Genomic DNA, 57,671 nt, shown 5'->3' with positions numbered 1-57,671 from the left:
CGGCTCCGGCGTCGGCGCGGCCGTCGTCGCCGGCGGCCAGGTGCTCCGCGGCGCCAGCAACAACATCGGCGAGATCGGCGACCTCCTCGTCGACCCGGCGGCCGAGGATCTCGGCTGGGGCGGACGACGCGGCGGACTGGCCGCCGCCTGCGTGCCCGAGGCGCTGACCATCCAGGCGGCGCGGGCCGGCATCCTGCCCCTCCCCGAGCTGACCGACTACCTCGCGATCGACGACGCCTGCACGGCGCTCTCGGCCGCGGCGGCGTCCGGCGACGAGCGCGCGGTGTCGCTGCTGACCCGGGCGGCCCGTCGTGTCGCGGTCGGGGCCGGCGTGCTCGTCAACTTCCTCGACGTGCCGCGGGTCGTGCTCGGAGGTCCGCTGTGGGACCGGCTGAGCCCGGAGTTCCTGCCCGTGCTGTCGGAGGCCGTCGGCGCCGAGCTCGTGGTGGCCCGCGACTCGTTCTCCGTCGTGGGGTCCGGGGTGGGCGAGCGGGTCGCGGCGCAGGGCGCCGCGGAGCTCGTGATGGACCACTTCCTCGCGCCGCGGGCCGCGGTGCTCATCGCGGAGTAGCCGGCCGCTCGCGTCCCGCCGTCCGACACCGGCTCGCCGTCCCGCGCGGGCGGTCATGGTTGCGCTACCACCGCTCGGGGGAAGAGGATGGTCGCGGCTCGTCGACCTCAGCGGGCGGGCCGCAGCAGTCCGCGCGCGGCATCCGCGCGCATCGCCCCGCCTGAAGGACCGACGATGACGCCGACTCCCGCGAATCCCCGCCTGCCGGAGACCGCCGCCCGCCTCGGCACGGTCGACGACCGCACCTGGTCCGTCACGCGGGAGGACGGGCCGCTCGAGCTGCGGTTCCCCGCCGGTCCGGCCTTCGTGCTCGACCGCGAGCCCCGCGTCGACGGCGGCGAGCAGCTCTTCGTGCTCCCGGTCGACGACGCCCACCGCGAGCTCGCCGGCCGCGGCACCGCGTGGGTCCTGCCGGCCGCACCCGACTCCGCGGAGGCGGGCTGGCTGATCCGCGCCGACGGGGCGATCCGCGTCCGCTCCGGCTCCGACGGGGACGGCGTGCTCGTCGAGATCGACGCCGCATCCGCCGAGCTCGTCGCGCACCGCGCCCGGCCGCACGCCGACGTCACCGGCGGCGGCTACGAGCTCGCGATCGAGGGCGGCGACCTGCTCGCGGACGCCTGGGCCGGGTTCTACTGGGGCACGATGCTGCCCTGCGTGGTCGAGCGGACGATCGCGGCCGGCTACCCGGACGCCGACGGCTACGTCATCAGCACGCTCGCCGACCAGTACCTCGGCACCTACCCGGACGTCGACCACGAGTTCCAGATCAAGGGCCGCCTGGCCTGGGGCGGCACCGCGGACCTCCACATCGTGCGTCGGATGATCGAGCTGCAGCTCCGGCTCATGCGGGAGGACCCGACCGGGCTCTGGCGGGATCCGTGCGCCGTGCAGCCGGATGGCGACCGCGAGTACCACGTGCGCCGCAACAGCATGGACGGGCGCGAGAACGCGGAGATGTTCCTCGCCACCGGCAACATCGGCGTGATCGAGTCGATCTGGATGCTCGTGGCGCGCACCCGCGACCTCGACTGGCTCGGCGCGCACATCGACGAGATCGAGGGCGCGACCTCGCTCGTCGAGGGCTGCATCGACCCGCACGGCCGGCTCTGGTCTGACGTCTACTACGAGGACCAGGTGATCAAGGACGGCCGCGAGACGATGTCGTCCGCGCTCGCGATCCGCTCGTTCCGGCTGCTCGCCGAGCTCGAGGAGCTGCTCGGGCGCGGCGAGCGCGCCGGGCACTACCGCGCGCGCGCCGAGCAGCTCGCGACCGCGCTCGCCGCACCGCTGCCGCTGGGGTACTGGGACGCGGAGGCGGAGCGCTTCATCGACTGGGTCGACCGCGCCGGGGTCGTGCACGACCACCTCCACCTGCTCGCGAACGTGCTCCCCGTGATCGTCGGCGCGGCCGATGCGGCGCAGACCGCGGCGGTCGTCGACCTCGTCGAGCGCGAGCGCGACGAGTTCCAGCGCTTCCCGACCTTCCTCGCCGCCCGGGTGCAGGACTACACGGACGGCGAGATCGGCGACGGCGGCCCCTACGACCTCTGCGCCGCCGGGCGCTACTGGACCTGGGACGCGGCCTACTGGTCGTGGCGCGCGGACGGCGGGACGATCCGCGGTCAGCTCGACACGGTCGCCCGGCAGGGTGCGGCCGACGACTGGGTCATGGGCGAGCGCTACGACATGGACCACGTGTACTACGTCGACGGCTCGCCGTGGCACGGCGCCGCGCACTACTACGAGTACCCCAACGTGTTCGCGTGGGTGCTCGTGCACGAGTACCTCGGCGTGCGGCCGGCGCTCGACGCGGACCTGCATCTCGCCCCGCAGCTCGCCGCCCCCGGCACGATCACCCTCGGACAGGACGCCTACCGCCTGCGCTGGACGCTCGACGCCGAGGGCTTCCGGCTCGAGAACCTCGACGATCGGCCCCGCACGTTCCGGGTCGACCTCGGCGCGGTGCTGCCGGGCGCCGCCGAGCAGCTGGTCGAGCTGGCGCCGGGCGCATCCGTGCTCCTCACCGCGGACGCCGGATGAGCGGGCCGCTGCCCGTCGTCACCCTGCCCGTCGATCTGGCCGGCACGCCGTTCAGCGTGCGCGGGTCGTACTACTCGGTCTCGATCCCGGACGACCAGGACGTGCACGGCGTGTACCTCCGCACCGTGCGCGGAGGAGCCCGCAGCCGCGAGATCCTCCGCGTGGTCGTCGGCGGGGTGGCGATCCCCGAGATCGAGGTCAGGGCAGGGCGGCTGGTGCTCACGGGCGGCGACGCCCGTGCCGAGCTCGCGCTGACCGGCACCGGCCGGGCGCTGATCCGCGTCGAGCGCGGCACGGTCGAGCTCGAGCTCTGCTTCCGCAGCCGCTACGACGTCGTCGTCGAGGAGGCGGACGACCGCTGGCGCTTCGTGCACAGCGGCGCGGTGCGCAACTACCGTCTCGCGCTCCAGGGCGGCCGCGGGGAGCTCCGCTCCGGCTGGGACGCCGACCACAGCACGGACGGCGTGCTCGCGGTCACGGCGGACGGCGGCGCGGCGGTGCTCGTCGTCGACGAGTTCGACAGCGCTCCCCCGCACGTGGCCGACGGCGAGGCGGCCGAGGCCTTCGCCGCCGCGGTCGAGGAGGCCGAGGCGGACTTCGGCCGCTGGTGGGAGCGGCATGGCGCGCCGGCCGTGCACCACCCGGCGCACGCGGACGCCGCGCGCCTCGCCGCCTACGTCGACTGGGCCGCGCTGGTGCCGGCCGGCGGGCTGCTGCGCCGCGAGTCGATGCTCATGTCGAAGAACCGGATGACGCACATCTGGAGCTGGGACCACTGCTTCAATGCGATGGCGCTCCGCCGCGACCCGGACGCCGCCGCCGGGCAGCTGCTCACGATCTTCGACCACCAGGACGCGGCGGGCGGGCTGCCCGACCACATCGACGACGCCGGCGTGCAGTTCAACTTCGCCAAGCCCCCCGTGCACGGCTGGGCGATCACCTGGCTCCTCGATCGCGGCGGGCTCGACGACGCCCACCTCGCCGAGCTGGCCGAGCCGCTCGCGCGCTGGACCCGCTGGTGGCGGGAGCAGCGCGACTACCGCGGCGACGGCATCCCGTCCTACAACCACGGCAACGACTCCGGCTGGGACAACGCGACCGTCTTCGCCGAGGGCGTGCCGGTGCAGGGCGCCGACCTCCTCGCGTTCCTCGCCCTGCAGGAGCATGCGCTGGCCCGGATCGCCGACCGCCTCGGCCGACCCGACGAGGCCGCCGATTGGCGCGCGCGAGCGCACGACAGCATCCGCGTGCTCCTCGACCGGTTCTGGACCGGCGAGCGCTTCGCGACCCGCGACACCCGGAGCGGCGCGACCGTGGCCTCGCGGAGCCTCATCACGCTGATGCCGATCGCGCTCGGCGAGCTGCTGCCGGCCGAGTTGTTCGCGGCCGCGGTGCGCGCGCTCGAGACCGGCGGCTACCTCACCGCCCACGGCCTCGCGACCGAGCCGCCGGACAGCCCGCACTACGAGCCGGACGGCTACTGGCGCGGACCGGTGTGGGCGCCGACGACGATGCTGCTCGTCGACGGCCTCGCGCGGGGCGGACGTGCGGACCTCGCCCGCGAGATCGCGCGCCGCTTCGCGGACACCTGCGCGGCCGCCGGCATGGCCGAGAACTTCGACGCCCTCACGGGCGCCGGCCTCCGCGACCGCAGCATGACCTGGACCGCCTCCGTCTTCCTCGTCCTGGCGGATGCCGCCGGGGCGGACGGATCCGACCACTCCCCGACGACCGACAGGATCCACTCGTGAGCCGCTTCGAGATCGGCGAGCAGGACTTCCTGCTCGACGGCGCCCCCGTCCGCATCCTCTCCGGTGCGCTGCACTACTGGCGCATCCACCCCGACCACTGGGCCGACCGGGTGCGCAAGGCCCGGCAGCTCGGACTCAACACGATCGAGACCTACGTGCCGTGGAACCTCCACGCGCCGCGGCCCGGCGAGTGGACGACCGAGGGCCGGCTCGACCTCGACCGCTTCCTCGGCGTCGTCGCCGCCGAGGGGCTCACCGCGATCGTGCGCCCCGGCCCGTACATCTGCGCCGAGCACGACAACGGCGGTCTGCCCGCCTGGCTGTTCACCGACCCGGAGGTCGGCATCCGCCGTCACGAGCCGCGCTTCCTCGCCGCCGTGACCGAGTACCTCGATCGCGTCTACGAGATCGTCGCGCCGCACCAGATCGACCGCGACGGCACCGTCGTCCTCGTGCAGATCGAGAACGAGTACGGCGCGTACGGCGACGACGCGGACTACCTCGACGCGCTGGTCGAGCTCACCAGGGCGGCCGGCATCACGGTGCCGTTCGTGACCGTCGACCAGCCGCAGCCGCACATGCTCGAGAACGGCTCGCGGCCGTACCTGCACAAGACCGCGTCGTTCGGCTCGCGCTCGCCCGAGCGGCTCGCGACGCTCCGGCAGCACCAGAGCACCGGCCCGCTCATGTGCATGGAGTACTGGGACGGCTGGTTCGACTCCTGGGGTCTCCCCCACCACACGACCTCGGCGGCGGAGGCGGCCGCCGACCTCGACGCGCTGCTCGCGGCCGGCGCGTCGGTGAACCTGTACATGCTCCACGGCGGCACGAACTTCGGGCTCACGAGCGGCGCCAACGACAAGGGGCTGTTCCAGCCGATCACCACGAGCTACGACTACGACGCCCCGCTCGACGAGGCCGGACGCCCGACCGAGAAGTACTGGGCGTTCCGCGAGGTGCTCGCGAAGTACGCGCCGCCGGCGGACGACGAGCCGGCGGGTCCGGCGCCCGCAGCAGAGCAGGAGGTCGTGCTCACGGAGACGGCGCCGCTGCCGGCGGCGCTCGGCGGCCTGCCGTCCGTCGCGACCGACGAGCCGCCGACCTGGGCGGCGACGGAGGTGGACGCCGCGCTGCTGCTCCACGAGACCGAGCTCACCACCGCGGCGCCGTCCGTCCTCACCATCGGCGAGGTGCGCGACCGCGTGACCGTCATCGTCGACGGCACGGTCGTCGGCGTCCTCGCCCGCGACCATCACCAGCGCGCCCTGCCGGTGCCGGCGATCGCGCGGACGCTCGCGCTGCTCGTCGAGAACCAGGGCCGCGTCGACTACGGACCGCGCCTCGGCGAGGACAAGGGCCTGTTCGGCGGCGTCGTGATCGGCGGCGAGCCGGTCGGGCGCTGGACGACCCGCGCGGCGCGCGAGGACGACCTGCGAGCCGTCGCCGCCGAGGCGATCGGATGGACGCCGGTCGCGGCCGGTGCGGCGATCGCCGGACCGGCGCTGGCCTGCGGCGAGTTCGAGATCGCCGCCGACGGCGAGGCTCCCGGCGACCGGTTCCTGTCGACCGACGGGCTCGGCAAGGGCATCGTCTGGGTGAACGGCTTCTGCCTCGGCCGGTACTGGTCGCGCGGTCCGCAGCGCACGCTGTACGTGCCGGGGCCGGTGCTGCGTGCGGGCCGGAACGAGCTGCTCGTGCTCGAGCTCGACGCCGCGCCCGAGTCCTCGATCCGCTTCGTGGCGGAGCCGGAGCCCGGCTGGGTCGACGCGTAGTCGCGTCGCATCTCCCGACACCGCTGGCTGAGGAGGCGCGCCAGCGCCGTCTCGAAGCCTCACGCTTGCAGACATGAGGCTTCGAGACGGCCGCGGGCGGCCTCCTCAGCCGGCGGGATCCGGGTCGCGCGACTCAGCCCTCGAAGGCGGCCTTCCGGCGCTGCACCTCGGCGATGCGCGGGGTGTCGAACTTCGGCTTGCGGTCGAAGTCGTAGACGCCGTTCTCCTCCTGGAACACGTCGGTCAGCTGCGTGAAGCAGTAGCCGAACATGTCGGGGTCCTGCAGCAGCACCGAGGTCAGGCCGTCGAAGCGCGCGTACCACTCCTCGAGTGAGCGGACGCGGTCGCCGTAGCCCCACGAGGCCACGCGCTCCGGGTCGTCCGTCTCCGGGTTGGTGCCGGTGCCGAGGAGGTCGGCGTTCCACCAGATGCCGCCGTACTCCGAGCAGAAGTAGGGCTGGCCGCCGTAGGGGATCGACTCGTGCTGGGTGTCGCGGTGCATGTTGACCCACGGCGTGCCCTCCGGGAGCCCGGCCTGGTTCTCGGCGAAGCGCTCGACGACCTGCTCGTAGTCGTGCGAGTCGTAGACGTCGGCGCCGCGGACGCGGTGCGCGTACCCGGAGGTGTCGAGCACCGGACGGGTCGGGTCCGCGAGCTTCGCCGCGAGGTACATGCCGTGGGTGACGTCGTCGAGCACCGTGATGTGGTCGGTGATCGGCTGCCAGGTCTCGTTGAGCGGGCACCATCCGACGATCGAGGGGTGGTTGCCGTCGCGCTCGAGCGCCTCCAGCCACTGCGTGATGAACGACGCGGTCGGCTGCTGGTTGTCGCCGTCGCGGCGGTACTGCGCGACGCCCCAGTCGCCGAACTCGCCCCAGGTCAGGTAGCCCATCCGGTCGGCGTGGTAGTGGAACCGCTCCTCGAACACCTTCTGGTGCAGGCGGGCGCCGTTGAAGCCGGCCTCCATCGAGAGGCGGATGTCGTCGATGAGCGCCTGATCGGTCGGCGCGGTCATCATGCTGTCGCGCCACAGGCCCTGGTCGAGCACGAGCCGCTGGAACACCGGCTCGCCGTTGATGAGGATCTGCTTGCCGCGGATCGTCACCGAGCGCAGTCCCGCGTACGAGGCGACCGTGTCGACCACGGTGTCGCCGTCGAGCAGCTCGACGTCGATGTCGTAGAGCTCCGGAGCGCCGGGTCCCCACAGGCGGACGCGGTCGGCGGGGATCGCGAGCACGAGCTCCGGCGCCAGGTCGAGCGAGGCATCCGCCTCGGCCACGGCCACCTCGCCCTGCTCGTCGCGCACGACCACGCGCACCCGGCCGGCGTCGAAGCTGCCGGTGAGCGGCACCGTCACGGTGAAGCTCGAGGTGGCGACGTTCGGCGTGATCTTCAGGCGGCGGATGCGCACGCGCGGCACCGGCTCGATCCAGACGCTCTGCCAGATGCCGGTCGTCCGGCCGTAGAGCGCGCCGCTGTTCTCGAACTCGAGGGACTGCTTGCCGCGGGCCTGCGGCTCGTTCGGCGTGTCCCGGGCGCGCAGCACGATGGTCGCGTCGGTGCCCGGCTCGGCGACGCCGGCCAGGTCGGCGGTGAAGCTCGTGAAGCCGCCGCGGTGGCGGATGACCTCCTGCCCGTTCACCCAGACGGTGGCGTCGTGGTCGACGGCGCCGAAGTGCAGCAGCACGTCGGACCCGGCCCAGTCGGCCGGGATGCTCACGACCCGGCGGTACCAGACCGCGTGCAGGAAGTCGGTGTCGCCGATGCCGCTCAGCGCGGTCTCCGGCGCGAAGGGCACGAGGATGCTGCTGTCGAGCTCGCGCTCGCGCAGGCCGCGCTCGAGGCCGCTGTCGCCGCGGTCGATCTCGAACTGCCAGGTGCCGTTGAGGCTCTGCCAGCGGTCGCGCACCAGCTGGGGGCGGGGGTACTCGGGGCGGGGGATGGCGCTGTCGCTCAACGTCGACCTCTCTGTCGTTCCGGGCTCGTCTGTCGTCGCCGACTCGAATTGCTACGTAGCATAGCCTGACGCTGCGACCATGATGGAGGTCGCCGGTCGACCACGAGGGAGTGCACCTGTGACGGTCTCGACAGCACCCCTGCGCACCGCGCTGATCGGCGCCGGCGCGATGGGCTCGATCATCGCCCGCGACATCGCGCCGCGACCGGGGCTCGGCGTGGCGTACGCGGCCGTCGTCGACCGGGACGCCGACCGCGCGGCCGCGCTCGGGGGTCCGCTCGACGCCCGCGCGTGCACCTCGCTGGCGGACGCCGTGCGCGACGCCGGCGTCGAGGCGGCCGACCTGCGCCTCCCCCACGGCGCCCACCGCGCCGCCGTGCTCGAGGCGCTCCAGCTCGGCCTGCACGTGCTCGTCGAGAAGCCGGTCGCGATCGACGCGGACGACCTCGCCGCCATCCGCTCGGCTGCGCGCCGGGCCGCCGAGCGCGGCCTCGTCGTCGCGGTCGCCGAGAACTACCCGCACCTGCTCGCGGTGCGCGCGGCCGCCGAGGCGGTGACGCGCGGCGACCTGGGCGTGCCGCTCGCGGTGCGGACGACGCGCGTCTACACGCTCGACGGCGACTGGGCGGCCTCCGGCTGGCGGCAGGGCGGTGGTGCGGAGTCCGGCGTGCTCTGGGACCAGGGCACGCATCACACGAGCCTGATCCGCGCGGTCGCCGGCGAGATCGACACCGTCGCGGCCGTCGCCTCCACCGGCCGCGCCGCCGCGGCCCCGGGGGCGGACACCGTCGCCCTGCAGCTCGGGCTGGCGAGCGGGATCGCCGCGCAGTCGCTCTACTGCTGGGGCGCGCCCGCCGACGGCGCGCTGGCGGACGCCGTCGAGGCGGAGGCCGTCGTGTTCGGCACCGAGGGGCGGATCGAGATCGGGGTGTCCTACGACGCGCCGACCGGCTCCGCCGTGCTGATCCCGCGAACCGGGGCGCCGCGTGCCCTCTCGGCGCCGGAGGGCTACTACGACAGCCACGCGACGATCCTCGACGACTGGGCGGCCGCGATCCGCTCGGGCGGTGCACCGCGGGTCGGCGTGGACGACGCGATCGAGGACGCCCGGGTCGTGCTCGCGGCCGTCGTCTCGCTCGAGCGGGGCGGCGCGCCCGTGCGCGTCGGCGGCGTCGCGATCGGCGCAGACACGGAAGGAGGGCGCGCATGATCGAGCTGACCGCGCACCGGGCGGGACCCTTCCGCTCGGACCACGCCGAGGGTCCGATGTGGCAGGACGGCCGCCTCTACTGGGTCGACCAGTACCTCGGCGTCGTGCGGGTGGGCGCGGTCGCGGCCGACGGATCCGAGCACGACGACGAGCTCGAGCCGGTCGAGACCTGGCAGTTCGACGGACCGACCGGCGCGGTGGTGCCGCACTCGGCGGGCGGCTGGGCGGTGTCCGCCGGCAGCTCAGCCTGGCACCAGCGCCCGGACGGGAGCCGCAGCGAGATCGCCGCGCTGCCGCCGGACGGCGCCGTGCCGCTCCGCATGAACGACGGCAAGGCCGATCCGCTCGGCCGGTTCTGGATCGGCACCACCACCGTGTCGAGGGAGCCGTTCGCCGGCTTCCTCCACGTCGTCGAGCGCGGGCGGGTGACCACCGCGCTCGAGGGCGTCTCGACCTCGAACGGCCTCGTCTGGGACCCGACGGGTCGCGTCATGCACTACATCGACACCCCGACGCTCGAGGTGCGCCGCTTCCTCGTCGGCGGGGGCGGGGCGCTGATCGACGACGGCGTCGCCGTGCACATCCCCGAGGACGCGGGGTCGCCGGACGGGATGACGATCGACCGCGCGGGCACGCTCTGGGTCGCGATGTGGAACGCGGCGGCCGTGCACCGCTACTCGCCGGAGGGCGAGCTGCTGGCGGTCGTGCACGTCGACGCGCCGAAGGTGTCGAGCTGCGTGTTCGCCGGCCCGGATCTGACCACGCTGCTCATCACGACCTCGCAGGAGGACTACACGTCGGCCGACTCGGCCGCGAACCCCGGCGCGGGCTACATCTACCGGGTCGACGTCGCCGAGCTCGGCGCGGTCGGCCGCCCGGCGGACGTCTACCGCGGCTGACCGCCACACCATCCCGTCGCACCCGGATCCGCGAAGCCGGAGCGGGGGCGGGGCGGGCGACGCCGGCCATCACTCACCACTCGGCGAACGAACCGTCCGCGTGGTCCCAGATCGGCGTCCTCCACCCGGTGAAGGTCCTGGCGGACTCGCGCACGGCCTCCTCGTCGATCTCGACGCCGAGTCCCGGACCGGTGAGCCGCTCGATGTGCCCGTCCACGAATGCGAACACCGACGGGTCGACGACGTAGTCGAGCAGCTCGGCGGTCGTGTTGTAGTGGATGCCCAGCGACTGCTCCTGGATGAGCAGGTTCGGGATCGCGAAGTCGACCTGCAGGCAGGCGGCGAGCGCGACGGGGCCGAGCGGGCAGTGCGGGGCGATGGCGACGTCGAACGTCTCGGCGAGCGCCGCGATCCGCCGCACCTCGGAGATGCCGCCGGCATGCGACAGGTCCGGCTGCAGCACGGCGACGCCGGCCTCGAGCACCGGCAGCACGTCCCACCTCGAGTACAGCCGCTCGCCGGTGGCGATCGGCACCGAGCTGCCGGAGATGAGCCGCGCGAGCGTCGCGTGGTTGTTCTCGGCGAGCACCGGCTCCTCGACGAACAGCGGATGATGGGGCTCGAGCTGCGGCAGCAGCCGCCGCGCCGCCGGGGCGGACACCCGCCCGTGGAAGTCGATCGCGAAGTCGTTGTCGGGGCCCAGCGCCTCGCGCACGAGGCGTGCCCGCTCGACGATCTCCTCGTCCTCCGCCTGCGTCGGCAGGTGCCCGAGCTGGGCGGAGGCGTTCATCTTCACGGCGGTCAGTCCCGCCGCGCGCTGGGCGGCCGCCGCGGCCGCGACGTCGTCGGGCGAGTCGCCTCCGATCCAGCCGTAGATGCGCACGCGGTCGCGCACGGCGCCGCCGAGCAGCTCGTGCACCGGCACGCCCAGGTGCTTGCCCGCGATGTCCCAGAGCGCCTGGTCGACGCCGGCGACGGCGGAGGCGAGCACCGGCCCGCCGCGGTAGAACCCGCCGCGGGTGGAGCGCTGCCAGGCGTCCTCGATGCGGCGCGGGTCGGCGCCGACGAGCTGCTCGGCGAGCGCTCCGACGGCCGCCGACACCGAGTCGGAGTGGCCCTCCAGGCTCGCCTCGCCCCAGCCGTCGATGCCCGCGTCGGTCGACACCTTGACGAGCACCCAGCGGGGCGCCACCCGGAACGTCTCGATCTCCGTGATCCGCATGCGTCCTCCTCGACCTGCGAACGAATAAGTACTATGAATTGATAGCAGGAGGTGCCGCCGATGACCACCCCGACAGCCGCCGCGCCGGCCGGGCTGCAGCGCCGCGTCGTCGCGGAGCTCGGCGCCGACATCGCCGCCGGGCGCCTCGCACCGGGCGCCCTGCTCGCACCCGATGAGATCGGCGCCCGCTTCTCGGTGTCGCGCACCATCGTGCGCGAGGCATTCCGCGCGCTCGAGGCCCGCGGCCTCATCGACGCCCGCCGCCGGCGGGGCACGCTCGTCGCGGATCCGGCCGGCTGGAACCTGCTCGATCCGGACGTCATCGCCTGGCGCGCCGCGGGCCCGGACGCCGCCGCCCAGCTCGCCGACCTGCTCGTGCTGCGGGAGGCCGTGGAGCCGGCCGCCGCCGAGCTCGCGGCCGCCCGCGCCGACGACGCGCAGGCCGCGGAGCTCGCCGCCGCGTGCGACGACCTCGACGCCGCCGCGGCCGCCGGGTCGACTGCGGCCTTCGCGGACGCGGACGAGCGCTTCCACCGGGTGCTCGTCGCGGCGTCCGCGAACCCGGTGCTGACCCAGCTGCTGCACACCATCGAGGCGACGATCTCGACCCGGTACGCGGCCGGGCCGCCGCTCTTCACGCCGGCGACGACCGCGTCGCTCGCCCGGCACCGCGCGCTGGCCCGGGCGATCGCCGACCGGGATCCCGCGCGTGCCGCCGCCGAGAGCACCGCCCTCGTGCGCGAGGCGCGCGCGGAGGCGTTCCGTGCGGATCCGACGAGCGCCGCCCCCGCCATCCCGACCATCCCGACCACCCCGACAGGAGCCACCCGATGACCGACCGCATCGCCCTCGTCACCGGAGCCTCCCGCGGCATCGGGTTCGCCGTCGCCCGCGCGCTCGCCGCCCAGGGCGACACGGTCGTGATGACCGCGCGCGATCGCACCCGGCTCGACGCCGCCCGCGACGCGCTTGAGGCCGAGCTCGGACTGCCGCCCGGCCGGCTGCGCGCCGAGGCGTTCGACGTCGTCGACGAGGGTTCCGTCGAGCGGGCGGTGGCGCGCACGGAGGACGAGGCGGGCCCGATCGACGTGCTCGTCAACAACGCCGGCCTGCAGCGCCGAGCGCCGCTGGTCGAGATGCCCGCGGAGACCTGGCGCGCGGTGGTCGACGCCGACCTCACCGGCGCGTTCCTCGTCGGCCGCGCGGTCGCGAAGCGGATGCTGCCCCGCGGCCGCGGCGCCATCGTCAACGTGTGCTCGCTGCAGACCGCGATCTCGCGGCCGACCACGGCGCCCTACGCGGCCGCGAAGGCCGGCCTCGCCGCGCTGACCCGCACGATGTGCGCCGAGTGGGCGCCGCACGGCCTCCGCGTCAACGGCGTCGCGCCCGGCTACATCGCGACCGAGCTCAACGACACGCTCGTCGCCGATCCGGAGTTCAGCGCGTGGATCACCGGGCGCACGCCCGCCCGGCGCTGGGGCGACGCGGACGACGTCGCCGGCCCCGTGCTGTTCCTCGCGTCCGACGCCGCCCGCTTCGTGAACGGGCAGGTGCTCTACGTCGACGGCGGCATCACGGCCGTCATCTGAGTCCGGGAGGACCCGTGATCACCGCAGCGCTGCGAATCCATCCCGTCGGGGGCGACGCCCCCGCGCCCGGCCGGCTCGTCTGGGAGCGCGTCGAGCTGCCCGATCCGGGCTCCGGCGACGCGGTCGTGCGGCTCCGCTTCGGCGGCATCTGCGGCTCCGACCTGCACTACGTCGCGGAGGGCCGGGTCGGGGAGAGCGTCCTCCGGCGGCCGATGGTCCTCGGCCACGAGGTGTCGGGAGTGGTCGAGACGGCGGCCGCGGACGGCTCGGGACCGGTCGCGGGCACGCCGGTGTTCGTGCATCCGGCCGTCTTCTGCGGACGCTGCGCCTACTGCGCCGACGGCCGTCCGCAGCTCTGCCGCGACCTCCGCTATCTCGGCAGCGCGGCGCGCGACCCGCACACCGAGGGCGCGTTCGCCGAGCGGATGGCGGTGGCCTCGCACCGGCTGATCCCGCTCGGCGACCTCGACCTGCGCACCGCCGCGCTCGTCGAGCCGGCGACGGTCGCCTGGCACGCGGTCGGCCGCGCGGCCGCCGTGGGACGTCCGCTCGCGGGGGCGCGCGTCGCGGTCGTCGGCGCCGGGCCGATCGGGCTGCTCGTCGTGGCCGCGCTGCGCCGTGCGGGCGCGGCCTCGATCACGGCGATCGACCTCGCGCCGCGCGCGCTCGAGGTCGCCGGCGCGATGGGGGCGGAGGCGTCCGTGCTCGCGTCGGAGGCCGCGGGCGCGCTCGCCGCCGCACCGCCCGAGATCGTCGTGGAGTCGTCCGGCACGGCACCCGGGATCGCCTCGGCGCTCCGTGTGGTCGCCGACGGCGGGCTCGTCATCGCCGTCGGCCAGCTGCCGCCGTCGGTCGAGGCGCCGCTCCAGCGCGTGGTCACGCGCGAGATCGTCGTGACCGGCTCGAGCCGGTTCGGGCACGAGCCCGCGGAGGTGGTCGCCGCGATCGCCGACGGCTCGCTCGTCGTCGAGCCGGCGATCAGCCACGTGCTCCCGGTGTCGCGGGCGGAGGAGGCGTTCGCGCTGGCCGCCGACCCCCGGGTCTCGAGCAAGGTGCTGCTGGACTTCGGCGGGTGAGGTCGGGGTCCATCCGGATGATCGCCGCGCGGTCTCTCAACCCGGCCCGGATATACCCCGTCATCTCGAAGACGACGCGGCAGTCGAGGGGGGGGACGGCCTGCTCAGCCCTGGATGTGGCGCCTACTCCGCCGCGCGCTCACCGCGCCCGACCGTGCTCTCGCGGAGCCGCAGCGTGAAGTCGACGTGCTGCTGGTGCGCCGGCCGGTCGGCGCCGGGCGCCGACACCCCCGCGGCCGCCTGCTCGGCGAGCAGGTCGAGCGCGATCTCGGCGACGGCGTCGAGCGACGGCGAGACGCTCGACAGCGACGGGTTCGCCCAGGTCGACTCCTCGATGTCGTCGAACCCGATCACCGCGACCTCGTCGGGCACGCGAACGCCGCCCCGGGCGAGCCCGCGCAGGAAGCCGAGCGCCACCGAGTCGTTCATCGCGAACACGCCGTCCGGCAGCGGCGCTGCCGAGTCGCCGGAGGCGCGCGCGGCGAGCATCCGCTCCGCCGCCGCCTCGCCGCCGGCCCGGGTCCAGTCCGCCTCGATCATGAGGTCGTCCGATGCGGCGAGCCCGGCGCGCTCGAGTCCCTCGACCCACCCGCGGTGCCGGAGGCGCCCGCTCGACTCCGCCTGCCCGGCGACGCCGCCGAGCAGCGCGATCCGCGTCCGGCCGAGCGAGACGAGGTGCTCGACCGCGGCGCGGGCGGCACGCCGGTTCGGGATGCCGACGTGGTCGAGCCAGCCGCGCGTCTCGCGGTCGCCGACCAGCACGATCGGATGCCCGGCCGTCGGCGTCCGCTCGTCGCCGGGCCGGATGCCCACCGCGCTCATGATGAGGCCGTCGGTGAGCACGCCGGAGCGGCCGTCGATGAGCGCGAGCTCGGCCTCCCGCGTTCCCTGCGTCGTCTCGACGAGCACGCGGATGCCGAGCGAGCGCGCGCGGCGGATGACGGCGTCCGCGAGGTCGGCGAAGTAGCGCTCGTCGAGGCCGGGGATCGCGAGCGTCACCGTGCCGGTGCGGCCCGTGCGCAGCTGCCGGGCGGCGACGTTCGGCCGGTAGCCGAGGGCGGCGAGGCTCGCCTCCACCCGGGCGCGCGTCGCCGGCGCCACGTTCGCGGCGTTGTTGACGACGTTCGACACGGTGCGCTGCGAGACGCCGGCGTGCCGCGCGACGTCGGTCATGCTCACCGCCACCGCGGCCTCCCGTCTCTGCTCGCCTCCGACTGCCCTCGATCCTAGGGACGCCGCGCCGCTCCGGCGGGTCGGCGCGGGCTCAGCCCGCGGGAACCTCGACCCGGCGGCCGGTCTCCCACGACTCGACGGAGGCGAGCGCGAGCCGCAGCGCGCGACGCCCCGCGGTCGCGGGCACCGGCGGCGGCGATCCGGCGCGCAGCGCGGCGAGCACCGCATCGACGTGCCGGTCGAACGTGCGCGCGAACGATCGCGACTCGTCATCGAAGTAGCCGGCGCGCCAGACCGAGGCGACCGGGTCGCCGTGCCGCGCGAGCTCCAGCTCGCGCACCGTGTCGGAGATCCGTGCGCGTCCGGCCGTGCCGAGCACCTCGACCAGCTGCGTGTCCTGGTGGGCGTACGACGCGTCGTAGCTGCCGACCAGCGATCCGACGGCGCCGTCCGCGAACTCGAGCGCGATCGCGAGGGTCGACAGCTCGCCGTCCGCGCGGCGCCGCATCTGCGCCGCCACCGACGCGATCGGCCCGACGAGGTGCTCGAGCATGTCGAAGCCGTGGCACTGCGTCTCGATGAGGTTCGCGTGCGGCGAGCCGGCGCCGAGCCCCTCGCCGCCGAAGCGCCAGGTCGCGAGCACCGGATCGCCGAGCTCGCCCGCCTCGATGGCCGCCTTCGCCCGCACGACGGGCTCCGCGTAGCGGTGGTTGAAGTCGATGCCGACGAACAGCCCGCGCGCCTCCGCCTCCGCGATCAGCCGGTCGGCCTCGTCGAGGTCGAAGACGAGCGGCTTCTCGAGCAGGAGCGGCACGCCCGCCTCGATGAGGTGGAGCGTCGGAGCGAAGTGCTCCTCGTTCGGGAGGCTGACCGTGACGAGGTCCGGGCGCTGCTCGGCCAGCATGCGGTCGACGTCCGTGTACGGCTCGGCGCCGTAGCGCGCGGCCCGGGCCGCGGTGCGCTCCGTCGTGCGCCCGACGACGGCGACGAGCTCGGTGTCCTGCCGCTCCGAGAAGACCCGGGTGTGCTGCTCGCCCCAGCCGCCCGCGCCGACCACCGCGACGCGGAGCGGGCGGATGCCGGACTCGACGCCGGCGGCCGCACCGCTGCCCGCGCCCTCGACCGCGCTCACGACGCGTCCTGGGTGACGACGACCTTGCCGGACTCCCCCGACAGGAAGCGCTCGAACGCCTCCCCGATCCGCGCGACCGGGAAGCGGTGCGTGATGACGCGGCCGACGAGCTCCTGGTTCGCGCGGAGCAGCTCGAGGTTCTCGGCGAACTCGTCGAACCGGAAGTACTCGCTGCCGAGCACCGCGTGCTCGGGCGCGATGAGATCGCGCGACACGTCGAGCGTGACCGACTCGCCGTGGCCGACGCAGACGAGCACGCCGCGGCGTCCGAGCAGGTCGAGGGCCGCGCGGCGGGCGACCTCGCGACCGGTCGCATCGAAGGCGGCATCCGCCTCGATGCGCGCGAGCGCCGCCGCATCCGTCGCGAGCACCGGCTCCGCGCCGAAGCCGGCGGCGACGTCGAGCCGCCAGGCGGACACGTCGCTGATGTGCACCGGCACGTCCGGCCCGAGCCGCAGCCGGCAGGCGAGCGCGAGGCCGAGGCCGATCGGGCCGGCGCCCGCGATGTAGACGCTCTCGATGTCCTGCCGCACCAGCCGCGCCCGCGACAGCGCGTGGCTCGAGGTGCCCATCACGTCGAGCAGCATCGTGGCGTTGCCGATCTCGATGTCGTCGGTCACGGCGAAGAAGCTCGACTCGTGCACGACCTCGAACGGCCCGTAGCCGCCGTCGTGGCTGAAGCCCATGTCGGCGCGCTTCGCTGTGCACTGGTTCGTGGCGCCGGCCCGGCAGCTGCGGCACTCGCCGCAGAAGTCCATGAGGTACACGGCGCCGCGCGCCCCGACCGGCACGGTCGTGCCGTCGCCGGCTGCGATGACGGTGCCCGCAGCCTCGTGCCCCGGCACGACCTCGGAGCCGTGCTCGTACTGGTGCCGGTCGCTGCCGCAGACGGCGTTCGCCTCGACGCGGAGCAGCAGCTCGCCCGGCCCGGGGTCCGGGTAGTCGCGGGCGCGGAACTCGATCCGTCCGCCGCCGACGAACGCGGGTGCGGATGCGGTGCGGACGGCCATGGCTGCCTCCTGGGGCGTGGGATGCGGCGGCCGGTCGCGAAGCGGGATGGCGGCGCCGGCGCCGGGCACGTCGTCGTGCCGCTCTGATCCTGCACCACCGATTGCTACGTAGCAACTCGCCGCGGATACCGACCCGGCTGACGGTGCGACTGCCGCGTCGTCTCGGGAACCCGGCGGGATATCCGGCTCGACTTGAGAGATCGCGCGGCGATCATCCACCGGGGGCGACGGGAACCCCGACCCGTGATCCGTTTCATCCAATCGCTTGATAAACCCGGCGCATCCGTCGTATCCTCACCAGCACGCGGGGTGAAACGATTCACCTCCGCACCGAATCGACGACGATCACGGACGGAGCGACTTGTGACGCGCATCCCCCGGACCCGCCCGGCACCCGGCGACCTCTCCCGCCGCGCATTCCTCTCCTCGATCGCCCTCAGCGGCGTCGGACTCGGACTCGCGGGCTGCAAGGTCATCGACGGCGGCGTGCTGCCCGACGAGCAGAAGGGCCTCCAGCTCAGCAGGGAGGCGGCGCCCGGACGCGAGCGCACGATCGAGATGTACTCGGTCTGGGGCGGCCTCGCCGGCAACGCCTGGTGCTCGCTCGCCGAGCTCTACGAGAAGTCGCAGAGCCACACCGGCGTCAAGGTCACCTACGCGCCGCAGTCCGCGGACACGCAGGTGCGCCTGCTCACCGCGATCGCGGCCGGCACCCCGCCGGACGTCGCGTTCGTGACGCCGGAGACCCATCCGCAGCTCGTCGGGCTCGGCGTCATGCGCAATCTCGACGACTACCTCACGAGCGACGACCTCGTCGAGGACGACTTCGTGCCCGCCGTCTGGAAGCAGATGTCGGCGACCGGCTCGGTCTACACGATGCCCGGCATGGTCGACCCGAACTTCCCGCTGTTCTGGAACAAGACGCTGTTCGCCGAGGCCGGCCTCGACCCGGAGGCGGCGCCGACGACCATCGACGACCTCGAGCGGGCGCACGACGCGATCTTCACCAAGAGCGGGCGCCGCATCACCCGGATCGGCACGATCCCCTGGAGCTACTACGGCTACGCGAACTCGATGTACACGCTCGGGTTCGCGTTCGGCGGCACGTTCGTCAGCGACGACAACGAGACCGTCACGCCGGACGACCCGAACGTCGTCGCGGGGCTGCAGTGGATGGTCGACTTCGCGAAGAAGGTCGGCGGCGCCGGCAACGTCGCGGTCAGCTCGCCGGCGCAGACGCTGCCCGTCATCGCGAGCGGCAACGTCGGCATGATGCCGATGACCGGCCTCGACGCGATCAACGTCTACGCGAACGCGAAGGACGTCGAGCTCGGCTCCGCGCTCTTCCCGTACGCGGAGGGCATGGGCCAGCCGGGCGGCGCGAGCTGGCTCGGCGGCTGGAGCGCGTTCATCCCGTCGGAGGCGAAGAGCCCCGACGCCGCGTGGGACTTCATCCGGTTCTGCTCGGCCACGGATGACGGCACGCTCGCGAACTACGACAAGCAGACCGCGATCCCCGGCTACGCGACGTCGCCGGCGCTGGAGCAGCTCGGCGCGGATCCGAAGACCGCGATCTACCGCGACGTGCTGCTCGAGTGCAAGAACGTGCGCCCGACGATCCCGGTCGCGAGCACCTACGCGCAGCAGCTCGACATCTACGTGGGCCAGGCCGTCTTCGGGCAGATCACCGCCAAGGAGGCGCTGAAGAAGGTCGCCGACATCACGAACGCCGAATGGGACCAGTTCCGGAAGGACCACCCGTGAGCACCCTGACCCACTGGATCCCCAGGACCCGCCGCCAGCGCAGCACGTTCCTCTGGGGCCTGTTCTTCTGCTCCCCCGCGATCATCGGGCTGGTGCTCTTCACCGGCTGGCCGATCGTCACCTCGGCGATCAACAGCTTCACGACCGCGAGCCTGCTCGGCGGGCCGTCGAAGTTCGTCGGCTGGGACAACTACGCGAAGCTCATGGCCGACGAGCAGTGGTGGCTGTCGCTCGGCAACACCCTGCTGCTGACCGTGATCTCGGTGCCGGCGGGCATCGCCGTGGCCCTCGCGCTCGCCCTGCTGCTCAACCTCCGGGTGAAGGGGCTGGCGATCTACCGCACCATCTTCTACATCCCGTCGATCGTGCCGATCGTCGCGTCCGCGGTGGTGTGGGCCTACGTGCTCAACCCGCAGTACGGCGTGCTCAACGACATCCTCGGCTGGTTCGGCATCGAGGGGCCCGGCTGGCTCAGCGACCCCGCGTGGTCGAAGCCGGCGCTCATCCTGTTCGGCCTCTGGGGCGTCGGCAACCTCATGGTGATCCTGCTGGCGGGGCTCCAGGGCGTGCCGCAGGACCTGCTCGAGCAGGCCTCCCTCGACGGCGCCGGCGCCTGGCAGCGGTTCCGCAGCGTGACGGTGCCGTTCATCAGCCCGCAGCTGCTGTTCGCCACCATCACCGGCCTCATCGGCGGCTTCCAGTACTTCACGCAGGCCTTCGTGCTCACCGGCGGCGCGGGCGCCCCGGCCGGCTCGACGCTCGTCTCGGGCGTGTACCTGTACCAGTCCGCGTTCTACAACTACAAGCTCGGCTACGCGTCGGCGATCGGCTGGCTGCTCTTCGTCATCATCGCGATCATCTCCATCGCCACCTACGTCGTGATGGGACGCCGCGTCTACTACGGAGGGAGCTCGCGATGAGCGCCGTCACGAATCCGGCAACGCCCATCACCGCGACACCGCCCGCGGTGCCGGCCCGCAAGGTGCCGACGCACCGGCGGATGACCTGGCCGCGCCTCGCGCAGGCGCTCGGCAAGCACGCCCTGCTCATCGTGATGAGCATCGTGTTCCTGCTGCCGCTGGTCTGGATGGTCACCGGGTCGTTCAAGACCCAGGCCGACATCGGCGCCTTCCCGGTGAACTGGTTCCCGGACACGATCACGATCGGCAACTTCGTCTACGGGCTGCAGGCGTTCCCGTTCGGGCTGTACCTGTTCAACACGCTGCTCATCTGCGTGCCGTCGATGCTCGGCGCCGTGCTCTCGTCGGCCATGGTCGGCTACGGGGTGTCGCGCATCCGCTGGCCCTGGCGCAACGGCATCTTCACGATCCTCATCGCGACGATGATGGTGCCGTTCTACGTGACGATGGTGCCGCTGTTCACGGCCTACCGGTCGATCGGCTGGACCGGCACCTACCTGCCGCTCATCGTGCCGACGTTCTTCGGCATCCCGTTCTTCATCTTCCTCATGCGCCAGTTCTTCCTCGGCATCCCGGACGCGCTGAGCGACGCGGCGCGCGTCGACGGCGCCGGCGAGCTGCGGATCTTCTTCACCGTGATCCTGCCGCTGTGCAAGCCGGCGCTGGCGGCCGTCGCGCTGTTCCAGTTCCTGGCGTCGTGGTCCGATTTGCTCGGGCCGCTGCTCTACCTCGGCGACACCCGCACCTACACGCTCTCGCTCGGCCTCACGTTCTTCCAGGGCGCCCAGGGCGACACCGCGACCGGACCCCTGATGGCGATCTCGACGCTGATCCTCATCCCGGTCATCGTGCTCTTCTTCTTCGCGCAGAAGACGTTCATCCAGGGCATCACGATGTCCGGCATCAAGGACTGAGAGGCTGTCCGAGTGGCATCGACGGCGACCCGCATCACCATCGACTCCGACCCGTTCCTCGCCCCGGGCGGTGAGTGGCACTCCCGCGGGCACTGGCCGGCGCACTGGGTGCGCCTGCCCGGTGCCGACGAGCCGCGCGTCGACGACCCGCGCGGCCGCGGCATCCACGGCGAGGCGCAGCGCGCGGACGCGATCCTCGTGGTCGGCTACCGCCTCGCCGTCGACGCCGCCGCCGACGAGACGGTGCGCATCCACGTCTCCGCCGACGAGCGCTACGAGCTGCACCTCGACGGCGAGCTGATCGGCCGCGGGCCGGACCGGAGCGATCCCGACCACTGGAGCTTCGCGACCTACGAGCTGCGGCTGACCGCCGGCCGCCATCTGCTGGCCGCCCGCGTCTGGTCGCTCGGCGAGGGCGCGCCGTTCGCGCAGCTCAGCGCGGGCCACGGGTTCCTGCTCGCCTCCGACAGCCGCCCGGGGCTCGACACCGGCGTCGCCGCCTGGGAGGCGGCCGCGCTGCCCGGTCACGCCACGCTGCCCAACGGTGCCGCCTGGGGCACCGGCCGCAAGACGGTGATCGACGGCCGCAGCTATCCGTGGGGATGGGAGCGCGGCGAGGACCGCCTGGACTGGGTGGCCGCCGAGCAGGGCGAGCGGGCGCGCGGCGCCCGCTTCGCCAACGACCTCCGGCCCGGCCACCAGCTGATCCCCGCGATCCTTCCGGCGCAGTCCGAGTCGCTGCACGCCGGCGCGGTCGTGCGCCTGGTCGCCGACTGGTCGGGTGAGCCGACGGCGGGCACTCCGGTGCTCGCGGCGGACGATCTGGCCGACGAGCGGGCGGGCTGGCAGGCGCTGCTCGACGGGTCGGCTGTCGACGGGTCGGCACAGGGCGGTCCGGTACAGGGCGGCTCCGCGCTCACGATCCCGCCGCGCACGCGGCGCCGCGTGCTCGTCGACCTCGACCAGTACGTGTGCGCGTATCCCGTGCTGACGCTGGAGGGAGGCCGCGGCGCCCGCGTGCGGATCTCGTGGCAGGAGGCACTCCTCGACGCCGACGGCGGGAAGGGCGACCGCGACGCGATCGAGGGCCGGCTGTTCCGTCCCGTCGCCGACGCGGCGCAGGCGGAGATCCCGGTCGGCGATCTGTTCATCGCGGGCGGCGGCGTCGAGACCTCCTCGCCGCTGTGGTGGCAGGCCGGGCGCTACGTCGAGGTGACCGTCGAGACCGACGACACGGCGCTGACGCTGCGGAGCCTCGCGTTCCTGGAGAGCCGCTACCCCTACGAGCTGCGCTGGGACCTCGAGTCCGACGACGCGCGCCTCGCCGGCATCGAGCGGCTGGCCTTCCGCACGCTGCAGATGTGCTCGCACGAGACGACGATGGACTGCCCCTACTACGAGCAGCTGCAGTACGCCGGCGACTCGCGCCTCCAGCTGCTGGTGGCGTACGTGACGACCGGCGACGACGCGCTCGCCCGGCAGACCCTGCTCGCCTTCGACCGCAGCCGGGACACCACCGGGCTCACGAAGTCGCGGACGCCGTCGGCGATCCGGCAGCTGATCCCGCCGTTCTCGCTGTGGTGGGTCGCGATGGTGCACGACTTCGCCGCCTGGCGCGGCGACCTCGACTTCGTGCGACGGCTGCTGCCCGGCGTGCGGTCGGTGCTCGACGCGTTCCGCGGCGGGCTGGACGAGCGCGGGGTGCTGACGCCGCTGCCCGGCTGGACCTTCGTCGACTGGGCACAGGGCTTCCACGCCGGGGCGCCGGTCGAAGGCCAGTGGGGACCGTCCGCGGTCGGCAACCTGCAGCTCGGACTCGTCGCGGGGCTCGCCGCGGAGCTCGAGCGCTGGGCGGGCGAGCCGGAACTGGCCGGGGCGCACGAGTCGCTCCGCGGCCGGGCGCTCGCGGGCGCCGAGACCTTCTGGGATGCGGGGCGCGGGCTCTACGCCGACCAGCCGGGGCGCGCCACCTACAGCGAGCACGCGCAGAGCCTCGCCCTGCTCGCGGGCGCCGATCACGGCGTCGAGGCGCTCGAGCGGGTGCTCGCGCCGGCGGACGGCGACGGCGAGGTGATCGCGACGACCGTCTACTTCAGCCACTACCTGTTCGAGGCGCTCGGGCGGATCGGCCGCACCGACGTGATCGTCGAGCGGCTCGACCTCTGGGCCGAGCAGGTCGGATCCGGCCTCCGCACGATCGTGGAGCAGCCCGAGCCGACGCGCAGCGACTGCCATGCCTGGGGCGCGCATCCGCTGTTCCATCTCGTCGCGACCGTGCTCGGGGTGCGCCCGACGGCGCCGGGGATGGCCGCGGTCGAGGTCGTGCCGGCGCTGGGCGGCATCGGGCGGCTCGCCGTGACGATCCCCACTCCACTCGGTCCGCTCGCCGTGAGCGCCGAGGGTGCGGACGTGAGCGTGCAGGCGCCCGAGGGCATGGCGGTCTCGCGGGGCTGAGGGCTGCGGGCTGAGGGCTGAGGGCTCAGGCGAGCGGACGCGCCGCGCGGCGTCCGCGCTCGACCGCGAGCCCGACGACGCCGCCGACGAGCCCGATCGCCGCGAGCAGCGTCCACGGTGCGCTGAGCGGATCGATCGGCGAGAGCACGCCGGCGAGCACCGGGCCCGCGGCGCAGCCGATGTACGACCCGGTCTGCGTCAGCGCGGTCGCCCGCAGCGTCGAGGGGCCCGCCGTGCGCGCCACGAAGTAGTGCATGAGCCCTGCCCAGGCACCGGAGAACCCGGAGGCCAGCACCGCCCCGGCGAGGAACGCGCCGACGGCCTCGCCCGCGCCGAGCGCCGGCAGCGCGATGAGGCCCGCGCCGACGCCGCCGACGAGCACCATCGACGACGAGAGCACGAGGCCGCCGTCGCGCATCCGGTCGACCACGACGCCGAGCACGATGCGGGTGAGGATGCCGACGATGCTCGTGCCGCTGAGCAGCAGCCCGGCGCCGACCGCGTCCACCCCGCGCAGCGTCGCGGCGCTGACGAGGAACGCGGTGCTGCCGGTGACCATCGCGCCACCCGCGAAGGCGACGACCGCGAGGATGCGGAACATCCGGCGCTGGTCGGCGGGCAGCGGCGGCGCATCACGCCGGCCCGGCGTGAGCGAGCGCACGTCGCGCACCTCGACGAGGTACGCCGTCATGCCGAGCGCCGCCGCGAGCGCGGCGAAGCCGAACCCCCATCGCCAGCCGAGCGTGAGCACGACGAGCGGGATGGCGAGCCCGGCGAGCAGCGTCGAGCACGGCACGGCCGCCTGCTTGAGGCCGAAGGCCAGCCCGCGGCGGCCCGCGCGCACGCGCGTGCTGATCTGCGCGTTCGTCGCGGGATGCTGCACGCCGTTCGCGAGCCCGCCGAGCACCGTCCAGGGCGCGAACCACCACCACGACGGCGTCGCGACGGCGAGCAGCAGGAGCGCCGCGCCCGCCGCGCCCATCGACAGCGCGGTGAGCGTGCGCGGGCCGAAGCGGTCGGCCAGCTCCCCGGCCCGCGTGGACGCGAGCGCGGCCGAGATCCAGAACAGCCCGACGAGCGAGCCGAGCCCCCAGTCCGGCAGCTGCAGGTCGTCGCGGATGCCGATCACGAGTGCGCCGAGCAGGAACACCGGCAGGCTCACCACGACGGTCGCGGTGACGGCGAAGACGACGGTGACGCGGCCGGGCCGGTCGCGCGGGGCGAGCACGGCGGTCAGTCCCGCGCGGGCAGCAGCACCGGCGCGAGGTCGACGGCCGGGTCGAGGTCGAGGTCCGCGTCGAGCGGGAAGATCGGCCGCTCCACCCGCGAGAACGCGAGCCGGTCGTGATCGAGGTCGGTGCCGCCGGGCGTGATCGCCATGAACCAGCTCGCGGCCTCGGCCGCCTGACCCGGGAACAGGTAGCCGTTCTTCACGACCACGACGTCGTAGTCCTGCGGGTCGACCCACGCGATGCCGGGCATCCGCTGCGTGACGAAGGCCGGGTCGTCGGGCCGCAGGAAGTACTGCCGCGTCGTCTGCACGATGACGTGGATCGTGGAGGCGCTCGGTGCGTGGTCCGGCGCCGCCAGCAGCGCGCCGACGACGCCCTCCCCCGACAGCCCCTCGAGGAGGCGGACGACCCGCCAGCGCCGGCGCACCGGTCCGGCGTAGCGGGCGTCGGCATGCGCGCCGATGCCGGCGTCGAGCTCGGCGCCCGCGCCCGCGGCCCGGGACGCCGCGACGGCGACCGGATCGACGAGACCCGTGAACAGCATCCGGAGTCCGGCGGCGAGCACGTCGGCGCGATCGAGCGTCTCGGCGAGCGCGACGGTCAGGTCGCCGGTCGACCCGGCGCTGACGTTGTCGCCGGAGTCGGAGACGTAGAGCGGCGCGTCGGGACGCGCGCCTCCGGCGGGCGAGCCGAGCGCGAAGTCGAGCGCCTCGGACCAGGACCCCGAGTGGTCCGCGACGATGACGAACTCGCGGCGCGCGTCCCAGTACGCCGTCGCGATCTCGGCGGCGCAGGCAGTGACGGCTCCCTCATCCCAGCCGGTCACGAGCACGGCAGCCGCGCAGCGCGGCTCGTCGGCCCACGCGAAGCCGACCCAGAGGTTCGCGTCGAGCACGTCGTGCCGCTCGATCGCCGGCAGCAGCCCGCCGAAGACGGTGCGGCCGGGCTCGACGACGGTGGACGTCCGCTCGCCCGGCAGCAGCACCGGGATGCGCACGTGCGCCTTCGCCGGGCGGACGCCGCGGCGGAGCACCTCGAGCAGGTTCCGCACGGCGCGCGCGTGCGTCTCGGCCGTGTCGATGTGCGGCGCGTGCCGGTGCGCGCAGGCCAGGTCGAGCAGCCCGGCGAGCTCCGCGGACAGGTTGCCGTGGGTGTCCATCGACGCGGAGATCACGACGCCGTCGCCGGCGACCTCGCGCACCGCCCGCACGTAGGACTCCTCGGCGTCCTCGCGGCCGTCGACCGTGATCGCGCCGTGGAGGAACAGCCAGACGCCGTCGAGCGGGCCGGCGTCGCGCAGCCTGGCGACCGTCTCGGCCGTGATGGCGTCGAAGAAGACGGGGTCCACCGGGCCGCCGGGCGTGCCGGTGGCGCGGACGATCGGGATCCACTCGGCCTCGTCGACGAGGCCGCCGAGCTCGCCGAGCTTCGCGCGGAGGTCGAGCGCGGCCCAGAGCGCGTCGCCGCGGAGCACGGTCATGTCGGCCTCGCCGGTGCGGTGCTCGGAGAAGATGCTCGACTCGTGGGAGATGCCGGCGACGGCGATGCGCGGTCGACGCGGCGCGCCCGAGGCGTCCGGCGCGCCCGAGGCGTCCGGCGCGCTCACGGTCGCACCGGCAGCAGCTCGGCGGTGAGGTCGGGCTCGAAGTCGCGCTCCCACGGGAACAGCGGCGCCGCGCGACGGGTGAAGAGCAGCCGGTCGAAGTCGAGGTCGGTCCCGCCCGGGGTCAGGGCCATGAACGCGCTGCCGGCCTGGTCGACCTGAGTCGGGAACAGGTAGCCGTTCTTCACGATCACGGCGTCGTAGCCCTCGACCGGGATGATCGCGGCGAACGGCGCCCCGTTGTGCGACGCGGAGGGGTCGCCCGCGCCGACGAAGCGCTGCCGCGTGGTCTGCACGGTCACGTGCACGCCGGGCACCGCGACGGAGGCGAGCAGCGCGCCGACGACGCCCTCGCCCTGCTGACCCTCGATGATCTCGAGCACCGACCACGGCCCCGCGACCGGGCCGGCGTACCGGGTGTCGACGATCGCGCCGATCGCGCGGTCGATCGCGCCGCCGGGTCCCGCGGCGACGGCCGCGGCGACCGCCTCCGGGTCGTGGAGGCCGGCGACGAGCATCCGGATTCCGGCGGCGATCCGCTCGTCCGCCAGCGTCGCGGCGAGGGCGAAGGTGATGTCGCCCGTCGAGCCGGCGGTCACGTTGTCGCCGGAGTCGCTGACGAAGACGGGCGCGACGGCGTCGTCGCTCAGCACGAAGTCGAGGGCCTGGGCCCAGCTGCCGGCGTGGTCGGAGACGATCGCGAAGTCCTCGCGGGCGTCCCAGTAGGCGCGAGCGAGCCGCTGGGCGATCGCAGCCGCCTCGTCGGCGTCCCAGCCGGTGACGAGCGCGGCGGCCGCGTTGCGCGGCTCGTCCGCCCACGCGAAGCCGACCCAGAGGCCGGCGTCGACGACGTCGGATGCGGACGCCAGCTCCGCGTCCACCCGTGCGAACACCGATCCGCCCGGCTCGACGACGGTCGAGGTGCGCTCCCCCGGCAGCAGCACCGGCACGCGCACCCAGGCGCGGTGCGGGCGGACCCCGCGGCGGATCGACTCGACGATGCCGTCGAGCACGCGGCCCGGGGTGAGCTTGTTGTCGATGTGCGGCGAATGGCGGTGCACGCTCGCGAGGTCGACGAGCGCCGCGAGCTCGCGCGAGAGGTTGCCGTGCGGATCCATCGACATCCCGATGACGGGTCCGTCGCCGACGACGGCGCGCACCCGGCCCACGAACGCCTCCTCGGCGCCCTCGCGGCCCTCGACGCCGACGGCGCCGTGCATGTGGAGGTAGACCCCGTCGAGCGGGCCGGCGGCGAGCGCGGCCACGAGTCCCGCCGCCACCTCCTCCTCGATCGCGTCGTACACGTCCGGCAGCACCGGTCCGGACGCGCCGCCCATCGCGACCAGCACCGGCACGAACTCGACGCCCTCGGCGGCGAGCCGGGTCACGGGGTCGTAGCTGCCGAGCAGCTCGTCGCCGCGGAGCATCCGGAAGAACGCGGCGTCGGCGCGGTGCAGCGAGAAGCCGGAGGCCTCGTTGTGGAGGCCGGCGATGGCGATCCGCATCAGAGCACCACCGGCGCGAGGTCGGCCTCGAAGTCCCGGTCGAGCGGGTAGACCGGCCGCTCGACGCGGCCGAAGTCGAGCCGGTCCATGTCGAGGTCGGTGCCGCCCGGGGTCAGCGTCATGAAGCCGGTGCCGGCCATCGCGACCTGGCTCGGGAACAGGTAGCCGTTCTTCACGACGACCACGTCGTAGCCGGACGGGTCGAGGAAGGCGAGATCGCGGATGACGCCGGGCGGGAAGCCGGGGTCGTCCGGCGCCACGAAGGCGGTGCGCTCGCGCTGCACGATCACGTCGACGACGACGGGCGCGCCGATCGGGCCGCGCAGCAGCGCGCCCGTGACCCCCTCGCCCGCCGCGACGCCGTCGATCGTCCGCACGACCTCCCAGGCGCCGGCGACCGGGCCGGCGTACCGGGAGTCCACGGCGGCGCCCAGCGCCCGCTCGATGGTCGCGCCCGGCCCGGCAGCGACGGCGGCGTCGAGCGCGTCGGCGTCGGTGAGCCCGGTGAACAGGATCCGGAGGCCGGCGACGTCGTCGCGCCGGAGGGTGGCCTCGAGTGCGACGGTCAGGTCGCCCGAGCCGCCCGCGGTCACGTTGTCGCCGGAGTCGCTGAGCAGCACCGGCCGGGCGGCGCCGGCGAGGGCGAGGTCGAGCCCCTCGTCCCAGCTGCCGTGGTCGCTGACGATCGCGAAGTCGGCGCGGGCGTCCCAGTACGACTGCGCGATCTCCGCGGCGCACGCGACGACCGCGTCCTCGTCCCAGCCGGTCACGACGAGGCCGGCCGCGCAGCGCGGCTCGTCGGCCCAGGCGAAGCCGACAGTGAGGCCCGCGTCGATGACGCCGTGCCGCTCGATCGCGGGCTCCAGCCCGGCGAAGACGGTGCGACCCGGCTCGACCGCGGTCGAGGTCCGCTCCCCCGGGTAGAGCACCGGGATGCGCACGTGCGCCCGAACCGGGCGGCCGCCGTGGCGGATCACGTCGATGAGGTTCCGCACGGCGCGGTCGCGGGTCTCGAGCAGGTCGATGTGCGGCGCGTGCCGGTGCACGGCGACGAGGTCGTGGTACGACGCGAGCTCCCGCGACAGGTTGCCGTGCGTGTCCATCGATGCGGAGATGAGCACGTCCGGCCCGACGATCGAGCGGACGCGGCCGACGAAGCGCTCCTCGGCGCCGTCGCGTCCCTCCACGGCGACCGCGCCGTGGTCGTCGAGGTAGACGCCGTCGAGCGGCGCCTCGGCGACCGCCGCGGCGAGCCCGGCCAGGATCTCCGACTCGAACGCGTCGTAGGCCTCCGGCAGCACCGGCCCGGACGCCCCGGACGTCGCGCGGAGGATCGGCACCCACTCGACGTCGCGGATCGCGTCCGCGCCGAGCCGCTCGGCGAAGCGGTAGTGCTCGACGAGCTCGGCGCCGCGCGTGAGCTCGAAGAAGCCGCGGTCGGCGCGGTGCATCGAGAAGGTCGATGCCTCGTTGTGGATGCCCGCGATCGCGATGCGCATGGCTCATGCCTCCAAGGGGATGGACGACCGCGACGGCAGCAGCCGGGCGCGGAGGTCGGGGTCGAAGTCGGTGTCGAGGGGGAAGATCGGGCGTCCGGCGCGCGCGAACGGCAGCCGCGAGAAGTCCATGTCGGTGCCGCCCGGGGTCAGGGCCATGAACTCGGAGCCGGCGGCGGCCACCTGGCCGGGGAAGAGGTAGCCGTTCTTCACGACCACCGCGTCGTAGGCCGACGGGTCGAGCCACGCCTGGCCCGGAATGCGCCGCGGGAAGTAGGCGCTGTCGTCGGGCGTGGTGAACACGGCGCGTCGCCGCTGCACGGTCACGTCGATCGCCCCGCCGCCGGGCGTCTCGCGGCGCAGCAGCGCGGCGACCAGCCCGGTCGTCTCGGCGCCGTCGACGAGGACGAGCCCGTCGAGCAGCCGGACGACCCGCCACGGCCCCGGCGCCGGCGGCGCGAGCGGCGCGCTGATCCAGGCGCCGACGCCCTCGTCGAGCACGCCGCCCTCCCCCGCCGCGGCGGCGCGGTCGACGGAGTCCGGGTCGTACAGGCCGGCGACGAGCACCCGGGTCGTGCCGAGGTCGTCGCGGGCGAGCAGGGCGTGCAGCGCGACGGTCGCGTCGCCGTCCGCCCCGCCGGTCGAGTTGTCGCCGGCATCGCTGATGAACAGCGGACGCGCGGCCCCCGCGAGCAGGTGGTCGATCGCGGCGTCGATCGGGCCGTGCGCCTCCGCCGTGATGACGAAGCGCTCGCGCGCCGCCCAGTACGCCGAGGCGAGCTCCTCGGCGGTCGCCGTGATCGCGGCGGCGTCGTCGCCGGTGACGAGCACGGCGGCCGCGTTGCGCGGCTCGTCGGCCCAGGCGTAGCCGACCCAGAGGTTCGCGTCGAGCACGCCGTCCCGGGCGGCCACCGGCTCGAGCAGGCCGAAGATGGTGCGACCCGGCTCGACGAAGGTGCCGGTGCGCTCGCCCGGCAGCAGCACCGGCACGCGCACCCAGGCCCTCCGCGGGCGGCGTCCGGAGCGGATCGCCCCGATGAGGTGCGTCACGGTGCGCTCCACGGTCGCCGCGGCGTCGATGTGCGGCGAGTGGCGGTGGGCGGCCGCGAGGTCGACGAGCGACGCCAGCTCGCGCGACAGGTTGCCGTGCGGGTCCATCGACATGGCGAGCACGGCATCCTCGCCCGCGATCTCCCGGACGCGGCGGACGAAGCCCTCCTCCGCATCCTCACGGCCGTCGACGTGCATCGCGCCGTGCATGTCCAGGTAGACGCCGTCGTACGCGCCGCCCGCGAGTCCGGCCTCCAGACCCGCGAGGATCTCGGCGACCGACTCGTCGTAGAAGCCCGGATCGATCGGACCGCCGGACTGCCCGGCGGCCCGCATCACCGGCACCCACTCGACGCCGCGGAGCAGCTCGTCGCCGAGCCGCTCCGGGAACCGGTACTGCGCGAGGAGCTCCTCCCCGCGCAGCACCTGGAACCGGTCGGCACCCGTCCTGGCGAGCGAGAACATGCTCGACTCGGAGCTGATGCCGGCGATGGCGATCCTCATGCTGCGGCCTGCGCGTCCGTCCCGTGGGTCGTGCGGACTCAGGCCCGGCGCATCGCCAGCTCGGGCGCGAGCCAGTGCGGCGGGAGGTAGCCGGCCGTGTTCGAGAGCGGCAGCACCTCCTCGTGCAGGGTGATGCCGAACACGTCGGCGAGCTGCGCGCGGCGCTGCTGGATGCGGCCCCACGTCGCCGGGTACTTCGCCTGCAGCGCGGCGCGGAGGTCCGCGTCGGCCAGGGCGATCCCGTCCTCGATCTGCGACGTGTGGTACTGCGTGCCGGTGCCCGGGATGATGTCGATCTGGATCGCGTTGCCCGACTGGAACACGGTCTCCGAGTCGCGGCGCACGGGCGACGACGGCCACTCGTCGAGGTGGATGAAGTGACCCGGGTTGAGGAACACGCCGTAGAACGGCTCCCCGATCCGGCTCGCGGTGACCTCGTACAGCTCGCCCGCGGTGAGGCCGATCCGCATCGTCTCGTACCAGGCGGCCGCGGTCGCGAAGTACGGCGCGACGAGGCGCTCGACGTAGTCGGAGACGTCGCCGGGCAGCTGATCGGCCGAGGCGGTGAGGAAGCCGCTGCGGGCGGTGTTGCTGCCCCAGAGCCCGAGCCCGGTGCTGACCGGGTCGCCGACCTCGAGCACGCGCCCGCCGGGGCTGGCGACGCCCCACGAGGTGTGCAGCTGCCCGCCGAGCATCGTCGGGTGGTAGTTGAAGGGGAGCATGATCGGCGCCATCAGCGCCGAGGCCTCCAGCTCGGTCATGCCGGGGCGGATGCCGCGGATGACGCGGAGCACCGCCTCCGACGTGTGCGACGCGGCGAACTCGAAGTACGCGATCTGGTCGACGTCGTTGATGATGCGCAGCCCGTCCTGGTCGGCCACGAAGATGTCCGAGGCGCCGACGAGCTCGGCGCCGAGCGCGGCGAGCTCCTGCACGATGAAGTGCGGCACCTCGATCCAGTTCTCGGTGCCGGTGCCGCGGAACGACTTCCAGCCGACGACCCCGATGCGCTTCGCGCGGTCGAGGCCGGCGTCGCGCAGCTGCGAGGCGAGGGTGATGTCGTCCGGGTCCGGCTGGCCGGTGAGGCTGAACTTCGACTGCCGGATGATCTCCACCGGGTACGGCGTGATGCCCGCGTATGCGACGCTCTCGTTGCCGACGAGCATGCGGGGCGTCCGCCCCGGCACGAACACCATCAGCGATTCCTCGTAGCGCGGGTCGAACCCGGTGAGGAAGGCCGTGTTGGCGAAGTGCTCGCGGTCGCCGTACACCACGGCGGCGTCGAGGCCGCGCCGCTCCATCGCCGCATACAGGGCGTCGACGCGGGCGCGGTAGGTCTCGGCCGGGATCTGCGGGACGTCCCGGGGAAGCTCGATGGAGGGCAGCTCGATCTCGGCGAGTTCGACGCCCCAGCTGGTGACGGTGCTCATGATGCTTCTTTCTGGCGCGACGGCGCCGGTGCCTCGGGGCTGGAGCCCGGGACGACGGAGGTGGTGCGGAGGGGCCGCGCGCCGCGCACGCGGCCCCTCCTGAGTCGGCGAGCCGGTCCGCTAGGACTTGGCGCCGGGGGCCACCTGCCAGGCGATGTCCGGCGCCGCGAGGAGCGCTCCGAACTCGAGCCCGGTCAGGCCCGTGCGGGCGATGGTGGTGGTGGGCGTGTACGCCACGTTGCTGAACCAGGTCTCATCGACGATGGCCCGCTGCATGACCTGCTCGTAGAGGTCGTTCTGCTTGTCGGCGTCGGGCTCGGCGGCCGCGTCGTCGAGCAGACCGAGGATCTTCGAGTCCTGGCTGTCGAACGGGTTGTACTGGTTCGCACCGCCGTTGAAGAACGACTTCGCCTGCAGGTACTGCTGCTGGGCGCCGTAGTAGTAGACGCCGACGGCGTACTTCTTCGCGAGGGTGTCGTTGATCAGCTGCGTGGTGTCGCTGTACACGGTGAGGTTCGCCGTGACGCCGATGGCCTTCCAGTTCTCGACGATCGCCTGCGCCGGCACGTCGGCGCCGCCGATGTTCGTCGTCTGCATGTCGAAGCTGAAGCCATCCGGGTAGCCGGCCTCCGCGAGCAGCTTCTTGGCCTTCTTCACGTCGTACGCGTCGGAGTTCGACACGTCCTTGGAGAAGCCGGGGAAGCCCTCGATGGTGAGGTTGTTGCCGGACTTGCCGAACTTGTTCCAGACCGCCTGGGTGATGCTCTTGCGGTCGATGGCGTAGCTCAGGGCCTCGCGGACCTTCGCGTTGCCGATCGGCTTGGAGATCTCGCCGTCGCGGTCGAGGTAGCCGACGCCGTAGAGGCCGGCCTGCGAGTAGTGCACCTCGAGGCCCGACGACTCGGCCGTGATGGCGGAGGGCACGTCGGCGCGGAGCTGGATGTCCGCGTCGCCGTTCTGCACGGCCTGGAGGGCCGCCGCCGCGCTGCCCGCGACCTTGATGTGGATCTCGGCCCACTTGATCTTGGACTTGTCCCAGTAGTACTTGTTCGGCGTGTAGACGTAGGTGTCGTTCGCGACCGTCTTGGCCGTGTCGAGCACGTACTGGCCGGCGCCGTACGACGCGCTCTTCAGCGCGGTCGGGTCGGCGAGGCCCTTCGGGTTGATGACCGCGCCGAGGTGCGTGCGCTGGCTCAGCAGGTAGGGCAGCGTGCTGTTCGGCTTCGAGAGCGAGACGACGACGGTGGAGTCGTCGGTGGCCTCGGCGGTGGTGTCCTTGCCGAGCCAGGTGCCGCCGTTGACGCCGCTGGCGATCATGTACTCGATCGACTTCGCGACCGAGTCCGCCGTCATCTTGGTGCCGTCGGAGAACTTCACGCCCTTGCGCAGCGTGAGGGTGAACTCGGTGCTCTTGTCGTTGTACGACCACTTCGTGGCGAGGTCCGGCTGGTACTCGCCGTCCTTGTCGAGGCGGATGAGGGTGTCGTAGGGGATGCCGATGAACTGGTTGTTCGCCGGGTCGACGTTCTGCAGAGCCGGGTCGAGGCTGACCGGGGCGGACGGGACGGCGACGGTGAGCGTCTCGGTCGGGTCGCCGGCCGCGACGGTCTTGTCGTCCGTGGCGGCGCCGGCGCAGCCCGCGAGCGCGACCGTCGTGGCGGCGACCGCCGCGACGACGCCGAGCACACGGATGCGCACGGCCCGGCGAAGGGGGGTGCTGTGCATAATGGGGTTCTCCATCGTGAGAGGTGGTGTGAGCGGTGTGGTGCGCGGCGCTAGAGCGCCGTTGCCGGGACGGTCAGGTCGTCCGGCGCCGTCTCCCTTCCTGCGATGGGAGCGTCCTCGCGGTATTCGGCCGCGAGGGCGTCCCACGCTCGGCGTCGCTGACGCTGGGTGGCGGGGTCCGGGTACGGCTCGGCCGCGAGCAGACGCTTCGTGTAGAGCTCCCTCGGGTGCTCGTACACCTGCTCGGCGGTGCCGTATTCGACGACGCGTCCGCGGCTCATGACCGCGATGTCGTCGCTGAGGAGGCGCACGACGGTGAGGTCGTGCGCGATGAAGAGGTAGGCGACGCCGGTCTCCCGCTGCAGCGAGCGGAAGAGGTTGACGATCTGCGCCTGCACCGACAGGTCGAGCGCCGACACCGGCTCGTCGCAGACGACGAGGCGCGGGCTCGACATGAGCGCGCGGGCGATGGCGATGCGCTGGCGCTGTCCGCCGGAGAAGCTGCCGGGGAAGCGCGTCAGCGCCTGGGCGCCGAGGCCGACCTTGTCGAGCAGCTCGACGGCGCGGTCGCGGGCCTTCGCCCGCGACATGGTGCGGTTCGCCACCAGCGGCTCGGTGAGGATCTCGCCGACCTTCTTCGCCTCGTTGAGTGAGCTGCGCGGGTCCTGGAAGACGACCTGGAGGTCGGAGCTGATGCGCTGGCGGGCACGTCGTCCGATCTTGGTGATGTCCTCGCCGTCGAAGCAGATCCGGCCCTGCGTGGCGCGGGCGAGCCCGAGGATGGCGCGGCCGACGGTGGACTTGCCGGAGCCGGACTCGCCGACCACGCCGAGCGTGCGGCCGGCCTGGATCTCGTAGTCGATGCCGGTCACGGCGGTGAACGCCTTGCGGCCGCGGCCGTACGTGACCGCGAGGTCCTCGATCTTCAGCAGGGGCTCGGTCATGATGCTGCTCCGCTCGTGGCGAGTTCGCGCTCCTGCGACGGGGTGAGGAACGTGCCGGTGATGACCGGCAGGTCCTCACCGGGAGTCGCACCGTGGGGGTTCGACTCCAGCAGCGCGCGGGTGTACGGGTGGGCCGGACGGTGGAAGATCTCCTCCGCCTCGTTCTGCTCGACGATCTCGCCGCGGTACATCACCACGACCCGGTCGCAGACGTCGGCGATCACGCCCCAGTCGTGGGTGATGATCATCATCGACATGCCGGTCTCCTCGCGGAGCCGGAGCAGCAGGCCGAGGATGCCGGCCTGCACGGTGACGTCGAGCGCGGTGGTCGGCTCGTCGGCGACGAGCAGCTCGGGGCGGCCGGCCAGAGCGAAGGCGATGGAGACGCGCTGCGCCATGCCGCCGGAGAGCTCGTGCGGGTACTTCCCGGCCGCGCCGGCGGGGTCGGGCAGCTCGACCTGGGTGAGCAGCTCGAGCATCCGGGTGCGGGCGGCCGGTCCGGTCAGCCCGCCGTCGTTCACGCGGATCGCCTCCAGCAGCTGACGGCCGACCTTGAAGTTCGGGTCGAGCGCGACCATCGGCTCCTGGGCGACGTACGCGATCCGCTTGCCTCGGTAGGCCGCGAGGCGGTGGTCGTCGAGGGCGGAGAGGTCGACGCCGTCGAACAGCACCCGGCCGCCGGTCACGGCGACGCCCTCGCCGACGACGCCGAGGATGCCGAATGCGACCGTCGTCTTGCCGGAGCCGGACTCGCCGACCAGGCCGACGACCTCGCCGCGGCCGATCGAGAAGCCGACCTCCTTGACGATCGGCACGATGCCGCCCGGCGCGTGGTAGCCGACGTCGAGGCCCTCGACGGAGAGCAGCGTGCCCTCCGGCATCGTGCGCCGGATCGGGTCGCCGGTCGACTTGACGCCGGCGGTGAGCTTCGAGGCCGACCAGCCGGACGCGAGGCGGTCGCGGGCGAGGTCGCCGAGCACGCCGATCGAGAGCGCGGTGAGCGCGATGACGAGGCCGGTCGGGTAGAGCATGAACGGGTTCTGCGAGATGCGCAGCGCCGCCTCGTTGACCATGTTGCCCCAGCTGGGCTGCGGCGGCTGCACGCCGAAGCCGAGGTAGCTCAGCGTGCTCTCCACGACGATCGAGGTGGCGGCGAAGATGCCGAGCTGCACGATGATCAGGCCGCGGGCCCGGGGCAGCACGTGCTGGAAGATGATGTACGCCGGCGAGAGGCCGCTGACCTTCGCCGCATCGACGAACAGCTCGTTGCGCACCGACATCGCGGTGGAGCGGACCAGCAGGATCAGCGACGGCGCCGCGTGCACGCCGTAGACGGCCATCGCGATCACCGTGTTGTTGCGGTAGACCGACAGCACCACGAACAGCAGCACCAGGCCGGGCAGCGCGATCACGATGCTCGTCAGGGCGATGACGACCCGGTCGGTGAGCCCGCCCGCGTAGCCGGCCACGAGGCCGACGACGACGCCGAGCACGAGGTAGATCACGATCGCGGTGCCGACCCCGGCGAGGGTCGGCGCGCCGCCGTACATGAGGCGGGAGAGCACGTCGCGGCCGAGGGAGTCGGTGCCGAGCAGGTGCGCGGCGCTCGGACCCTGGAGCGAGTTGAGCAGGTTCTGCTCGGTCGGGCCGTACGGCGCGAGCCACTTCGCGAAGATCACGCCGACGAGCACGGCGAGCAGCCAGATCGCGGCGATCCCGCCGGTGATCCGGCGGCCGAGGCGGGCGCGACGGAAGCGCGCGGTCGTGGTCGTCGACGCCGTCACGGCCACGGAGGCGGACGCGGTCGGAGCGGTCGCGGTCATCGGGCTGCCACCTTCGGGTTGAGGAAGACGTAGAGCACGTCGGTGAGGAGGGTCACGACGACGATCACGAGCGTGTAGACGAGCACCGAGCCCTGCACGATCGACAGGTCGTGGGTCAGGGTGCCGCTCGCGACCGCGGAGCCGAGGCCCGGGATCGCGAAGATCTGCTCGAGTGCCGCGGTGGCCCCGAAGAGGTTGATGAAGTTCACGGAGACGGCGGCCGCGATCGTGACCGAGGCGTGCCGCATCCCGTGCCGGAAGACGAGCGAGCGGCGCGGGATGCCGTTCGCCTGCAGGAACCGCATGAAGTCGCGGCTCAGGGCGTCGGAGTAGGCGTTGCGCGCCTGCTTCGCCACGAGAGCCGTGCCGGCCAGGCCGAGCGAGCCGACCGGCAGGATCATGTGCCGCAGCCAGTCGCCGGGATCCTCCGTGAGCGGCGTGTAGCCGATCGAGGGCAGCAGATGCAGCTTGCCGGAGACGACCACGATGAGCAGCAGCGCCACCCAGAAGTTCGGGAGGGCCAGGCCGAGCATCGCGACGACGTCGAGCGCCCGGCTCAGCGGGCCGCCCTTGATGGCCGCGAGCACGCCGATCGAGATGCCGACCACCGCGGCGACCAGCGTCGCGAGGAGGCCGATGGAGAGCGTCGGCAGGAAGCGCTGGCCGATGATCTTCGTCACCGGCTCGCCGCTGTAGATCGACGTGCCGAGGTCGCCCTTGATGGCGCCGCCGATCCAGTTCGCGTACTGCACGAGGATCGGCTTGTCGAGGCCGAGCTGGGCGTCGAGCGCCGCGATCTTCTCCGGCGTCGCGTCCTGACCCAGGATCACGATGGCCGCGCTGCCCGGGATGAGCGAGGCGAGGAAGAACGTCAGGAACGTCATGATGAACAGCACGGGAATGGCGAATGCCACCCGGGACAGGATCAGTCGGACCAATGGGATGCCTATCTGGTCGGACAGCCCGGAACCGGAGTCCCGATGCTGTTGCGCTACGTTGCGTTCATTCAAGGTAGCGCGTGTTTCGTCCGAGTGCACCGTTTTGTTTCCGGAGCGTTAAGTCTGCGACCGCCCGAGAGCCCTGTAATTGCAGGGATCGAGCGTCCGTCGAAACCAACTGGTGTTAAGTTTCCTACGTTTGCAGGGTTACCGCGGGGGTAGGACGCGCAGAATCCGACACGAAAGTGTTGCGCAACGCTGTGGACACGATTGCGTCGTTATCGGACCGTGATCGAGGGTCGGCAGGTCGCGGGCTCGGAGGGAGCGGGTCGATCAGCGCTCGAGCAGCGAGAGCACGTGCTCGAGGTGCGCGGCCATGTCGAGCTCCGGATCGAGCATCCACTGCACCTGCAGCCCGTCGGCCAGCGCGATGAAGGCGGTGGCGAGCACCTCGGGATCGGCCCGCTCGTCGAGCTCGCCCGCCTCCTGCCGCCGGCGCAGGTCGTCGGCGATGCGGGCGCGCATCCGCGCGTAGCGCTCGGTGAAGAACTCGTGGGCCGGATGCGCCGGATCGCCCGCCTGCGTCACGAGCACGCTGTGCAGCTCGATCAGACCCGGGGTCGACAGGTTGCGGCGCAGCGCGCCCGCGAGCCCGCGGGCGGTGCCGGCCTCCGGGTTGTCCGCCCGGCCGAGCTCCTCGCGGCGGCGCAGCACCTCGGCGAGCAGGTTCTCGCGCGAGCCGAAGTGGTGCAGCAGCCCGGCCTGCGTCAGGCCGGTGCGCTCGGCCACCTCGCGGAGCGACGTGCCCCGGTAGCCCGAGGTCGAGAAGACCTCCAGGGCCGCCTGCACGATCTCCTCGCGACGGGCCTCGCCCTTCGCGACGACACCGGGGTTGGCCATACCGGGATGCTAGCCCGCGGCCGCAGACGGCCCCGCCGCGAGCTCCTCGGCCCGGCGGATCTGCCGCTCGCTGCGGTTCGAGAGCAGCAGGAACGTCATCGCCGATCCCGCGAGCACGACCATCGCGACGAGCTGGGGTGCGAGCGTGTGCGCGCCGAACAGCCCGACGACGGGCGACACGATCGAGCCGGTGCAGAACTGCACGAAGCCGATCGTCGCCGACGCGGATCCGGTCGAGCGCGTCACCTGGTTCAGCGCGAGCCCGATGAGGTTCGGCCCGTTGAGGCCGAGCGGGGCCATCGAGGCGGTGATGCACGCGGCGATCACGCCGGCGGGCAGCGAGAGCCCCCAGGCCGCCGCCGTCAGGGCCGTGCCGACCATCGAGAGCCCGAGCCCCCACATCACGAGCCGCTTCGAGCCGAACCGGCGCAGCCAGCGGTTCGTGACGAAGTTGACCGCGACCGCGCACGCGGCGTTGACCGTGAAGAGCAGCCCGTACTCCGCCGCCGAGAACCCGAGCACGTTCTGGTAGACGAACGGCGACGAGGCGACGTAGGCCATGAGCGTGCCGTACGACCCGGCCTGGATCACGACGTAGACCAGGAACGAGCGGTTGCGGAGGTGGCCGATCACGGCGGGCAGCCCGAGGAAGCGGTTCGGCCCGGTGTCGCGCAGCTCGAGCGGGTGGGTCTCGGGCACGGCGACCGCGATGACGATCAGGAGCAGCATCGCGTCGGCGGCGATGAACCAGAGCGGCCCGCGCCATCCGAACGCGGCGGTGAGCTGGCCTCCGACGAACGGCGCGAGCAGGTTCAGCGCGCCGCTCGCGACGGTCGTGACGGCGAGCACGGACGTGGTGTCGGCCCCCGCGGTCCGGTCGCGGATGATCGCCTTCGCGATCGCCATGCCCGCCGACGCGGCGAGCCCCTGCACGAGCCGGGCGAGGATGAGCACCCCCGCGGTCGGCGCGAGCGCGGCCGCGATCGCCGCCGCGGCGCACACCGCCGTGCCGACGAGCAGGGGCCCACGGCGGCCGACGCGGTCGGAGAGCGGGCCGAAGAACAGCTGCCCGGCGGCGACGCCGATGAGGAAGGCCGTCAGCGTCAGCTGCATCGTGCTGGCCGAGGTGCCGAGCTCGCGCGCGGCGCTCGGGAACCCCGGCAGGAACGAGTCGGTCGTGTACGGCGTGAGCGACGTGATCATGGTCAGCGACGCCAGCAGGGCGAAGTTGATCTGGACGAGCCGGCCGGGCTGGACGCGCTGCGCGGTCACGGCGCTCGCCTCGCTTCCCCTGAACTGAACAACGGTAGGTTTTAGATACTAAACGTCATTCAGTTTCATGTCCAGCCGGATGCGCTCCAGCCGGACGCAGTCCATCCGAATGCGGTCCGACCCGATGCAGTCCGACCCCGATGCAGTCCGACCCCGATGCAGTCCGTCCGGGAGGCTGGTGCGGATGCGTCCCCTGAGGCTCGCGCGCCGCATCCGCCACGGATGCCCGGACGGAATGCATCCGAGGGGCGGCGCCGAAGCTCAGGTCGCGGGGGCCGAGGCGACCGCCGTCGCGGCCGGCGCCGGGGCACCCGGGACGGCGGGCGGACGACGACGGCTCAGCAGGATGGCGATCACGGTCGCGACCACCTGCACGCCCGCGACGACGAGCCAGTCGGTCGGCGCGTGCGAGTTCGCGTACGCGAGCCCGAACAGCAGGGGCCCGCCCCCGCTGCCGAGGTACGAGCCGGTCTGCACGATGCCGGTCGCGCTCGGGGTGGCCGGTCCGGCGACGCGGGTGACGACGAAGTGGGTGAGGCCGGTCCAGCCCCAGCCGGGTCCGAGGGCGAGCAGCACGCCGATCGCGTAGGCGACGGGCGAGCCGACCGACATGAGCACCGTGCCGATCGCCCCGACGCCGAGCAGCACGGTGGCGAGCGGGAGGGCGATGCGTCCGCCGGTGCGGTCGGCGAGGCGTCCGGCGCCGATGCGGAAGCAGGCGCCGAGGAGGCTGCCCGCGCTGAGCAGGATGCCCGCCCAGCCGTCGTCGATGCCGCGGTCGATGCCGGCGGTGACGGCGTACGACGAGGACGCGCCGGCCGCGCCCGCGCCGAGCGTCGTGACGGAGGCGACGAACAGCAGGTACCGGGCGAGGGAGCCGGTGATCGGCACATGCGGCTTGCGGTCGCGCTTAGCGACCCGGTGCGGACCGAAGCGGAGGAAGGCGACGAGCAGCGCAACGCAGAGCAGGGCCGCGACCCCGAAGCCCCACCGCCAGCCGAGCCAGAGCGCGATGGCCGGCACGCTGAGTCCGGCGAGCAGCGCCGCGAAGGGCACCGCGCCCTGCTTGATGCCGAGCGCGGTCGCCATCCGCCCCGGGTTCACGCGCACGGCCATGAGGTGGTTCGAGGCCGGATGCCCGAGGCCGTTGCCGGCGCCGCCGACGGCGCCCCAGACCAGCAGCCACCCCCACGCGGGCACGAGCAGCGCGCTGCCGGCGACGCTGATCACGGCGATCGAGATCGAGAGGATCGTCGCGGTGCGGCTGCCGATCCGGCCGATCACGCGGCCGGAGGCCATCGACACGAGCGCGGCGGCCGCCCAGTAGGCGGCGACGGCGGCGCCGAGCGCCCAGGCGGGCGCGGCGACCTCCCCGCGCAGCTGCACGAACAGCGCGCCGAGGAGGAAGACCGGGATGCTGCCCGCGATCGTCGTGCCGACGGCGAGGGCGACCGTCATCCGCCCGGTATCACGCCGCATCAGGCGCCGCGCTCGGAGGACGGGCCGCGGTCCGAGAGCAGCGGCGGGAGGGGCGCGACCGGCAGCGCGAGCGGCACGAGCTCGGCCTCGAAGTCGCGGTCCATCGGGAAGGTGGGCCGCCACAGCCGGGTGAACTCGAGCCGGTCGAAGTCGAGATCGGTGCCGCCCGGCGTGGTGGCGAGGAACTCGCTGCCGGCCATGGCCCGCTGGTTCGGGAACAGGTAGCCGTTCTTCACGACGACCACGTCGTAGGGCGCGATGTCGACGAAGGCGAGGCCGATCATGGCGAAGGCCGGGGTGGCGTCGTCGAGCCCGCCGACGAAGCGCTGGCGGAACCGCTGCACGCTGACGGAAACGGTGCCGTCGCGCAGCACGGCGCCGACGATCCCCTCGCCGTAGACGCCGTCGATGAGCCGCTCGACCGTCCAGGATCCCTCGACCGGGCCGCCGGTGCGCGCGTCGACGACCGCGCCGATGCCGCGCTCGAGCACGGCGCCGACCCCTGCGGCGATCGCCGCCTCGAGCGTCGGCGCGTCGACGAGCCCGGCGAACAGGAACTCGACGCCCGCCTCGCGCACGTCGTCGCGGGCGAGCGTCGCGTGGAGGGCGGAGGTCGTGTCGCCCGAGCCGCCGGCCGTCACGTTGTCGCCTGCGTCGCTGAGGTACACCGGCCGCGGGCTGCCCGCGAGCACGAAGTCGAGCCCCTCCTCCCAGGTGCCCCAGTTCGGGCTGGTGATGCCGAAGTCGGCGCGGGCGTCCCAGTACTGCCGGCCGATGTGGGCGACGGCGGCATCGGCGGCCTCCTGCGTCGACGCCGTGGCGAAGGCGGCGGCCGCGTTGCGGTCCTCGTCGGCCCACGGGAACCCGCACCACAGGTTCACGTCCTGCACGCCGAAGCGCTCGATCGACGGGATCAGGTCGCCGAAGATGCTCGTCGCCGGCTCGAACAGCGTGCTGGTGCGCTCGCCTGGCAGCAGCACGGGCACGCGCATCCACGACTTCGCCGGGCGGACGCCGGAGCGCAGCACCTCGAGCAGGCTCGTCACCGCGCGGTCGCGCGTCTGCAGCCGGTCGATATGCGGCGCGTGCCGGTAGCAGGCGGCGACGTCGATGAGCCGGGCGAGCTCCTCGCTGAAGTTGCCGTGCGGGTCCATCGAGATGGCGAGCACGGCATCCGGCCCGACGATCTCGCGCACCTTCCCGACGAAGCGCTCCTCGAGCCGGGTGCGCCCGAGCACGGCGAGCGCGCCGTGCATGTCGAGGTAGACCGCGTCGTACGGGGCGCAGGCCGCGAGCCCGGACATCACCTCCGCCTCGAAGCGGTCGTAGAACTCCGGATCGACCGGACCGCCCGCACCCGTCGCGGCGCGCGCGACCGGCACCCACTCCACCCCGTCGACGAGGGCCCCGAGGCGTCCCGGCCAGTCGTAGTGCTCGAGGAGGTCGGCGCCGCGGAGCACCTCGAAGATCGACTCGCGCATGACGTCGAGCGAGAAGGTGGAGCACTCTCCGGAGATGCCGGCGATGGCGATGCGCATGGGTCGGGGTCCGTTCGGATGGGGCGGGGGCGGTCAGATCAGGACGGGAGCGAGATCCGGCTCGAAGCCGCGGTCGAGCGGGAACATCGGCCGCGACCAGCGGAGGATCGGCAGCCGGTCGACGTCGAGGTCGGTGCCGCCCGGCGTGAAGGCGAGGAACGAGGTGCCGGCCACCGCGACCTGGGTCGGGAACTGGTAGCCGTTCTTCACGACGACGAGGTCGTAGCCGCTCGGGTCGATCCACGCCCGTCCGGCGGCGAGGCCGGAGCCGATGGCCGGGTCGCCGGGCGCCACGAACGCGACGCGGGCGGCCTGCACGTTCACGGCGAGCGGCCCGTCCTCGAGCAGCGCACCGGCGATGCCGTCGCCGTCCTCGGCGGGGATGAGCCGCGCCACCGTCCAGGTGCGCGTCACCGGCGGCGCGTACCGGGCGTCGGTGTGCGCGCCGACCGCGAGCTCGAGCTCGGCGCCCTCGCCGGCGGCGATCGCGGCCGCGAGCGCGGCCGGGTCGTAGAGCCCCGCGACGAGCGCCGTGCGCCCGGCCCAGGCCTCCGGATGCTCGGCGAGCGCGTGCAGGCAGTAGGTCACGTCGGCGGAGGCTCCCGCCGTCACGTTGTCGCCCGAGTCGCTGACGACGAGGGGCGTCGCGGTGCCGGCGGCCAGCAGCTCGAGCGACTCAGCGAACGTGCCCGAGTGCTCCACGACGATGTCGAAGTCGTCGCGGGCGTCCCAGTACGAGCGGGCGAGCTCGGCGGCGCAGGCGAGCGCCGCCTCCGGGTCCTCCGCGGTGACGAACGCGGCGGCATGATTGCGCGGCTCGTCGGCCCAGGCGAAGCCGATGTAGAGATTCGCGTCGAGCACGCCGTGGCGCTCGATCGCCGGCTCGAGCGCGCCGAACACGCTGCGCCCCGGCTCGACGACCGTCGAGGTGCGCTCCCCCGGCAGCAGCATCGGGATGCGCACCCAGGCCTTCGCCGGGCGGATGCCGCGCTCCAGCACGTCGACGAGGTTGCGCACCGCCCGCCGCCGCGTCAGCACGTTGTCGATGTGCGGCGCGTGCCGGTGGCAGGCCGCGAGGTCGAGCGTCTCGGCCAGCGGACGGCTGAGGTTGCCGTGCGGGTCCATCGAGGCGGAGATGATCGCGTCCGGGCCGACGATCTCCCGGATGCGGCCGGCCAGGATCGCCTCGGCGTCGTCGAGGCCCTCGACGTTCGCGGCGCCGTGGAAGGCGAGATAGAAGCCGTCGACCGGCCCGGCCGCCGCGAGCGTCGTGCACAGCTCCTCGAGCAGCGCGTCCCAGGTGCCGCGCTCGATGGGGCCCGAGGCCCCGCGGATGGCGTGCACGGTCGGGACCCACTCGATCGCCGCCGCGCGCTCCGCGCCGAGCCACTCCGCCACCTCGAACGCGTCGAGCAGCTCCCGGCCGCGGCGGACCTCGAAGTCGTCCATCCCGGTCGTCTGCAGCGTGAAGGTGCTCGACTCGAGGTGGATGCCGCCGATCGCGATGCGCATGGTGCTCCTCCGGTTGCGGGCGCTCAGCCGATCGCCGGCAGGATCACCGGCGTCAGGTCGGGCTCGAAGTCGTCGTCGAGCGGGTAGATCGGGCGCCAGACCCGCTCGAAGTCGAGCCGCTCGATGGTCACGTCTGTGCCGCCCGGCGTCAGCGCCATGAACCACGACCCGGCCTTCGTCTGCTGGTCGGGGAACAGGTAGCCGTTCTTCACGACCACGACGTCGTAGCCCTCGACCGGGATCCAGGCGTGGCCGGGCAGCCGCCGGCCGGTCATCGGGCCGATCACGGCCGGGTCGACGAAGTACGAGCGGCCCTGCTGGACCATGACGTGCACGCCGTCGGCCTCGAGCAGCGCGCCGACGACGCCCTCGCCCTCGTACAGCCCGTCGATGAGCCGCAGCACCGTCCAGTCGCGCACGACCGGCGCGCCGAACCGGTCGTCGACCACCGCGCCGATGCCGCGGGACAGCGTGCCGCCGACGCCGGCCTCGACGGCCGCGGCGACGGACGCCGGGTCGGTCATCCCGGCGAACAGGATGCGCAGCCCGGATGCGAGCACGTCCTCCCGCGCGAGCGTCGCGGTCAGCGCCAGCGTGATGTCGCCGGCCGAGCCCGCCGTGACGTTGTCGCCGGCGTCGCTGAGGAACAGCGGCGCGGCCGGGCGGGTCAGCGCGAAGTCGAGCGCCTCGTCCCAGGTGCCCGAGTGGTCGCTGACCACGACGAAGCCGTGCCGCGGATCCCAGTAGTGGTGGGCCAGCTCCTCCGCGGTCGCCGCGATGACCGCCTCGTCGTAGCCGGTGACCATGACGGCGCCGCCGTTGCGGTCCTCGTCCGCCCAGGCGAACCCGACCCACATCGACACGTCGACGATGCCGTCGCGCTCGAGCATCGGCTCGAGCGCCCCGAACGCCGTCTTCGCCGGTTCGACCAGTGTCGACGTGCGCTCCCCCGGCAGCAGCACCGGCACGCGCACCCACGCCTTGAGCGGCTTCCGACCCGAGCGGACGACCTCGACCAGCTTCTGCACGGCGCGCTCGCGGATCGGCCAGGCGTCGATGTGCGGCGCGTGCCGGAACGCGACGGCGAGATCGACCTGCTCCGCCAGCTCCCGGCTGAAGTTGCCGTGCGTGTCCATCGACATGGAGATCACCGCCGCCGGCCCGACCGCCTCGCGGACGCCGCGGAGCAGCTCCTCCTCGGCGTGGTCGCGGCCCGCGACGTGCGCGGCGCCGTGGAGGTCGAAGTAGACGCCGTCGACCGGGCCGAGCGCGCGGAGGCCGTCGACGATCTCGTCGCGGAACGCCTCGAACGCGGCCGGATCGAGCGGACCGCCCGCGCCGCCGTGCGCGCGGAACACGGGCAGCCACTCGATGTCGTCGCCGTCCGGGATCCACGACGCGAGGTCGTAGAGGCCGAGCAGCTCGTCGCCGCGGTGGATGCTGAAGTGCTCCGCCAGCATCCGGTGGCGGGAGAACGTGCTCGACTCGGTGCCGAAGCCGGCGATGGCGATGCGCATGGAGCGGTCCTTCGTGATGGCGCTGGTCAGCGCTCGCCGGCGGCGAGCACCACGGGGGTGAGGTCGGCCTCGAAGTCGGTGTCGAGCGGGAAGATCGGCCGCTGCACCTTCTCGAACGCGAGGCGCTCGACCACGAGGTCGGTGCCGCCGCGGGTGAGGGCCATGAACGAGCTGCCGGCGACCGCGAGCTGGCTCGGGAACTGGTAGCCGTTCTTCACCACGACCACGTCGTAGCCCGACACGTCGAGGTGGATCGCGCCGTACCAGGGGAACAGCGGGCTCGACGGGTCGCCCGGTCCCACGAACGGGGCGATCTGCCGCTGCAGCACGACCGTCGTGTCGCCGTCGCGCACGATCGCGCCGGTCAGCCCCTCGCCGTAGAGCCCCTCGACGAAGCCCTCGACCTCCCAGCGGCCGGGCACGGGCTCGGCGTAGCGCGAGTCGACGACCGCGCCGATCGCGCGCTCGAGCACCGCGCCGACGCCGGCCTCCACCGCCGCCTCGAAGGCGGCGACGTCGACGATGCCCGCGAAGATCGAGCGGATGCCCGCCATCCTCGGGTCGGCCCGGGTCGCGGCGAGCGGTCCGGTCGTGTCCTGCGAGCCGCCGGCGCGGCCGTTGTCGCCCGCGTCCGAGACGAAGACCGGCCGCGCGGCGCCGTCCACGACGAAGTCGAGCGCCTCCTCCCAGCTGCCGGAGTGGTCCATCACGATCACGAAGTCCTCGCGGGCGTGCCAGTACCACCCGGCGATCTCCTCGGCGCACGCCGCGACGGCGGCCGGGTCGTCGCCGGTCACGAACGCGGCGGCCGCGTTGCGATCCTCGTCGGCCCAGGCGAACCCGACCCAGAGCCCAGCATCGAGCACGCCGTGGCGCTCGATCGCCGGCAGCAGGCCGCCGAACACGGTCGCCCCGGGCTCGACCGCCGTCGACGTGCGCTCGCCCGGATGCAGCACGGGGATGCGCACCCATGCACGGGTCGGGCGCACGCCGGAGCGCAGGACCGAGATGAGGTTCGTCACGGCGCGGTCGCGCGTCGCGAGGTTGTCGATGTGCGGGGCGTGCCGGTGCGCGGCGGCGAGGTCGAGCAGGCCGGCGAGCTCGCGGCTGAGGTTGCCGTGCGTGTCCATCGAGGCGCTGATGACGGCATCCGGCCCGACCACCTCGCGCACCCGGCGCACGAACTCCTCCTCGATGCGGTCGCGGTCGTCGACGTGGACGGCCCCGTGCAGCTCGAGGTAGACGCCGTCGACCGGACCGGCCGCGCGCAGCGCTGCGATCGTCTCGTCGAGCAGCGGATCGATGTAGCCGTGCAGGATCGGGCCGCTCGAGGCGCCCATGAGCCGCACCGTCGGCACCCACTCGACGCCCTCGATGACGTCCGCGCCGAGCCGGTTCGCGAAGTCGTACTGCGCGAGCATCTCCTCGCCGCGCTGCACGAAGAAGAAGCCGTCGCCGGCGCGGTGCTCCGAGAATCCGCTCTGCTCGCCGTGGAGGGCCGCGATCGCGATGCGCATCAGGCGCTCGGGGTCGCGGTGGCGTTCGCGCCCGCGCTCGGGATCCACCGCGGGGCGAGGTCCGGCTCGAAGCCGCGGTCGAGCGGGAACATCGGGCGGTCCACCCGCGTGAACTCGAGCCGCGAGAAGTCGAGCTCGGTGCCGCCGGGCGTCAGCGCCATGAAGGTGCTCGCCGCGAGCGCCGTCTGGCCCGGGAAGAAGTAGCCGTTCTTCACGACGACCACGTCATACGGGCTGAGGTCGTGCCAGACGTTGCCCGGCCGCGGGATGTGCGTCGGGTCCTGCGGCGGCGTGAACTTGATCCGGATGCGGTGCAGCGACACGTGGATCGTCCCGTCGTCGACGACCGCGCCGACGACGCCCTCGCCGAGCGCGCCGTCGATGATCTCGAGCACCGTCCACGGGCCCGGCAGCGGTGCGGCGTAGCGGTCGTCGAGCTGCGCGCCGACGGCCCGGTCGAGCACGCCGCCGACGCCGGCCTCGACGGCCGCGTCGAGCGCGTCCGGGTCGACGATGCCGGCGAACAGCCACTTCCGTCCGTCCGTCGCGGAGGGCCGGGCCAGCGTCTCGCTCGCGGCGAAGGTGATGTCGCCGGACGCGCCGGCGGTCACGTTGTCGCCCGCGTCCGCGATCCACACCGGCGTCGGGGTGCCGCTCTCGACGAAGTCGAGCGCCTCGGACCAGTCGCCGGAGTGGTCGGTGACGATCTGGAAGCCGTCGCGGGCATCCCAGTACAGCTGCGCCAGCTCGGCGGCGGTGGCCTCCACGGCCTCCGCGTCCCAGCCGGTGACCATGACGGCGGCGCCGTTGCGGTCCTCGTCGGCCCAGGCGAAGCCGACCCACATGCCGGCGTCGAGGATGCCCTCGCGCTCGGAGGCCGGCTGCGCGGCGCCGTAGACGCTCGCGCCCGGCTCCACCGTGGTCGAGGTGCGCTCGCCGGGCAGCAGGATCGGCACGCGCACCCACGACTTCAGCGGCTTCTCGCCGCGGCGCAGCACCGTCACGAGGTTGCGGATCGCACGCTCGCGGGTGAGCTTGTTGTCGATGTGCGGCGAGTGCCGGTGCGGGCTGCCGAGGTCGACGAGCCCGGCGAGCTCTTCGCTGAAGTTGCCGTGCGGGTCCATCGAGACGCTGATCACGCAGGCGTCGCCGACGACCTCGCGGATGCGGCGGAAGAGGTGCTCCTCGGCGTGCACGCGTCCCTCGACGTGGGCGGCGCCGTGGAGGTCGACGTAGAGCCCGTCGAGCGGACCGGCGGCCTCGAGTCGCTCGATGAGCTCGTCCTCGATGCGGTCGAACGCGGCCGGATCGACCTGGCCGCCCGCGGCGCCCTGCGCCCGCATCATCGGCACCCACTCGATATCCGCGTTCCCGGTGCGGTTCTCGGCGCCGAGGGCCGCGTCGAAGTCGTACAGCTTCAGCACGTCGTCGCCCCGCGTGATGTTGAAGTACTCGTACGGCGTGAGGTAGGTGGCGAACATGGTGGACTCGTGGCCGAATCCGGTGATGCCGATACGCATGAGGGCTCCTCTTCGCAATTTTGCGCTACGTTGCGCATCACCATACTGACACACCTGTTTCGTGCGCATTACGGCGGATCCGCCCGCACCCGTCCCGTCGAGGGGTCGCGACCCGTCGCGCGGGCGCGGGCCGTCACGGCGTGTCGCGACCCCTCGACGGATCAGGAAGGCGGGGCGGGCGGTACGAGCGGAGCGGGCGGGTCAGCCGAGCTGCTTGACGGAGTCGCCCGTCACCAGCGCCACCGGGGTCACCGAGTGCTGCGGCGGGCGGGCCGGGTTGTCCATCCGGTCGACGAGCATCGCGACGGCGCTCGACGCCATCTTGTCGACCGGCGTGCGCACGGTCGTGAGCCGCGGTGTCACGTACGACGAGCCCGGGGTGTCGTCGAAGCCCACGAGCGACAGGTCGTCGGGGATGCGCACGCCGAGGTTGCGCGCGCCCATGATGAGGCCGAGCGCGATCGTGTCGCTGGCGGCGAAGACGGCGGTCGGCGGCTCGGGCGCGGCGAGCAGGTGCGACAGGGCGCCGACGCCGAACTCCTCGCTGAACGCGCCGGAGAGCGGCGGCTGCGCGTCGGGGTCGAGCCCCGCCTTGCTCATCGCGTCGCGGTAGCCGCGCGTGCGCTCCTGCACGGACTTGAGGCTCGCCGGCCCGGTCACGAGCGCCACGCGGCGGTGGCCGAGCGCCAGCAGGTGCGCCGTGGCCTGGTAGGCGCCGGCGTAGTCGTCGACGAGCACGGTGTCGACCTCGGGCGCCCCGACGAGCGCCTCGTCGATGACGACGACCGGCTTGCCGCTCGCGATGAGGGTCGACAGCGAGCGGTTCGACGTGTAGTTGCCGGCGTAGACGATGCCGGCGACGTCGCGCGCCTCGAGCAGGTCGACGTACTCGAGCTGCTTGCGGGAGTGGTTCAGCGTCGACGTGATGAGCACCGACAGCCCGTGGCCCTCGGCCGCGGCCACGACCTGCTCGGCGATGCGCGCGAAGTAGATGTTGCCGATCTGCGGCACGACGAGGCCGATCACGCCGGCACCCGTGCCGCGGGTGCGCGACGACTTCGGCGGGCGGGAGTAGCCGAGCTCCTCCATCGCCTGCAGCACGCGCGACTCGGTGTCGGGCTTCAGCGGCAGCTGGCCGTTGAGGAACCGCGAGACCGTCGACACCGCGACCTGCGCGCTCTCGGCGATGTCGTGGAGGCTGGGCCTCCGGTCGGCGACCTCGGGGGCGGGACCCGCCATGCGTTCCTCCAGCTGTCGGTGCGCGACGCGGATGCGGTCAGCGGCGGCGCAGAGGCCGTGCGGCGGGGACCGCGCCGGCTCGTCTCCATTCTGCCCGACGACGGCTCGGTTTTGCGCAATGCGCGCACGACACGGCTGCCAGGTGACGTCCGGTGACACCGAGGCGGCCGCCGCTGCGACGCCCCGGGCTCTGCGGCGGCCGAGCATCAGGGTCTTCGGTACGCGCGCACGTGTTGTGTACTGTTGCGAAAATGACGGAGGACGTCCTGGATCACGGCGCACGGACCCCGGGCTGGGGCGTGCTCGGCACCGGCTGGATCGCCGACCTGCAGGTGCGCGACCTGCTGCGCGACGGGGCCCGCGTGACCGCGGTCGGCTCGCGGACGCCCGAGCGCGCCCGCGCCTTCGCGGACGAGGTCGGGGTCGAGCGCGCGCACGGCTCCTACGCCGCGCTCGTCGACGACCCGGATGTCGACGTCGTCTACATCGCGACGCCGGCGACGCAGCACGCCGCCGACGCCCGCCTCGCGCTCGAGGCTGGGCGGCACGTGCTGCTCGAGAAGCCGTTCGCCCTCTCGGCGGCGCAGGCCCAGCCGCTCGTCGCCCTCGCCCGCGAGCGCGGCCTCGTGCTCATGGAGGCCATGTGGACCCGCTTCCTGCCGCACATGACGCGCATCCGCTCGCTCCTCGCGGACGGCGCGATCGGCACGCCGCGCACCCTCATCGCGGACGTCGGCCAGCGCGCGCCCGCGGACAGCCGCCTCCACCGCCGCGACCTGGCCGGCGGCGCGCTGCTCGACATCGGCGTCTACCCGGTGTCGTTCGCGCTCGAGCTGTTCGGCGAGCCGGAGTCGGTCCGCTCCGTCTCGGTGCTCTCGGCCGAGGGCGTCGACCTGCAGACTTCCGTCGCGCTCGGGTTCCCCGGCGGCGCGCAGGCGCTCGGCCATGCCGCGATCGACGTCGCCGGACCGAATCGCGCCACCATCCTCGGCACGGCCGGCCGCATCGAGATCGACAGCACCTGGTACGGCCGGGCGGACTTCTCGCTGCTCGACGGGGAGGGCGCCGAGGTGGAGCGCTTCATCAATCCGGCCGAGCCGCGCGGCATGCAGTACCAGGCTCGCGAGATCGAGCGGCTCGTGCTCGAGGGACGTCGCGAGTCGTCGATCATGCCGCTCGACGGCACGCTCGCGGTGCTGCGGGTGCTCGACCGCATCCGCGCGGAGCAGGGCATCGTCTACGACGAGCGCGAGCTGGATTCGCCGACCCCGCCCGAGCTGCCGGAGGACGCCGCGGCCTGACCCGGTCGACGGCGTTCCCATCCGCTCGGCCCGGACCTGTTCGGCGCCTGCGGCCACGCGCGCCCGTCCGGAAGCGCCGGAACTGGGCCGTGATGAGCGACAGGGGCCCGAGGCCGAGCACGGACGCGCGCGCACCGGCTCAGGAGGTCGGCACGCTCCGGGTGTCGATGGCGCCGGTCGCGGGCGACCCGGCCGTGCGCGGCGCCGGCAGCAGGCTCGCGAGCAGCACCACGACGGCGCCCGTGCCCGCGGCGATGGCGAACGCGAGGTGGAACGCGGGTGCGGTCGGCACGGGATGCGCGCCGACCTGCGTCGCCATGCCGGCGAGGATCGCGCCGAGGATGCCGCTCGCGAGCGTCGATCCGAACCAGCGCATGACCGCGTTGAACCCGTTGGCGGAGGCCGTGGCCGTCGCCGGCACGGAGCGCATGATCACGATCGGCGCGGCCGAGTAGACCATCCCGGATCCGACGCCGACGAGCCCCGCGACGATGGCGAGCTGCCACCAGGCCGTGCCCGTGAGCGCGGCGACGAGGAACGCCGTGGCGAGCAGCACGCCGCCGAGGCGGATGGCGAAGCGCGGCCCGCGGGAGCGCACGATCCGAGCGTTGACGGGCGAGAACGCGAGCATGAGCGCGCCGGTCGGCACCACGACGAGGCTCGTCGTGATCATGTCGAAGCCGAGCCCGACCCCGCTGCCGGAGGGCGCCTGCAGCAGCCGCGTCACGGCACCCGGCACGGCGAACCAGCAGAAGCCCGCGCCGATGCAGAGCAGATTGACGAGCAGCACCGACCGCCGGGTCATGAGCCGCAGGTCGACGAGCGGCGAGGTGACCCGCAGCTCGTGGCGCACCCAGAGCACGAGCACCGCGAGTCCGCCGAGACCGCAGCCGAGCGTCGCGGGGCTCGTGAGGCCCCATGTCTCGGCCTGGCTGATCGCGAGCAGCACGCCGACCAGCCCCGCGCCGAGGCCGAGCGCGCCGACGACGTCGAAGCGGGGCCGTGGTCCGCTGCGCTCGACGGCGACGGACGGCACCGCGAGGGCGACGAGCCCGGCGCTGATCAGCGCGAGCACGGCCGCGAGCCAGAACAGCCAGTGCCAGTCGAGCCGCTGGGCGACGACGGCGGAGAGCGGCAGGCCGAGCCCGCCGCCGATGCCGTTGCTCGCGCTGACGAACGCGATCGCGCCGGGCACGCGCGCGGGCGGCAGCACATCGCGGAGCGTCGACACGTTGAGGGCCATCACGCCGAGGCCGACGCCCTGGAGCGCGCGTGCGGCGATCACCCCGGGCAGCGAGACGCTCAGCGCGCCGACGACGGAGCCGATCACGATGACCCCGAGCAGCGCGAGCAGCACCCGCTTCTTGCCGACGAGGTCGCCGAGCCGCCCGCTCACGGGCGCGCTGGCGCAGGCCGCGAGCAGCGCCGCGGTCAGCACCCACGAGACGGCGGACGCCGAGGTGCCGAACTCGGCGGGCAGCTCCGGCACCAGCGGCGTCATGATCGTCTGCAGGAACGAGGCCAGCAGCGCCGTCGAGGCGAGCGCGCCGGTCGCGGCGGCGGGATGCGGCCGCGCGCTCACGCCGCCTCCTCCGCTCCGGCGGCCGAGGCGCCGGCCTCTCCGATCGCCGTGCTGAGCCACGAGGCGACGCCGACCAGCCCGCCCATCGCGACGAGCACCGCTCCGGCGCCGGCCACGCCCGCGAGCAGGCCGACCCCGACCGGCAGGGCGGACTGCGCGACCCGGTTGCCGGCGATGCGGAGCGACATGACGGTCGCGCGACGGCCCGGCGGGGCGATCTCGCTGAGCCACGACAGCGTGAGCGGCTGGCACACGCCGTTGCTGAAGCCGAAGACGACGCAGATCGCGAGCAGCACCCACGGCGGCGCGGGGATCGCGAGCGCGGCGATCGCCACCGCCGACAGCCCGATGCCGCCAACCATGAGCCGGCGCCGGCCGACGAGGCGGATCTGCCAGCCCAGCCCGAGCCGGGAGGCCATGGCCGCGAGCGAGCGGACGACGAGCATCGCGGCGACGAGCGCGGACGGCAGGCCACGCGCGACGCCGAGCGCCGGCAGGTAGACGGTGAGGATCTCGACGGACGCGATCACGGTGCAGCTCGCCGCAAGCGCCCGCGCGATGCCGGGCTCCCGCAGCATCCCGAGGCCGCGGCGGGAGCTCGTGCCCTCGGCGGGCACGACGCGCGGCGTCGAGCGCAGCAGCAGCGCCGATGCGAGCGTGAGCACCCCGAGCCCGACGCTGATGGCGAGCTGGAGCCCGATGTCGGGCGTCGTCGCGTCGCCGCCGAGCAGGAGCAGCGCCCCGCCGACGCCCTGACCGGCCGAGATGCTGAAGGCGTACGCGCCGAACACGGAGTCGCGGGCGGCGCCCGTCGTCCGGTTCGCCAGCACGGCCTGGTCGGCCACGATCGAGACGAGCTGGCCGCAGCCGAAGAACGCCACGGACAGCAGCAGGGCCGGGATGGACCCCCTGCCCAGCAGCGCGACGGCGCACGCCGCGAGCACGAGGGCACCGCCCACCGCGGCGATGGTCCGCTCGCCGACGCGGTCCGCGATCCGGCCCGTGGGTACGGCGAGCGCGAGTCCGGGCAGCGCGAAGGCCGCCGAGAAGACGCCGAGCCAGGCCGGGTCGAGGCCGGCGTCGAGTGCCGCATAGGAGATGGTCGGGCGGAGCGAGAAGGTGACGATCTGGATCGCCGCGCTGTGGAGCAGCACCACCGCGAGCGCGGAGCGGCTCCATCCGCTCCCGACCCGCTCGGCCACGCCACTCCGTCCCGCGCGCATTGCGCAACGTTGTTCTCTGTTGCACAACTATAGCTCCGGACGCGCGCAGCCGAAGCGGGCGGTCAGCCCGGGCGCGGGCGGATCAACCCAGGCGCGCGGCGAGCTCCGGGATGGCGGCCAGCGCCGCGTCGAGGTCGGCGCGCGCCCGGTCGGCGTGATCGGCATCCGGATCATCCGGCGAGTAGCGCGCCTCGAGCACGTGCGCGGTCATGCCGAACGACTCCTCCAGCACCACGCGGAGCGCCGCGACCGCGTGCTCCCAGCCCGCCGTGGGCGTGCCGGCGTCGTATGCCATCCCGCTCGCCGTGACGAGCACCGCGGGACGGCCGGCGAGCGGCTGCGGGCCCGCGAACGTCCAGCCCGGCACGTGCACGCGGTCGACCCAGGCCTTCAGGGTCGACGGCAGGGAGAAGTTGTAGACGGGCACGCCGATCAGCAGCACGTCGGCCGCGAGCAGCTCGTCGACGATCTCCCGCTGCAGCGCGGCGGCCTCCGCCGGCACCGGCCCGGGACGCTGCCCCTCGGGCCAGTGCAGCGCCCAGGTCTCCAGGTGCGGCAGCGGATCGCGGTGCAGGTCGCGCGCGACGACCGCGTGGTCGGCGCCGAGCGCGCTCCACGCCTCCGCGAAGGCGCCGGTCAGCCGGCGAGTTCGCGATCCGGCGAGGTCGGCGGACGAATCGAGCCGCAGCAGCGTTGCCATCCCGCCACGCTAGCGGTCGCGATCCGGTCTCCGGCGCTCAGGCCCGCAGGATCCGGCTCCCAGGAACTGTTCGGTTGCCTCTCGGGCGGAAGGGGAGGTGAATGGATTCATGGACTACGAATTCCTCGGACGAACCGGCACGAAGGTCTCCCGCATCGTGCTCGGCACCATGAACTTCGGCGATCGCACGACGGAGGAGGACTCCTTCGCGATCATGGACCGGGCGCTGGAGCTCGGCATCAACTTCTTCGACACGGCGAACGTCTACGGCGGGAAGGCCGGCCGCGGCGGCACGGAGGAGATCGTCGGCCGCTGGCTCGCCGCGCGGCCCGGTGTGCGCGACGACCTCGTGCTCGCCACGAAGGTGCACGGCACGATGCGCGAGGGCGACGTGAACGGCAACGGCGTCTCGGCCTGGCAGCTCCGCCGCGAGTCGATCGCCTCGCTGCGGCGTCTGCAGACCGACCGCATCGACCTCTACCAGTTCCACCACATCGACCGGCACATCCCGTGGGAGGAGACCTGGCAGGCGGTCGAGCGGCTCGTCTCGGCCGGCGACGTCGTCTACACCGGCAGCTCGAACTTCGCCGGCTGGGACATCGCGCGCGCCCAGGAGCAGGCGCAGCAGCGGCACTACCTCGGCCTCGTGTCGGAGCAGTCGCTCTACAACCTCCTCGACCGCACGATCGAGCTCGAGGTGCTGCCGGCCGCGCGGCACTACGGCCTCGGCGTCATCCCCTGGTCGCCGCTGAAGGGCGGTGCGCTGAGCGGACCGCCCGCCGGCGAGGGCTCGCGCTCGGGCGGCGGCCGCAACGCCGAGCTCCGCGCGGAGAAGGCCGACCAGCTCGCCGAGTACGAGAAGGTCGCGGCGGAGGTCGGCTGCACCCCCTCGCAGCTCGGCCTGTCGTGGCTGCTGCACCAGCCCGGCGTGACGGGACCGATCGTCGGCCCCCGCACGCTCGAGCAGCTGGAGGACGCCGCGGGCGCCGTCGACGTGACGCTCGGCGACGACGTGCTCACGCGCCTCGACGAGCTGTTCCCCGGCCCGGGCGGATCCGCGCCGGAGGCCTACGCCTGGTAGGCGACACCGCCGGCCGCGCTACGGTCGCGGCATGGCACTCGGAGTCGACGAACCGGATGCGCGCGGCCGCACCGGGCTGGACCGCATCGGCCGCGACCTCGCCGGCAACCCGGACGTCCGGGTCGTCGACGTCGAGGTGCTGGCGAGCGCCTGGCACGTGCTGCGCCGCACCACGCTGGAGGTGCGGGGCCGCGACGGCTCGTGGTCGACGCAGACCCGCGAGACGTACGACCGCGGCGACGGCGCCGTCATCCTGCTCTACGACGTCGCGCGCCGCACGGTGCTGCTCACCCGGCAGTTCCGCTACCCGGCGTACGTGAACGGGCATCCGGACGGGCTGCTCATCGAGGCGGTCGCCGGGCTGCTCGACGGCGAGGATGCGGCCTCCGCCATCCGCCGGGAGGCGCAGGAGGAGTCCGGACACGACATCGGCGAGCCCGAGGCGCTCTGGTCGATCTACATGAGCCCCGGGTCGGTCACCGAGCGGCTGCACTTCTTCGCGGCGCCCTACTCGGCCGCGACGCGCACCTCGGCGGGCGGCGGCGTCGCGGAGGAGGGCGAGGAGCTCGAGGCGGTCGAGCTCGGCATCGACGCGGCGTTCGACGCGATCGGCACCGGCATCGTCGACGCGAAGACGATCATGCTGCTGCAGTGGGCGGTGCTGCGGGGTCCGTTCGCCGGCTGATGCGGCGGCGCGTCACGAGGTACGAGCCGAGCAGGACGAGGGCGAATCCGGCGACGGTCCAGACCGTGATCTGCTCGTGGAGCACCAGCGCCCCGGCGACGATCGCGACCGCCGGGTTGAGGTAGGTGATGGTGGTCGCGCGCACTGGCCCGACCTCCGAGATGAGCGCGAACATGAGCACGAAGGCGAGGGCGCTGCAGATCGCGCCGAGCGCGATCACCGATCCGATCACCTCGCCCGACGGCACGGACGTCGGGATGGCGCCCGTCAGCAGCACGATCGGCACATAGATCAGTGCCGCGAGGCCGAGCGAGGCCGTGACCACGCCGACGCCCGGCAGGTCGGACATCCAGCGCGCCAGGATCGCCGGTCCGACCGCGTAGCCGACGACCACGACGGCGATCTCCGCGACGCCGACGAGATCGGATCCGCTGACGTCGAGCCCGACGAGCGCGGCGACGCCGAGGGTGCCGACGACCATCCCCGACCAGTTGCCGGCGGTCATCCGCTCGGGGCGGCCGGAGAGCAGCGCGACGATCACGCCGACGATCGGCACCGCCGCGAGCAGCAGCCCCGACGTGGAGCTCGGCAGCCGCGTCTCGGCGCTCGACAGGAAGTACCACGGCAGCACGATCTCGACGATCGTGTAGGCGAGCAGCGGCTTCCAGCGCCGCAGCACCACGCCGAGCTGCTTCCGGGCGAGCGCGAGCGGCAGCAGCAGGAGCGCGCCGAGGGCGCTGCGGCCGAGCACGACCGCCGCCGGGTCGAGCTCGCCGACGGCGACCTTGATGAGCAGGTACGGGATGCCCCAGGCGACGCCGAGCGCCAGGAACAGCAGCACGCCCCGTCGCGTCATCCCGCCGCCTCCAGCCCCGTCGCGCGGCTCTCGCGAGCCTCG

44 protein-coding genes (1 of these 44 only partly in view) are annotated in these 57,671 nt (G+C 73.5%); 16 read left to right on the top strand and 28 right to left on the bottom strand.

Annotation, left to right across the window (positions count from 1 at the left end; genetic code table 11):
- The 4 genes from AC1RSJ_RS02715 to AC1RSJ_RS02700 all read left to right on the top strand — a co-directional run.
- A protein-coding gene (locus AC1RSJ_RS02715; protein WP_493116788.1) for an ROK family transcriptional regulator crosses the window boundary here: on the top strand, positions 1-571 show its final stretch. 641 nt of this gene lie to the left of the window's left edge; the window shows 571 of its 1,212 coding nt (coding positions 642-1,212); its start codon lies beyond the left edge, outside the window; its stop codon occupies positions 569-571.
- A gap of 174 nt (positions 572-745) precedes the next feature.
- Positions 746-2,614 carry a hypothetical protein gene (locus tag AC1RSJ_RS02710; protein ID WP_493116786.1) on the top strand — a complete coding sequence of 623 codons (1,869 nt, stop codon included), beginning with the start codon at positions 746-748 and terminating at the stop codon, positions 2,612-2,614.
- Positions 2,611-4,365, top strand: coding sequence for an amylo-alpha-1,6-glucosidase (locus AC1RSJ_RS02705; protein WP_493116785.1), 1,755 nt, complete (start codon positions 2,611-2,613; stop codon positions 4,363-4,365). The genes AC1RSJ_RS02710 and AC1RSJ_RS02705 overlap by 4 nt, the downstream gene beginning before the upstream one ends.
- On the top strand, positions 4,362-6,137 hold the full coding sequence (locus tag AC1RSJ_RS02700) for a glycoside hydrolase family 35 protein (RefSeq protein ID WP_493116784.1): 1,776 nt from the start codon (positions 4,362-4,364) through the stop codon (positions 6,135-6,137). The genes AC1RSJ_RS02705 and AC1RSJ_RS02700 overlap by 4 nt, the downstream gene beginning before the upstream one ends.
- Before the next feature lie 133 nt (positions 6,138-6,270).
- Here the strand turns inward: AC1RSJ_RS02700 and AC1RSJ_RS02695 are convergent, their stop codons facing one another.
- Positions 6,271-8,094, bottom strand: coding sequence for a glycoside hydrolase family 2 protein (locus AC1RSJ_RS02695; RefSeq protein ID WP_493116783.1), 1,824 nt, complete (start codon positions 8,092-8,094; stop codon positions 6,271-6,273).
- Positions 8,095-8,212: 118 nt separating this feature from the next.
- Here AC1RSJ_RS02695 and AC1RSJ_RS02690 point away from each other — a divergent pair, with 118 nt between their 5' ends.
- A complete protein-coding gene (locus AC1RSJ_RS02690; protein ID WP_493116782.1) occupies positions 8,213-9,304 on the top strand; it encodes a Gfo/Idh/MocA family protein in 1,092 nt (363 codons plus the stop codon).
- Positions 9,301-10,203 (top strand): SMP-30/gluconolactonase/LRE family protein, encoded by a 903-nt coding sequence (locus AC1RSJ_RS02685; RefSeq protein WP_493116781.1) that lies wholly within the window; start codon positions 9,301-9,303, stop codon positions 10,201-10,203. The genes AC1RSJ_RS02690 and AC1RSJ_RS02685 overlap by 4 nt, the downstream gene beginning before the upstream one ends.
- Positions 10,204-10,276: 73 nt before the next feature.
- On the opposite strand, the gene dgoD is transcribed toward AC1RSJ_RS02685, so the two are convergent.
- Positions 10,277-11,425 (bottom strand): galactonate dehydratase, encoded by a 1,149-nt coding sequence (dgoD, locus tag AC1RSJ_RS02680; protein WP_493116780.1) that lies wholly within the window; start codon positions 11,423-11,425, stop codon positions 10,277-10,279.
- 60 nt (positions 11,426-11,485) lie between these two features.
- Here dgoD and AC1RSJ_RS02675 point away from each other — a divergent pair, with 60 nt between their 5' ends.
- From AC1RSJ_RS02675 to AC1RSJ_RS02665, 3 genes are read left to right on the top strand one after another with little or no spacing between them, the layout of a single operon-like run.
- Complete coding sequence (locus AC1RSJ_RS02675) at positions 11,486-12,259, top strand: FadR/GntR family transcriptional regulator (RefSeq protein ID WP_493116779.1); 774 nt, start codon at positions 11,486-11,488, stop codon at positions 12,257-12,259.
- On the top strand, positions 12,256-13,014 hold the full coding sequence (locus tag AC1RSJ_RS02670; RefSeq protein WP_493116778.1) for an SDR family oxidoreductase: 759 nt from the start codon (positions 12,256-12,258) through the stop codon (positions 13,012-13,014). The genes AC1RSJ_RS02675 and AC1RSJ_RS02670 overlap by 4 nt, the downstream gene beginning before the upstream one ends.
- Positions 13,015-13,028: 14 nt before the next feature.
- Positions 13,029-14,090 carry an alcohol dehydrogenase catalytic domain-containing protein gene (locus AC1RSJ_RS02665; RefSeq protein ID WP_493116777.1) on the top strand — a complete coding sequence of 354 codons (1,062 nt, stop codon included), beginning with the start codon at positions 13,029-13,031 and terminating at the stop codon, positions 14,088-14,090.
- Between the two features lie 123 nt (positions 14,091-14,213).
- On the opposite strand, the gene AC1RSJ_RS02660 is transcribed toward AC1RSJ_RS02665, so the two are convergent.
- The 3 genes from AC1RSJ_RS02660 to AC1RSJ_RS02650 all read right to left on the bottom strand — a co-directional run bounded on the left by AC1RSJ_RS02660 (position 14,214) and on the right by AC1RSJ_RS02650 (position 17,405).
- Positions 14,214-15,263, bottom strand: a complete 1,050-nt coding sequence (locus AC1RSJ_RS02660; protein ID WP_493116776.1) for a LacI family DNA-binding transcriptional regulator — start codon at positions 15,261-15,263, stop codon at positions 14,214-14,216.
- A gap of 91 nt (positions 15,264-15,354) precedes the next feature.
- A complete protein-coding gene (locus tag AC1RSJ_RS02655) occupies positions 15,355-16,395 on the bottom strand; it encodes a Gfo/Idh/MocA family protein (protein ID WP_493116775.1) in 1,041 nt (346 codons plus the stop codon).
- Entirely contained in the window at positions 16,392-17,405 is a 1,014-nt protein-coding gene (locus tag AC1RSJ_RS02650) for an alcohol dehydrogenase catalytic domain-containing protein (protein WP_493116774.1), read from the bottom strand. Before AC1RSJ_RS02650 ends, AC1RSJ_RS02655 begins: the two co-directional genes overlap by 4 nt.
- Before the next feature lie 363 nt (positions 17,406-17,768).
- Here AC1RSJ_RS02650 and AC1RSJ_RS02645 point away from each other — a divergent pair, with 363 nt between their 5' ends.
- The 4 genes from AC1RSJ_RS02645 to AC1RSJ_RS02630 are packed head-to-tail and all read left to right on the top strand — an operon-like array spanning position 17,769 to position 23,457.
- Positions 17,769-19,169: an ABC transporter substrate-binding protein gene (locus tag AC1RSJ_RS02645; protein WP_493116773.1), complete on the top strand. Its 1,401-nt coding sequence runs from the start codon at positions 17,769-17,771 to the stop codon at positions 19,167-19,169.
- Positions 19,166-20,089: a carbohydrate ABC transporter permease gene (locus tag AC1RSJ_RS02640; protein ID WP_493116772.1), complete on the top strand. Its 924-nt coding sequence runs from the start codon at positions 19,166-19,168 to the stop codon at positions 20,087-20,089. The genes AC1RSJ_RS02645 and AC1RSJ_RS02640 overlap by 4 nt, the downstream gene beginning before the upstream one ends.
- The gene (locus AC1RSJ_RS02635) at positions 20,086-21,003 is read left to right on the top strand and encodes a carbohydrate ABC transporter permease (RefSeq protein ID WP_493116771.1); all 918 of its coding nucleotides are present in this window, start codon (positions 20,086-20,088) and stop codon (positions 21,001-21,003) included. Before AC1RSJ_RS02640 ends, AC1RSJ_RS02635 begins: the two co-directional genes overlap by 4 nt.
- 12 nt (positions 21,004-21,015) lie before the next feature.
- Positions 21,016-23,457 carry an alpha-L-rhamnosidase-related protein gene (locus AC1RSJ_RS02630; RefSeq protein WP_493116770.1) on the top strand — a complete coding sequence of 814 codons (2,442 nt, stop codon included), beginning with the start codon at positions 21,016-21,018 and terminating at the stop codon, positions 23,455-23,457.
- 25 nt (positions 23,458-23,482) lie between these two features.
- On the opposite strand, the gene AC1RSJ_RS02625 is transcribed toward AC1RSJ_RS02630, so the two are convergent.
- The 19 genes from AC1RSJ_RS02625 to AC1RSJ_RS02535 all read right to left on the bottom strand — a co-directional run bounded on the left by AC1RSJ_RS02625 (position 23,483) and on the right by AC1RSJ_RS02535 (position 50,201).
- Positions 23,483-24,685, bottom strand: a complete 1,203-nt coding sequence (locus tag AC1RSJ_RS02625; protein ID WP_493116769.1) for an MFS transporter — start codon at positions 24,683-24,685, stop codon at positions 23,483-23,485.
- A gap of 5 nt (positions 24,686-24,690) precedes the next feature.
- Positions 24,691-26,295 (bottom strand): M81 family metallopeptidase, encoded by a 1,605-nt coding sequence (locus AC1RSJ_RS02620; RefSeq protein WP_493116768.1) that lies wholly within the window; start codon positions 26,293-26,295, stop codon positions 24,691-24,693.
- Complete coding sequence (locus tag AC1RSJ_RS02615) at positions 26,292-27,797, bottom strand: M81 family metallopeptidase (RefSeq protein WP_493116767.1); 1,506 nt, start codon at positions 27,795-27,797, stop codon at positions 26,292-26,294. The genes AC1RSJ_RS02620 and AC1RSJ_RS02615 overlap by 4 nt, the downstream gene beginning before the upstream one ends.
- Positions 27,797-29,296 (bottom strand): M81 family metallopeptidase, encoded by a 1,500-nt coding sequence (locus tag AC1RSJ_RS02610; protein WP_493116766.1) that lies wholly within the window; start codon positions 29,294-29,296, stop codon positions 27,797-27,799. Before AC1RSJ_RS02610 ends, AC1RSJ_RS02615 begins: the two co-directional genes overlap by 1 nt.
- 3 nt (positions 29,297-29,299) lie before the next feature.
- The gene (locus AC1RSJ_RS02605; RefSeq protein WP_493116765.1) at positions 29,300-30,847 is read right to left on the bottom strand and encodes a M81 family metallopeptidase; all 1,548 of its coding nucleotides are present in this window, start codon (positions 30,845-30,847) and stop codon (positions 29,300-29,302) included.
- A gap of 38 nt (positions 30,848-30,885) precedes the next feature.
- Positions 30,886-32,277 (bottom strand): M24 family metallopeptidase, encoded by a 1,392-nt coding sequence (locus AC1RSJ_RS02600; RefSeq protein WP_493116764.1) that lies wholly within the window; start codon positions 32,275-32,277, stop codon positions 30,886-30,888.
- 120 nt (positions 32,278-32,397) lie between these two features.
- Positions 32,398-34,002, bottom strand: a complete 1,605-nt coding sequence (locus AC1RSJ_RS02595) for an ABC transporter substrate-binding protein (protein ID WP_493116763.1) — start codon at positions 34,000-34,002, stop codon at positions 32,398-32,400.
- Between the two features lie 50 nt (positions 34,003-34,052).
- The gene (locus AC1RSJ_RS02590; protein WP_493116762.1) at positions 34,053-34,946 is read right to left on the bottom strand and encodes an ATP-binding cassette domain-containing protein; all 894 of its coding nucleotides are present in this window, start codon (positions 34,944-34,946) and stop codon (positions 34,053-34,055) included.
- Complete coding sequence (locus tag AC1RSJ_RS02585; protein ID WP_493116761.1) at positions 34,943-36,769, bottom strand: dipeptide/oligopeptide/nickel ABC transporter permease/ATP-binding protein; 1,827 nt, start codon at positions 36,767-36,769, stop codon at positions 34,943-34,945. Before AC1RSJ_RS02585 ends, AC1RSJ_RS02590 begins: the two co-directional genes overlap by 4 nt.
- Positions 36,766-37,806 (bottom strand): ABC transporter permease, encoded by a 1,041-nt coding sequence (locus tag AC1RSJ_RS02580; protein WP_493116760.1) that lies wholly within the window; start codon positions 37,804-37,806, stop codon positions 36,766-36,768. The genes AC1RSJ_RS02585 and AC1RSJ_RS02580 overlap by 4 nt, the downstream gene beginning before the upstream one ends.
- A 234-nt stretch (positions 37,807-38,040) precedes the next feature.
- Positions 38,041-38,607, bottom strand: coding sequence for a TetR/AcrR family transcriptional regulator (locus AC1RSJ_RS02575; RefSeq protein WP_493116759.1), 567 nt, complete (start codon positions 38,605-38,607; stop codon positions 38,041-38,043).
- Positions 38,608-38,616: 9 nt separating this feature from the next.
- On the bottom strand, positions 38,617-39,879 hold the full coding sequence (locus AC1RSJ_RS02570) for a multidrug effflux MFS transporter (protein ID WP_493116758.1): 1,263 nt from the start codon (positions 39,877-39,879) through the stop codon (positions 38,617-38,619).
- A gap of 261 nt (positions 39,880-40,140) precedes the next feature.
- Complete coding sequence (locus AC1RSJ_RS02565) at positions 40,141-41,337, bottom strand: MFS transporter (RefSeq protein WP_493116757.1); 1,197 nt, start codon at positions 41,335-41,337, stop codon at positions 40,141-40,143.
- 20 nt (positions 41,338-41,357) lie between these two features.
- Positions 41,358-42,896 (bottom strand): M81 family metallopeptidase, encoded by a 1,539-nt coding sequence (locus tag AC1RSJ_RS02560; RefSeq protein ID WP_493116756.1) that lies wholly within the window; start codon positions 42,894-42,896, stop codon positions 41,358-41,360.
- Between the two features lie 33 nt (positions 42,897-42,929).
- On the bottom strand, positions 42,930-44,408 hold the full coding sequence (locus tag AC1RSJ_RS02555; RefSeq protein WP_493116755.1) for a M81 family metallopeptidase: 1,479 nt from the start codon (positions 44,406-44,408) through the stop codon (positions 42,930-42,932).
- Positions 44,409-44,431: 23 nt separating this feature from the next.
- Complete coding sequence (locus AC1RSJ_RS02550; RefSeq protein ID WP_493116754.1) at positions 44,432-45,925, bottom strand: M81 family metallopeptidase; 1,494 nt, start codon at positions 45,923-45,925, stop codon at positions 44,432-44,434.
- A gap of 26 nt (positions 45,926-45,951) precedes the next feature.
- On the bottom strand, positions 45,952-47,442 hold the full coding sequence (locus AC1RSJ_RS02545; protein WP_493116753.1) for a M81 family metallopeptidase: 1,491 nt from the start codon (positions 47,440-47,442) through the stop codon (positions 45,952-45,954).
- Entirely contained in the window at positions 47,442-48,962 is a 1,521-nt protein-coding gene (locus AC1RSJ_RS02540; protein ID WP_493116752.1) for a M81 family metallopeptidase, read from the bottom strand. The genes AC1RSJ_RS02545 and AC1RSJ_RS02540 overlap by 1 nt, the downstream gene beginning before the upstream one ends.
- A gap of 201 nt (positions 48,963-49,163) precedes the next feature.
- Positions 49,164-50,201, bottom strand: a complete 1,038-nt coding sequence (locus AC1RSJ_RS02535) for a LacI family DNA-binding transcriptional regulator (protein WP_493116751.1) — start codon at positions 50,199-50,201, stop codon at positions 49,164-49,166.
- A 251-nt stretch (positions 50,202-50,452) separates the two neighbouring features.
- Between AC1RSJ_RS02535 and AC1RSJ_RS02530 the strand changes: the two genes are divergently transcribed.
- On the top strand, positions 50,453-51,502 hold the full coding sequence (locus AC1RSJ_RS02530; RefSeq protein WP_493116750.1) for a Gfo/Idh/MocA family protein: 1,050 nt from the start codon (positions 50,453-50,455) through the stop codon (positions 51,500-51,502).
- Between the two features lie 139 nt (positions 51,503-51,641).
- On the opposite strand, the gene AC1RSJ_RS02525 is transcribed toward AC1RSJ_RS02530, so the two are convergent.
- The 3 genes from AC1RSJ_RS02525 to AC1RSJ_RS02515 form a co-directional block, all read right to left on the bottom strand.
- Positions 51,642-53,084 carry an MFS transporter gene (locus AC1RSJ_RS02525; RefSeq protein ID WP_493116749.1) on the bottom strand — a complete coding sequence of 481 codons (1,443 nt, stop codon included), beginning with the start codon at positions 53,082-53,084 and terminating at the stop codon, positions 51,642-51,644.
- The gene (locus tag AC1RSJ_RS02520; RefSeq protein WP_493116748.1) at positions 53,081-54,286 is read right to left on the bottom strand and encodes an MFS transporter; all 1,206 of its coding nucleotides are present in this window, start codon (positions 54,284-54,286) and stop codon (positions 53,081-53,083) included. The genes AC1RSJ_RS02525 and AC1RSJ_RS02520 overlap by 4 nt, the downstream gene beginning before the upstream one ends.
- Positions 54,287-54,389: 103 nt before the next feature.
- The gene (locus tag AC1RSJ_RS02515) at positions 54,390-55,007 is read right to left on the bottom strand and encodes an FMN-dependent NADH-azoreductase (protein ID WP_493116747.1); all 618 of its coding nucleotides are present in this window, start codon (positions 55,005-55,007) and stop codon (positions 54,390-54,392) included.
- Between the two features lie 109 nt (positions 55,008-55,116).
- Here AC1RSJ_RS02515 and AC1RSJ_RS02510 point away from each other — a divergent pair, with 109 nt between their 5' ends.
- Together AC1RSJ_RS02510 and AC1RSJ_RS02505 are read left to right on the top strand one after the other, a co-directional pair.
- Positions 55,117-56,088, top strand: coding sequence for an aldo/keto reductase (locus AC1RSJ_RS02510; RefSeq protein ID WP_493116746.1), 972 nt, complete (start codon positions 55,117-55,119; stop codon positions 56,086-56,088).
- 31 nt (positions 56,089-56,119) lie between these two features.
- Positions 56,120-56,773 (top strand): NUDIX domain-containing protein, encoded by a 654-nt coding sequence (locus AC1RSJ_RS02505; RefSeq protein WP_493116745.1) that lies wholly within the window; start codon positions 56,120-56,122, stop codon positions 56,771-56,773.
- Here AC1RSJ_RS02505 and AC1RSJ_RS02500 read toward each other — a convergent pair.
- Positions 56,727-57,629, bottom strand: a complete 903-nt coding sequence (locus AC1RSJ_RS02500) for a DMT family transporter (RefSeq protein WP_493116744.1) — start codon at positions 57,627-57,629, stop codon at positions 56,727-56,729. The genes AC1RSJ_RS02505 and AC1RSJ_RS02500 overlap by 47 nt on opposite strands.
- Between the last annotated feature and the right edge of the window lie 42 nt (positions 57,630-57,671).

The organism is Schumannella sp. GW821-FHT10F01 (genome assembly GCF_058809295.1).
The sequence above is the reverse complement of the archived record's forward strand: the minus strand, read 5'-3'. Positions and strand labels throughout refer to the sequence as shown.

Coding starts and splice junctions, on each gene's coding strand:
- AC1RSJ_RS02710 (WP_493116786.1), top strand. CDS start 746: ATGACGCCGACTCCCGCGAATCCCCGCCTGCCGGAGACCGCCGCCCGC.
- AC1RSJ_RS02705 (WP_493116785.1), top strand. CDS start 2,611: ATGAGCGGGCCGCTGCCCGTCGTCACCCTGCCCGTCGATCTGGCCGGC.
- AC1RSJ_RS02685 (WP_493116781.1), top strand. CDS start 9,301: ATGATCGAGCTGACCGCGCACCGGGCGGGACCCTTCCGCTCGGACCAC.
- dgoD (WP_493116780.1), bottom strand. CDS start 11,425: ATGCGGATCACGGAGATCGAGACGTTCCGGGTGGCGCCCCGCTGGGTG.
- AC1RSJ_RS02675 (WP_493116779.1), top strand. CDS start 11,486: ATGACCACCCCGACAGCCGCCGCGCCGGCCGGGCTGCAGCGCCGCGTC.
- AC1RSJ_RS02670 (WP_493116778.1), top strand. CDS start 12,256: ATGACCGACCGCATCGCCCTCGTCACCGGAGCCTCCCGCGGCATCGGG.
- AC1RSJ_RS02660 (WP_493116776.1), bottom strand. CDS start 15,263: ATGACCGACGTCGCGCGGCACGCCGGCGTCTCGCAGCGCACCGTGTCG.
- AC1RSJ_RS02650 (WP_493116774.1), bottom strand. CDS start 17,405: ATGGCCGTCCGCACCGCATCCGCACCCGCGTTCGTCGGCGGCGGACGG.
- AC1RSJ_RS02635 (WP_493116771.1), top strand. CDS start 20,086: ATGAGCGCCGTCACGAATCCGGCAACGCCCATCACCGCGACACCGCCC.
- AC1RSJ_RS02615 (WP_493116767.1), bottom strand. CDS start 27,797: ATGCGGATCGCCATCGCCGGCCTCCACAACGAGGCCTCCGGCTTCTCG.
- AC1RSJ_RS02610 (WP_493116766.1), bottom strand. CDS start 29,296: ATGCGCATCGCGATCGCGGGCATCCACAACGAGGCATCGACCTTCTCG.
- AC1RSJ_RS02605 (WP_493116765.1), bottom strand. CDS start 30,847: ATGAGGATCGCCATCGCCGGCATCAGCTCCGAGTCGAGCATGTTCTCG.
- AC1RSJ_RS02600 (WP_493116764.1), bottom strand. CDS start 32,277: ATGAGCACCGTCACCAGCTGGGGCGTCGAACTCGCCGAGATCGAGCTG.
- AC1RSJ_RS02595 (WP_493116763.1), bottom strand. CDS start 34,002: ATGCACAGCACCCCCCTTCGCCGGGCCGTGCGCATCCGTGTGCTCGGC.
- AC1RSJ_RS02590 (WP_493116762.1), bottom strand. CDS start 34,946: ATGACCGAGCCCCTGCTGAAGATCGAGGACCTCGCGGTCACGTACGGC.
- AC1RSJ_RS02585 (WP_493116761.1), bottom strand. CDS start 36,769: ATGACCGCGACCGCTCCGACCGCGTCCGCCTCCGTGGCCGTGACGGCG.
- AC1RSJ_RS02575 (WP_493116759.1), bottom strand. CDS start 38,607: ATGGCCAACCCCGGTGTCGTCGCGAAGGGCGAGGCCCGTCGCGAGGAG.
- AC1RSJ_RS02565 (WP_493116757.1), bottom strand. CDS start 41,337: ATGACGGTCGCCCTCGCCGTCGGCACGACGATCGCGGGCAGCATCCCG.
- AC1RSJ_RS02560 (WP_493116756.1), bottom strand. CDS start 42,896: ATGCGCATCGCCATCGCCGGCATCTCCGGAGAGTGCTCCACCTTCTCG.
- AC1RSJ_RS02555 (WP_493116755.1), bottom strand. CDS start 44,408: ATGCGCATCGCGATCGGCGGCATCCACCTCGAGTCGAGCACCTTCACG.
- AC1RSJ_RS02550 (WP_493116754.1), bottom strand. CDS start 45,925: ATGCGCATCGCCATCGCCGGCTTCGGCACCGAGTCGAGCACGTTCTCC.
- AC1RSJ_RS02545 (WP_493116753.1), bottom strand. CDS start 47,442: ATGCGCATCGCGATCGCGGCCCTCCACGGCGAGCAGAGCGGATTCTCG.
- AC1RSJ_RS02540 (WP_493116752.1), bottom strand. CDS start 48,962: ATGCGTATCGGCATCACCGGATTCGGCCACGAGTCCACCATGTTCGCC.
- AC1RSJ_RS02535 (WP_493116751.1), bottom strand. CDS start 50,201: ATGGCGGGTCCCGCCCCCGAGGTCGCCGACCGGAGGCCCAGCCTCCAC.
- AC1RSJ_RS02530 (WP_493116750.1), top strand. CDS start 50,453: ATGACGGAGGACGTCCTGGATCACGGCGCACGGACCCCGGGCTGGGGC.
- AC1RSJ_RS02515 (WP_493116747.1), bottom strand. CDS start 55,007: ATGGCAACGCTGCTGCGGCTCGATTCGTCCGCCGACCTCGCCGGATCG.
- AC1RSJ_RS02510 (WP_493116746.1), top strand. CDS start 55,117: ATGGACTACGAATTCCTCGGACGAACCGGCACGAAGGTCTCCCGCATC.
- AC1RSJ_RS02505 (WP_493116745.1), top strand. CDS start 56,120: ATGGCACTCGGAGTCGACGAACCGGATGCGCGCGGCCGCACCGGGCTG.
- AC1RSJ_RS02500 (WP_493116744.1), bottom strand. CDS start 57,629: ATGACGCGACGGGGCGTGCTGCTGTTCCTGGCGCTCGGCGTCGCCTGG.